55 protein-coding genes and 1 pseudogene (1 of these 56 cut by a window edge) are annotated in these 57,671 nt (G+C 32.6%); 34 read left to right on the forward strand and 22 right to left on the reverse strand.

Going from position 1 to position 57,671, the window contains the following annotated elements; genetic code table 11:
- From secA to B2U95_RS08405, 6 genes and pseudogenes are all read right to left on the reverse strand, one after another.
- Positions 1-581 (reverse strand): annotated as a pseudogene (gene secA / locus B2U95_RS08380) (preprotein translocase subunit SecA); the annotation flags it as partial.
- 168 nt (positions 582-749) lie between these two features.
- On the reverse strand, positions 750-971 hold the full coding sequence (locus B2U95_RS08385) for a DUF2795 domain-containing protein (RefSeq protein ID WP_008272287.1): 222 nt from the start codon (positions 969-971) through the stop codon (positions 750-752).
- A 288-nt stretch (positions 972-1,259) separates the two neighbouring features.
- The gene (locus B2U95_RS08390) at positions 1,260-1,835 is read right to left on the reverse strand and encodes a cob(I)yrinic acid a,c-diamide adenosyltransferase (RefSeq protein WP_296314900.1); all 576 of its coding nucleotides are present in this window, start codon (positions 1,833-1,835) and stop codon (positions 1,260-1,262) included.
- A gap of 65 nt (positions 1,836-1,900) precedes the next feature.
- A complete protein-coding gene (locus B2U95_RS08395; RefSeq protein WP_296314903.1) occupies positions 1,901-2,590 on the reverse strand; it encodes an ABC transporter ATP-binding protein in 690 nt (229 codons plus the stop codon).
- 90 nt (positions 2,591-2,680) lie between these two features.
- Complete coding sequence (locus B2U95_RS08400) at positions 2,681-3,535, reverse strand: O-methyltransferase (protein WP_296314906.1); 855 nt, start codon at positions 3,533-3,535, stop codon at positions 2,681-2,683.
- 248 nt (positions 3,536-3,783) lie between these two features.
- Positions 3,784-5,646 (reverse strand): ABC-F family ATP-binding cassette domain-containing protein, encoded by a 1,863-nt coding sequence (locus B2U95_RS08405; RefSeq protein WP_296314908.1) that lies wholly within the window; start codon positions 5,644-5,646, stop codon positions 3,784-3,786.
- A 101-nt stretch (positions 5,647-5,747) separates the two neighbouring features.
- Between B2U95_RS08405 and B2U95_RS08410 the strand changes: the two genes are divergently transcribed.
- The 26 genes from B2U95_RS08410 to B2U95_RS08535 all read left to right on the forward strand — a co-directional run bounded on the left by B2U95_RS08410 (position 5,748) and on the right by B2U95_RS08535 (position 34,149).
- Positions 5,748-6,548 (forward strand): polysaccharide biosynthesis/export family protein, encoded by an 801-nt coding sequence (locus B2U95_RS08410; protein ID WP_296314911.1) that lies wholly within the window; start codon positions 5,748-5,750, stop codon positions 6,546-6,548.
- A 3-nt stretch (positions 6,549-6,551) separates the two neighbouring features.
- Positions 6,552-9,023 carry an exopolysaccharide transport family protein gene (locus B2U95_RS08415; RefSeq protein ID WP_296314913.1) on the forward strand — a complete coding sequence of 824 codons (2,472 nt, stop codon included), beginning with the start codon at positions 6,552-6,554 and terminating at the stop codon, positions 9,021-9,023.
- Positions 9,024-9,036: 13 nt separating this feature from the next.
- Positions 9,037-9,627 carry a sugar transferase gene (locus tag B2U95_RS08420; protein ID WP_296314917.1) on the forward strand — a complete coding sequence of 197 codons (591 nt, stop codon included), beginning with the start codon at positions 9,037-9,039 and terminating at the stop codon, positions 9,625-9,627.
- Positions 9,624-10,919: a nucleotide sugar dehydrogenase gene (locus tag B2U95_RS08425; RefSeq protein WP_296314920.1), complete on the forward strand. Its 1,296-nt coding sequence runs from the start codon at positions 9,624-9,626 to the stop codon at positions 10,917-10,919. The genes B2U95_RS08420 and B2U95_RS08425 overlap by 4 nt, the downstream gene beginning before the upstream one ends.
- A 29-nt stretch (positions 10,920-10,948) precedes the next feature.
- The gene (locus B2U95_RS08430; protein WP_296314925.1) at positions 10,949-11,926 is read left to right on the forward strand and encodes an SDR family oxidoreductase; all 978 of its coding nucleotides are present in this window, start codon (positions 10,949-10,951) and stop codon (positions 11,924-11,926) included.
- A gap of 85 nt (positions 11,927-12,011) precedes the next feature.
- Positions 12,012-12,875 (forward strand): ABC transporter permease, encoded by an 864-nt coding sequence (locus tag B2U95_RS08435; protein WP_414727674.1) that lies wholly within the window; start codon positions 12,012-12,014, stop codon positions 12,873-12,875.
- Position 12,876: 1 nt separating this feature from the next.
- Positions 12,877-14,136 carry an ABC transporter ATP-binding protein gene (locus tag B2U95_RS08440; RefSeq protein ID WP_296314933.1) on the forward strand — a complete coding sequence of 420 codons (1,260 nt, stop codon included), beginning with the start codon at positions 12,877-12,879 and terminating at the stop codon, positions 14,134-14,136.
- A complete protein-coding gene (locus B2U95_RS08445) occupies positions 14,136-14,861 on the forward strand; it encodes a hypothetical protein (RefSeq protein WP_296314937.1) in 726 nt (241 codons plus the stop codon). Before B2U95_RS08440 ends, B2U95_RS08445 begins: the two co-directional genes overlap by 1 nt.
- Positions 14,862-14,907: 46 nt before the next feature.
- Positions 14,908-15,900 carry a glycosyltransferase family 2 protein gene (locus tag B2U95_RS08450; RefSeq protein WP_296314942.1) on the forward strand — a complete coding sequence of 331 codons (993 nt, stop codon included), beginning with the start codon at positions 14,908-14,910 and terminating at the stop codon, positions 15,898-15,900.
- 27 nt (positions 15,901-15,927) lie between these two features.
- Positions 15,928-16,932, forward strand: coding sequence for a glycosyltransferase family 2 protein (locus tag B2U95_RS08455; RefSeq protein WP_296314947.1), 1,005 nt, complete (start codon positions 15,928-15,930; stop codon positions 16,930-16,932).
- Positions 16,933-16,934: 2 nt separating this feature from the next.
- Entirely contained in the window at positions 16,935-18,011 is a 1,077-nt protein-coding gene (locus B2U95_RS08460; protein WP_296314950.1) for a glycosyltransferase, read from the forward strand.
- Between the two features lie 6 nt (positions 18,012-18,017).
- The gene (locus B2U95_RS08465; RefSeq protein WP_296314954.1) at positions 18,018-18,947 is read left to right on the forward strand and encodes a glycosyltransferase; all 930 of its coding nucleotides are present in this window, start codon (positions 18,018-18,020) and stop codon (positions 18,945-18,947) included.
- A 9-nt stretch (positions 18,948-18,956) separates the two neighbouring features.
- A complete protein-coding gene (locus B2U95_RS08470; RefSeq protein ID WP_296314958.1) occupies positions 18,957-19,838 on the forward strand; it encodes a glycosyltransferase family 2 protein in 882 nt (293 codons plus the stop codon).
- Entirely contained in the window at positions 19,835-20,770 is a 936-nt protein-coding gene (locus tag B2U95_RS08475; protein WP_296314959.1) for an NAD-dependent epimerase/dehydratase family protein, read from the forward strand. The genes B2U95_RS08470 and B2U95_RS08475 overlap by 4 nt, the downstream gene beginning before the upstream one ends.
- Positions 20,754-21,767: a glycosyltransferase family A protein gene (locus B2U95_RS08480; protein WP_296314962.1), complete on the forward strand. Its 1,014-nt coding sequence runs from the start codon at positions 20,754-20,756 to the stop codon at positions 21,765-21,767. Before B2U95_RS08475 ends, B2U95_RS08480 begins: the two co-directional genes overlap by 17 nt.
- Before the next feature lie 8 nt (positions 21,768-21,775).
- Positions 21,776-22,843 (forward strand): glycosyltransferase family 4 protein, encoded by a 1,068-nt coding sequence (locus tag B2U95_RS08485; protein ID WP_296314964.1) that lies wholly within the window; start codon positions 21,776-21,778, stop codon positions 22,841-22,843.
- A 35-nt stretch (positions 22,844-22,878) separates the two neighbouring features.
- Positions 22,879-23,925, forward strand: a complete 1,047-nt coding sequence (locus B2U95_RS08490; protein ID WP_296314967.1) for an N-acetylneuraminate synthase family protein — start codon at positions 22,879-22,881, stop codon at positions 23,923-23,925.
- A complete protein-coding gene (locus B2U95_RS08495; RefSeq protein ID WP_296314970.1) occupies positions 23,904-24,497 on the forward strand; it encodes a hypothetical protein in 594 nt (197 codons plus the stop codon). The genes B2U95_RS08490 and B2U95_RS08495 overlap by 22 nt, the downstream gene beginning before the upstream one ends.
- On the forward strand, positions 24,498-25,631 hold the full coding sequence (neuC, locus tag B2U95_RS08500) for a UDP-N-acetylglucosamine 2-epimerase (protein WP_296314973.1): 1,134 nt from the start codon (positions 24,498-24,500) through the stop codon (positions 25,629-25,631). It abuts the gene before it with no gap.
- Positions 25,621-27,006: a hypothetical protein gene (locus tag B2U95_RS08505; RefSeq protein ID WP_296314976.1), complete on the forward strand. Its 1,386-nt coding sequence runs from the start codon at positions 25,621-25,623 to the stop codon at positions 27,004-27,006. The genes neuC and B2U95_RS08505 overlap by 11 nt, the downstream gene beginning before the upstream one ends.
- On the forward strand, positions 27,006-28,142 hold the full coding sequence (locus B2U95_RS08510; protein WP_296314979.1) for a glycosyltransferase family 4 protein: 1,137 nt from the start codon (positions 27,006-27,008) through the stop codon (positions 28,140-28,142). The genes B2U95_RS08505 and B2U95_RS08510 overlap by 1 nt, the downstream gene beginning before the upstream one ends.
- A gap of 9 nt (positions 28,143-28,151) precedes the next feature.
- Positions 28,152-29,267, forward strand: a complete 1,116-nt coding sequence (locus tag B2U95_RS08515; protein WP_296314982.1) for a glycosyltransferase family 4 protein — start codon at positions 28,152-28,154, stop codon at positions 29,265-29,267.
- Positions 29,264-30,334, forward strand: a complete 1,071-nt coding sequence (locus B2U95_RS08520) for a glycosyltransferase family 4 protein (RefSeq protein WP_296314984.1) — start codon at positions 29,264-29,266, stop codon at positions 30,332-30,334. The genes B2U95_RS08515 and B2U95_RS08520 overlap by 4 nt, the downstream gene beginning before the upstream one ends.
- 209 nt (positions 30,335-30,543) lie before the next feature.
- Complete coding sequence (locus B2U95_RS08525; RefSeq protein WP_296314986.1) at positions 30,544-31,740, forward strand: O-antigen ligase family protein; 1,197 nt, start codon at positions 30,544-30,546, stop codon at positions 31,738-31,740.
- Positions 31,694-32,701, forward strand: coding sequence for a glycosyltransferase family 4 protein (locus B2U95_RS08530; RefSeq protein ID WP_296314988.1), 1,008 nt, complete (start codon positions 31,694-31,696; stop codon positions 32,699-32,701). The genes B2U95_RS08525 and B2U95_RS08530 overlap by 47 nt, the downstream gene beginning before the upstream one ends.
- Before the next feature lie 53 nt (positions 32,702-32,754).
- A complete protein-coding gene (locus B2U95_RS08535; RefSeq protein ID WP_296314992.1) occupies positions 32,755-34,149 on the forward strand; it encodes a sugar transferase in 1,395 nt (464 codons plus the stop codon).
- Positions 34,150-34,152: 3 nt separating this feature from the next.
- Here B2U95_RS08535 and B2U95_RS08540 read toward each other — a convergent pair whose 3' ends face one another.
- Complete coding sequence (locus tag B2U95_RS08540) at positions 34,153-35,331, reverse strand: DUF4105 domain-containing protein (RefSeq protein ID WP_296314995.1); 1,179 nt, start codon at positions 35,329-35,331, stop codon at positions 34,153-34,155.
- A gap of 6 nt (positions 35,332-35,337) precedes the next feature.
- Entirely contained in the window at positions 35,338-36,408 is a 1,071-nt protein-coding gene (locus B2U95_RS08545) for a PorV/PorQ family protein (protein ID WP_296315000.1), read from the reverse strand.
- Positions 36,409-36,519: 111 nt separating this feature from the next.
- On the opposite strand from B2U95_RS08545, the gene B2U95_RS08550 reads away from it, so the two are divergent.
- Both B2U95_RS08550 and B2U95_RS08555 read left to right on the forward strand, forming a co-directional pair.
- Positions 36,520-37,275 (forward strand): CDP-alcohol phosphatidyltransferase family protein, encoded by a 756-nt coding sequence (locus B2U95_RS08550; RefSeq protein WP_296315001.1) that lies wholly within the window; start codon positions 36,520-36,522, stop codon positions 37,273-37,275.
- A 57-nt stretch (positions 37,276-37,332) separates the two neighbouring features.
- A complete protein-coding gene (locus B2U95_RS08555; RefSeq protein WP_296315004.1) occupies positions 37,333-38,211 on the forward strand; it encodes a DUF808 domain-containing protein in 879 nt (292 codons plus the stop codon).
- 9 nt (positions 38,212-38,220) lie between these two features.
- Here the strand turns inward: B2U95_RS08555 and lptB are convergent, their stop codons facing one another.
- The 4 genes from lptB to B2U95_RS08575 all read right to left on the reverse strand — a co-directional run bounded on the left by lptB (position 38,221) and on the right by B2U95_RS08575 (position 41,193).
- Positions 38,221-38,961, reverse strand: coding sequence for an LPS export ABC transporter ATP-binding protein (lptB, locus tag B2U95_RS08560; protein ID WP_296315006.1), 741 nt, complete (start codon positions 38,959-38,961; stop codon positions 38,221-38,223).
- Between the two features lie 73 nt (positions 38,962-39,034).
- Entirely contained in the window at positions 39,035-39,394 is a 360-nt protein-coding gene (locus tag B2U95_RS08565; RefSeq protein ID WP_296315008.1) for a carboxymuconolactone decarboxylase family protein, read from the reverse strand.
- Positions 39,395-39,397: 3 nt separating this feature from the next.
- Positions 39,398-40,228, reverse strand: a complete 831-nt coding sequence (gene tatC, locus B2U95_RS08570) for a twin-arginine translocase subunit TatC (RefSeq protein WP_296315010.1) — start codon at positions 40,226-40,228, stop codon at positions 39,398-39,400.
- Positions 40,228-41,193, reverse strand: a complete 966-nt coding sequence (locus tag B2U95_RS08575) for a KpsF/GutQ family sugar-phosphate isomerase (RefSeq protein ID WP_296315013.1) — start codon at positions 41,191-41,193, stop codon at positions 40,228-40,230. The genes tatC and B2U95_RS08575 overlap by 1 nt, the downstream gene beginning before the upstream one ends.
- Before the next feature lie 88 nt (positions 41,194-41,281).
- On the opposite strand from B2U95_RS08575, the gene B2U95_RS08580 reads away from it, so the two are divergent.
- On the forward strand, positions 41,282-43,483 hold the full coding sequence (locus B2U95_RS08580; protein WP_296315019.1) for an ATP-dependent DNA helicase RecQ: 2,202 nt from the start codon (positions 41,282-41,284) through the stop codon (positions 43,481-43,483).
- Position 43,484: 1 nt separating this feature from the next.
- Here B2U95_RS08580 and B2U95_RS08585 read toward each other — a convergent pair whose 3' ends face one another.
- Positions 43,485-43,928: a hypothetical protein gene (locus tag B2U95_RS08585; protein ID WP_296315021.1), complete on the reverse strand. Its 444-nt coding sequence runs from the start codon at positions 43,926-43,928 to the stop codon at positions 43,485-43,487.
- A gap of 122 nt (positions 43,929-44,050) precedes the next feature.
- Here B2U95_RS08585 and B2U95_RS08590 point away from each other — a divergent pair, with 122 nt between their 5' ends.
- Entirely contained in the window at positions 44,051-44,983 is a 933-nt protein-coding gene (locus B2U95_RS08590) for a peptidylprolyl isomerase (RefSeq protein WP_296315024.1), read from the forward strand.
- 142 nt (positions 44,984-45,125) lie between these two features.
- Positions 45,126-45,818, forward strand: coding sequence for a tetratricopeptide repeat protein (locus tag B2U95_RS08595; protein ID WP_296315026.1), 693 nt, complete (start codon positions 45,126-45,128; stop codon positions 45,816-45,818).
- A gap of 88 nt (positions 45,819-45,906) precedes the next feature.
- On the opposite strand, the gene B2U95_RS08600 is transcribed toward B2U95_RS08595, so the two are convergent.
- A complete protein-coding gene (locus B2U95_RS08600) occupies positions 45,907-46,503 on the reverse strand; it encodes a superoxide dismutase family protein (RefSeq protein WP_296315030.1) in 597 nt (198 codons plus the stop codon).
- A gap of 172 nt (positions 46,504-46,675) precedes the next feature.
- On the opposite strand from B2U95_RS08600, the gene hemN reads away from it, so the two are divergent.
- From hemN to B2U95_RS08615, 3 genes are all read left to right on the forward strand, one after another.
- On the forward strand, positions 46,676-48,040 hold the full coding sequence (gene hemN / locus B2U95_RS08605; protein ID WP_296315031.1) for an oxygen-independent coproporphyrinogen III oxidase: 1,365 nt from the start codon (positions 46,676-46,678) through the stop codon (positions 48,038-48,040).
- Positions 48,041-48,052: 12 nt separating this feature from the next.
- A complete protein-coding gene (locus B2U95_RS08610; RefSeq protein ID WP_296315034.1) occupies positions 48,053-48,886 on the forward strand; it encodes a universal stress protein in 834 nt (277 codons plus the stop codon).
- Between the two features lie 153 nt (positions 48,887-49,039).
- Positions 49,040-50,089, forward strand: coding sequence for a flavin monoamine oxidase family protein (locus B2U95_RS08615; RefSeq protein WP_296315037.1), 1,050 nt, complete (start codon positions 49,040-49,042; stop codon positions 50,087-50,089).
- 119 nt (positions 50,090-50,208) lie between these two features.
- On the opposite strand, the gene B2U95_RS08620 is transcribed toward B2U95_RS08615, so the two are convergent.
- The 8 genes from B2U95_RS08620 to B2U95_RS08655 all read right to left on the reverse strand — a co-directional run.
- Positions 50,209-50,910 (reverse strand): sulfite exporter TauE/SafE family protein, encoded by a 702-nt coding sequence (locus B2U95_RS08620; RefSeq protein ID WP_296315039.1) that lies wholly within the window; start codon positions 50,908-50,910, stop codon positions 50,209-50,211.
- A complete protein-coding gene (locus tag B2U95_RS08625; RefSeq protein ID WP_296315042.1) occupies positions 50,911-51,357 on the reverse strand; it encodes a FixH family protein in 447 nt (148 codons plus the stop codon).
- A 178-nt stretch (positions 51,358-51,535) separates the two neighbouring features.
- A complete protein-coding gene (ccoG, locus tag B2U95_RS08630; protein WP_296315045.1) occupies positions 51,536-52,960 on the reverse strand; it encodes a cytochrome c oxidase accessory protein CcoG in 1,425 nt (474 codons plus the stop codon).
- 23 nt (positions 52,961-52,983) lie between these two features.
- Positions 52,984-53,964: a cbb3-type cytochrome c oxidase N-terminal domain-containing protein gene (locus B2U95_RS08635; protein WP_296315047.1), complete on the reverse strand. Its 981-nt coding sequence runs from the start codon at positions 53,962-53,964 to the stop codon at positions 52,984-52,986.
- Entirely contained in the window at positions 53,961-54,146 is a 186-nt protein-coding gene (locus B2U95_RS08640; protein ID WP_296315050.1) for a CcoQ/FixQ family Cbb3-type cytochrome c oxidase assembly chaperone, read from the reverse strand. The genes B2U95_RS08635 and B2U95_RS08640 overlap by 4 nt, the downstream gene beginning before the upstream one ends.
- A 6-nt stretch (positions 54,147-54,152) precedes the next feature.
- Entirely contained in the window at positions 54,153-56,360 is a 2,208-nt protein-coding gene (gene ccoN, locus B2U95_RS08645) for a cytochrome-c oxidase, cbb3-type subunit I (protein ID WP_296315053.1), read from the reverse strand.
- Between the two features lie 10 nt (positions 56,361-56,370).
- Positions 56,371-56,556 carry a cbb3-type cytochrome oxidase assembly protein CcoS gene (gene ccoS / locus B2U95_RS08650; protein WP_296315057.1) on the reverse strand — a complete coding sequence of 62 codons (186 nt, stop codon included), beginning with the start codon at positions 56,554-56,556 and terminating at the stop codon, positions 56,371-56,373.
- A 149-nt stretch (positions 56,557-56,705) separates the two neighbouring features.
- Positions 56,706-57,671 carry the final stretch of a heavy metal translocating P-type ATPase gene (locus B2U95_RS08655; protein ID WP_296315059.1) on the reverse strand. Its footprint extends 1,494 nt past the window's final position, so only the last 966 of its 2,460 coding nucleotides appear in the window; its start codon lies beyond the right edge, outside the window; it ends in the stop codon at positions 56,706-56,708.

Below are 57,671 nucleotides of genomic sequence, written 5' to 3' on the forward strand. Positions count from 1 at the left end.
GTTTGCATCTCTGCAATTTTACCTTGGTGCATTGCGACACCACCTATTAATTGTACATCGTAATGAATCATGTCCCAAGTAATTGGCTTACCTGCAGCATCCCAAGAGTTTGCCCAAATAGCTTGGTCTCCGTCTAAGGTTACATAATCATTATCACCAGAAATTTCGCGGTCAAAGGCATTAGCCGTTACCGGAATTTCTGTATTGTGTACAAAACGTTTTGCAGTTTCTTTTACTACAGCGAAAGCTTCTGGTAAGATGTCGTTTAGAACTTCTTCAGTAATATTATAGATATCATCTTCGATCTTATCGACTTCGACATACATATCCTCGCGCTCATCTATATCTTCTGTAATTGTAGCTTTGGCTAAAAGGTCTTCTTTTTGTGTGTTGAGCGGTAATCTCGCTTCAGCAATTTTTTCCTTAAACTCAGTCGTCTTAGCTCTAAGCTCATCGTGAGATAAAGCTTCAAGCGCTTTCTCAAAAGTTTTTATTTTATCTACAATTGGTTTTAATTCGCCAACGTCTTGTTTGGATTTATCTCCAACAAAAACTTTTAGTACTTTATCTAAAAAACTCATATTATATATATTGTATCAGATTGATTGGTGTCAAACTGTGTGTTAATTTCAGTAAAAAAGGCTAGCTCATAAGGGCTAGTTATTATTTTAAATTAAGAGAATCCGAAAATAAAAAAAGTCTCTCAGTTATGATAACGCAAGAGACTTTTTTTTGTGTAATATTATATGTTAATATTCATCCTCATTCCAGAGATAATCTTCATCAGTAGGATAATCTGGCCAAATTTCTTCAATAGAGTCGTAAGAATCACCCTCGTCTTCTATCGCTTGTAAATTTTCAACAACCTCCAAAGGAGCTCCTGTTCTAATTGCATAATCAATCAGTTCGTCTTTTGTTGCCGGCCAAGGTGCATCACTTAAATAAGATGCTAATTCTAATGTCCAATACATTTGCGTATAAATTTAATTTTTGCAAAAATAATTTTTTAGTTGAACAATTCAAGAAAAAATCAAATTAATTAATCATTAATAGAAAGAACGTGTAATTCTCAAACTCTACGGATTACTTTATTGCAATTTATAATCCTGTTCTGAAGTGATAGATAATTTTCAATTCGAATGCGTTTTATAACCCATTGGGAATAAAATTCGTACCAAGAATTAAATTTAATAGGAGGTTGTTCTCTATACAATTCCGATTTTTCAGAATTGTATAGAACTGACGTCTCAATTAAGGTATTAAGATTCTTTTTTTGGAATCCACTTTATCTCTTCAGCCTGTAAATCAGATGTCAACTTCCGTGCCAATACAAAAAGGTAGTCAGAAAGTCGATTGATATACATTAGGGTTTCAGGTTGAAACGGCTCTAAATCATTGAGATGTGAAGCTAAGCGCTCAGCTCTACGGCAAACTGTACGTGCAATGTGACAGAATGACACCGTTTGATGACCACCTGGTAATACGAAGTGCGTCATTTGCGGTAAGCTGTCTTCCATAAGATCCATTTCTTTTTCTAAACGTTCTATGTCTGCATTAGAAATCTTAGGAATATTTAAACGTGCTTTGCCATTTTTTAAAGTCGCTTTTTCTGGATCTGTTGCTAAAATAGCACCAACCGTAAATAAACGATCTTGAATTTCCATTAACGTATTTTTATACAACGGGTCAATGTTTTGATCTCTAATGAGTCCAATATGAGAATTGAGCTCATCTATAGTACCGTAACTTTCTATTCTTATATGATGCTTAGGGACGCGTGTGCCACCAAATAGAGCAGTGGTACCTTTATCTCCTGTTTTTGTATATACTTTCATATTTCAAAGTTAAGAGTTATGAGTGAAAAAGTTATAGTTTTTTAATTTAAGAGCTAAAGACTTTTTTATCGATTATGAGTATCACTCTCAACTACACCATCACGTAAACGAATAACACGATGTGCGTGTGCTGCAATTTCTTCTTCGTGCGTTACCATAATTACGGTATTACCTGAACTATGAATTTTATCGAATAATGCCATGATTTCTAGACCAGTTTTAGAATCTAAGTTACCCGTTGGCTCATCGGCTAAGATTATAGATGGTTTGTTAACTAAGGCACGGCCAATAGCAACACGTTGGCGTTGACCACCAGAAAGTTGATTAGGTTTGTGGTCCATACGATCTGCTAAACCAACATCTGTTAAAACTTCTGAAGCGCGATCTTGGCGTTGCTTTTTTGAAGCACCTGCATAAATCATTGGTAAGGCTACATTTTCTAATGCAGTAGTTCTTGGTAGTAAGTTGAAGGTCTGAAAAACAAAACCAATTTCTGTATTTCTAATTTCGGCAAGTTCATCATCAGTCATCTGACTTACATCGTTCCCACTAAGGTTATATGAACCTGCAGTAGGTGTGTCTAAGCAACCTAGTAAGTTCATTAACGTTGATTTACCAGAACCAGAAGGTCCCATGATAGCGACATATTCGCCACGTTTAATGTCTAAATCGATACCTTTTAAAACATGAACGATTTCTTGTCCTAGTTTAAAATCTCTAATGATATTTCTAATTTCAATGACATTGTCACTCATAATTAAATAGTCTTGGTTGTTTAAATCCTTTGCAAGGTAAAAGAATTTAAAAATCAGTTCACCAAATAAGACGTTAAAGTTATAAGGTTGTTACAGTCTAATTTTAAAATGTTCTTTGACTTGTTCTTTTCTAAAGAATACAAAACCTAAATGGAAGCAATCTACAGTTACAGAAACAGCATTTTGAGCTTTAATATGCTCCCAGGCTTCTGTCATCCCTTTAGACCAATAAATATCATCAAAAATAAAAATAGTATCATTATTGACTTTAGGTAAAAGTGTTTCAAAATATTGAATGGTTGCATCTTTGTTGTGATGACCATCAAAGAAAATAAAGTCAAATGTGTCTTCTTTTAAATCAGGAATGGTATCAGTAAAATTTCCTGTAATAAACTCAACATTTTTTACTTTTTGATTTTGAAGTTTTGACTTTGCAAATTCTAAAGTATTTGGGCAACCTTCAATTGTTGAAATACTTGAAGATTGATTAGCCAAAGCAATTGCGTAAGTTCCCATTCCTAAAGAGGTGCCTAATTCTAAAATGGTTTTAGAGTGAAAATAGTTTGCAATTCTGAATAAAATTTTAGTGTCTTTTTTTGAGCTACTCGATGTTCTAACCATTTCACTAACCTTACGCTCATTAGTATCTAAAACTTTCGAACCTTCTCCTAAATCTTTGATTTTTAAAACAGTATTTGATTTTTTTAATGTTTCACGATAGTCGTTTATAAAAGTATAAGCTTCATGTTTTGTTTTGTCGTATAGGCATTTTGTAATAAAATTATATACAAAAGGGGAGTGGACTCCGTGTTGATTTCTGGAGTTTAAAAGGAATTTTATATATGCTATTATTTGGTACAAATTATTAATATAATCGATTGCAAAGAAACTGTAATTATTTAGAATAATAAATTTTGGATTTACTCTGAAATTATTTCTGTTCATTTTGTCTTGATAGCAAACGAACCAAAAATTACAAGCAATTTGACCAAATTGCTAAAACACCATTTACTTTAGCAATTTTGTGCTTAACGCTCTACTTTGCACCTTCATTCCATCGTTCATTATTTCTGCAAATTGATGTTTTCGACTATGTCGAAATTTAGGATGTGATTATTAACCTTGGCTTGTTTTAATTTTAAATGAGTGAATGTTTATTGCTTACATCTGAAATCTACCACTGAGACTGAATACTATTCCTCAAGTTTCTCCGATAACTCAAACCAGCGCATTTCTTTTTTGCTAATAGTGTCAATTATAGTTTGAAGTTTCTCTGATAATTTAGAAATTTCATCTTGTGATAACTCTGGGTCATGAAACTTTGCTTCTAAAGCAGTTTTATCTAGTTCTAACGAACGAATTTTTGATTCTAAATTCTTATGCTCTTTTTGTTCATTATAAGAAAGTTTTTTAGCTTCGTTTTGCTTTACAACTTTGGTGTTATCCGTTTTTTTAACCTGTTCAATTTGTTTTGGTTTACTTGCGTCATAGGCTCTGAAATCTGAATAATTCCCTGGAAAATCATCGACAACTCCTTCACCTCTAAATACAAACATGTGGTCTACAATCTTATCCATAAAATAACGATCGTGAGAAACAACTAATAATACTCCAGGGAAATCCATTAAGAAATCTTCTAAAACATTAAGCGTTACAATGTCTAAATCGTTTGTTGGTTCATCTAAAATTAAAACGTTGGGGTTTTGAATTAAAACGGTACATAAATATAAACGCTTTTGCTCTCCACCACTTAATTTTTCGACAAAGTCATATTGCTTTTTTCTATCGAATAAAAACTTTTCTAGTAACTGTTGCGCACTAATCTGACGCCCTTTAGCTAACGGAATATAATCTCCAAATTCTTTAATAACGTCAATAACTTTTTGACCTGGTTTTGCTTTAATACCTCCTTGTGTATAATATCCGATTTTTACAGTTTCACCAATTACTACTTTTCCGCTGTCTGGATGTAAACTCTCAGTTAAGAGATTTAAAAATGTAGATTTACCAGTTCCGTTTTTTCCAATGATACCGATGCGATCTCCTTTTTTAAAGGTGTATTCAAACCCATCTAATATTGTTTTGTCTTTAAAGGCTTTCGAAACGTTATGAAACTCAATAATTTTGCTTCCTAAACGCGCCATATTAATATCTAATTCAATTTTATGATCGTTACGACGTTTATGTGCTTTAGATTTTATTTCAGAGAAATCATCGATTCTACTTTTAGATTTGGTAGTTCGTGCTTTAGGTTGGCGACGCATCCATTCTAACTCCTTTTTAAAGAGTTGTTTGGCTTTACCAACTTCGGTAGCATCATTTTCAATTCTAGCTTCCTTTTTTTCTAAATAGTAAGAATAATTCCCTTTGTAAGTATGCAGTTGTCCGTGGTCTAATTCTACGATTTCATTACAAACACGTTCCAGAAAATAACGGTCGTGTGTTACCATAAACAACGTTTGCTGTGTTTTAGCAAAATATTCTTCTAGCCACTCAATCATTTCTAAATCGAGATGGTTAGTTGGTTCATCTAAAATTAAAATGTCGGGTTTGCTTAATAACGCTTGCGCTAGTGCTAATCGTTTTTTTTGTCCACCAGATAGTGTATTTACTTTAATAGATAAATCATCTAGCTTTAATTGCGAAAGTGTTTGCTGGTATTGTGTTTCAAATTCCCAAGCATTGTGTCTGTCCATACCTTCAAAAGCTAATTGATAAGCTTCAGCATCTTCAGGATCTTTTAAAGCGTTTTCATAAGCTTCAATAATTTTTAAAACAGGAATATCTGAGGCAAAAATAGTTTCTTCGAGCGTGAGTTTAGGATCTAAATCTGGTTCTTGGTCTAAGAATGCCAAACGAAGCCCTTTTCTAGCAACAACTTGCCCTTCATCTGGAGTGTCTTTTCCGGATAGAATATTTAGGATAGAGGTCTTTCCGCTTCCGTTTTTTGCTACAAATGCAATTTTTTGGTCTTTATGAATACTAAAGGATAAGTCTTTAAAAAGTTTAAGCTCACCAAAAGACTTTGATATATTTTCTACGTTGAGATAATTCAAACTAAATTTTTTACAAAGAACGTAAATAAACCAAAAAGAATACCAATAGTTTTGATATTACTATTGATGCATTATATTTGTCTGTAAACACCATTTTTCTTATGAAGCGGTTAAAGCTTTTAATTCTATTACTTACTTGTGTTATTGTTTCATCTTGCATACCACATAAAGACACTGTTTATTTACAAAACAAAGACAATTCACTTAACGATAGTCTGCAAAATAATCTTTCGGAAGTACAGAAGCCCTACAGAGTTCAGATTGCAGATATTTTGAATATAAGAATTAAGGTTTTAGACCAAGATAATGAGCAGATTTTTAATCCTGTTGGTGAGGATAATTTAAATGCTAGTAGTGCTGAGCGCGCTTATTTTGATGGTTTTACTATTGATTTACACGGCAATATAAGAATCCCACAACTTGGAGAGATAAATGTTTTGGGATATACCACTGACGAAATAAGACTGCTTTTAGAAAAAAAATTATTAGCCGAGCAATTTAAGAAAACTGCAAACATTTTTGTTACGGTTAAGTTAGCAGGATTGCGCTTTGTGGCTAGTGGTGAAGTTGCGAATCCAGGTAGTATTACATTATTTCAGGATAGAGTAAATATTTTTGAAGCTATAGCTAATGCAGGTGAAATAGTGCAAACTGGTAACAGAAAAGAGGTGATGGTTATTAGACAATATCCACAAGGACAAAAAATTCATAATTTAGATTTAACGGATATTAATGTTATGAAATCCCCTTACTATTATATACAACATAACGATATGATTTATGTGAAGCCTTTAAAGCAAAAATCTTGGGGAACAGGTATCACAGGTGCCCAAACTTTTACAACACTGATAACAGTTTTAGGTTTATTAACTACAAGTGTTCTTTTAATTGATAGATTGTAGATTATGAGTGAGTATGAATATGAAGCAGAGACTAATGAAACGAGCCAGTCTAATTTTGATATTAAAGGCTTATTGTTTAAAATTTTAAATTATTGGCCTTTAATACTTATATCGGTAATTATTGGTTTGAGTATAGCGCATTATGTCAATGTAAGAAAAGAAAACGTCTATAGATTAGATAGTTTAATGTCTATTGAAAATGATCAAAGTCCCTTAGTTACCGCTAATACAAGTATTTCATTTAATTGGGGAGGCGTTTCTGGTAAAGTAGGTAAAGTAATCACAGAAGTAAATACAAGAACACATAATGAATTGGTTGTTGACTCATTAGAGTTTTATAAGCAGTATCTAAAACAAGGCGAATATCATCTCAAAGATATATACAAAAATTCTCCGTTTTCTGTTATTATAAATAAAAATTCATCTCAAATTCTCTCAAAATTAATTGAAATAAAACCTATAGATGATAACTCGTTTGAGTTGTCTATTAATATGGGAGAGTCTAAGAGCGTTAACTGTCAAAATTATAAGTCGACAAAGATTAAAAGGGTTGGTGTTTCGTCTGGTATGATCACCAAAACATATAGATATGGTCAAAATATTAATTTACCATATTTTAATGCAGTCATACAAAAAGATTCGACTATAAATTTTGAGCCAGATATTAAGTATTATGTGAAGTTTTCAGATTTTGATAACGTAGTTAATCAATATAAAAATGTTGTAAGAGCTAATCCGAAATCTAAAGACGCGTATTCAATTCTTATTATGTCTATGATAGGAAAAAATAAAGCTAGAATTGTTGATTATCTTAATACCACGGTTACAATCTTAAGTCGTACCGAATTAGAACGAAAAAATTTATATGCAACAAATACTATAAAATTTATTGATAGTAGTTTAGCAGATGTGAATGACAACTTGAAGTCTGAAACTAACGAGATGAATAACTTTAGAAAAAAGAACAAAGTTTTTGATGTCACTGATGCCTTACAAGTTGTATCTGAAAATGTAAAAGAATTAGATCGCTCAAAAGAAGCTGAGAAAGTAAAACTAGAATACCTCAATTCATTAGAACAATATCTTTTAGAAAATAATACTGATTTCACCCAGATTACCGCACCTACTAGTTTAGGTATTGACGAAGCTAATATCATCACAGGCGTCATAAGTATTACAGCGCTAGCCATTGAGCGTCAAAACTTAGAATATACAACAAAGGAGGGGAATGTTTTATTTAATGACTTAGATCGAAGAATAAAGGCTCAAAAAAATGTGCTTTTAGAAACAATAACGGCTACCAAAAGAACAATTAATTTACAATTAAACGCAATTAATAGAAATATAGGAAGGTTAGAAGCAGAGCTTAGTGATTTACCTGGTGATCAGCAAGAGTTCTTAAAAATTCAACGTAAATTAGATATAAGTATAGAAACGTATAATATTTACCAAAGTAAACGTAGTGAGGCGGCAATTATAAAAGCAGCAAACGTCTCAGATATTGTATTTATAGATGAAGCAAAAGATATAGGTAATCCACCTATTGGTCCAAAAAAATCTTTAAACTATACGATGGCTCTGCTTTTAGGCATAGCATTACCTGTATGTTTCGTTTTAGTATTGTATTTATTAGATAATAATATTCACAGTGTTAATGACGTAGAAAAACTATCAAGTATTCCCATATTAGGTTTAATTGGTAGATTTAATCATCCCAATAATCTTATTGTTTTTGAAAAGCCAAAGTCTACCATAGCAGAGTCTTTTAGAGCCTTACGTTCAAGCCTTCAATTTATATACAGAAAACAACAAGGTAGTGATGATTTAGGAAAAACTTTAATGATTACATCTTCAGTGAGTGGTGAGGGTAAGACATTTTGTTCAATTAATATCGCAAGTGTTTATGCATTAACAGGAAAGAAGACTATTCTTTTAGGACTAGATTTGCGTAAACCAAAAATATTTGGTGATTTTAGCCTAAATAATGATATAGGAATTGTTAACTACTTAATAGACCAGAATAGTTTAGAGGATGTCATTGTTAATACGCACATAGATAACTTAGATTTAATTTCTTCAGGTCCAATACCACCTAATCCGTCAGAACTTTTAATGGGAGATAAATTAAAAGAAGCCCTTAAGGAGTTGCGTAAGAGTTATGATATTATAATTTTAGATACTCCACCGCTAGGTTTAGTAACAGATGCTTTAGAATTATCTAATTATGCTGATGCAACCATTTATATGGTTCGTTTTGATTATACTAAAAAGGGTATGCTGCAATTAGTCAATGCTAAGTATAGAAATGGAGAAGTGAAAAATGTAAGTTTTGTTCTTAATTTTTATAAGCATAAGGCTAGATATGGTTATGGTTACGGCTATGGTTATGGTTATGGAAGCTACGGTAATACATATCATGAAAACGAAAAACCTTCTGTAATAGCAAAGGTTAAGCGTTTTATTAAGCGTAAATAATAAGGACATTAATTTGATAACACACTCACAGCTTAGAGTTAAACGTTATTTTGATTTTATTTTGGCATTAATTCTATTGCCATTTTTAGGCATTCCTATTTTATTCTTAATAATACTTATAACCATTGATACTAAACAATGGGGAATTTATACACAATTAAGAGTTGGGCAACATGCAAAACTATTTAAGATTTATAAGTTAAGAACTTTAAAGAATGAAAAGCATCAATTAGGGCATTTAGAAAGAAGTGCTACTAGGCTAGGTAAACTTTTAAGGCACACCAAATTAAATGAATTACCACAGCTTTATAATGTGTTAATTGGTGATATGAGTTTTGTTGGTCCAAGACCTGATTTGCAGGGTTTTGCAGATGAATTAAAAGGAGAGGATCGTATTATTTTATTAGTCAAACCAGGAATTACTGGTCCAGCAACACTAAAATATAAGAATGAAGAGCGTGTATTAGAGCGACAAAAAGACCCAGAAGAGTACAATAGAGCGATTATTTGGGTAGATAAAGTGAAAATCAATAAAAATTACCTTCTTAATTATAGTTTTTATTTAGATTTGACATTCATTTTAAAATCTACTTTAAACAAATGACACATTCTGAAGACAAAATTGCAATCATAGGATTAGGTTATGTCGGCTTGCCCCTTGCCGTTGAATTTGCAAAACAATTTTTTGTTGTTGGTTTCGATATTAATAAACAACGTATCAAAGAGTTAAACGAAGGTATTGATAAAACACTTGAAGTTGAAAACGAAAATTTAAAGACAGTTTTAACTACAGACTTAAATTCAAGCAAGGGATTATATATAACTGATAATGTTGAAGCTTTAAAAACAACAAACATTTATATAATTACAGTACCAACTCCAACAGACGCTTTTAATAAACCAGTATTTACTCCACTAATAAAAGCAAGTGAATCTGTAGGTAGAGCCATGTCTAAAAATGATATTGTTATATACGAATCAACAGTATACCCTGGTGCAACAGAAGATATTTGTGTGCCAATTTTGGCTGAAATTTCTGGGCTAACTTATAATAAAGACTTTTTTGCAGGCTATTCTCCAGAACGTATTAATCCAGGAGATAAGCATCATACTGTAACTAAGATACTAAAGGTGACATCTGGTTCTACGCCAGAAATCGCGAAAAGAGTTAATGACTTATATTTAAAAGTTATTACTGCAGGTACGCATTTAGCACCATCAATAAAAGTTGCTGAAGCTGCAAAAGTTATAGAGAATTCTCAACGCGATATTAACATTGCCTTTGTAAATGAATTGTCTAAAATTTTTAGATTATTAGATATAGATACAAAAGCTGTTTTAGAAGCTGCCGGTACTAAATGGAATTTCCTTAAATTCTCTCCAGGTTTAGTTGGTGGGCACTGTATAGGAGTTGATCCTTATTACTTGGCACAGAAGGCTATAGAGTCTGGTTATAATCCTGAGATTATTTTAGCAGGTCGTAAAATGAATGATAGTATGGGTAGTTATGTTGCTACTGAGACTGTAAAAATGATGATTAAAAAGGGTGCAACTATAAAAGGTTCTAATGCTTTAGTATTAGGAATTACTTTTAAAGAAAATTGCCCTGATATAAGAAACTCTAGGGTTATTGACATTATTGAAGAATTTGAATCATATCACGTAAATGTTGATGTTTACGATCCTTGGGCATCAAAAGAAGAAGTAAAACATGAGTATGATATTGATTTAAAAGCGTCAATGTCTGAGTTAAAGTCAGATTATGATGCTATCATACTAGCAGTATCACACAATGAGTTTTTAGAAATATCTTTAGATAATTTAAAATCTGATTCATGTGTTGTTTTTGATGTGAAGTCATTACTGCCTGTTGATTCAATAGATGCTCGTTTATAAAATTTATTAAACCCAAATTACCTCAAATCATGTACACAAATCCACACCATATAGAAGATCTTTCAAAATTAAATTTTTTAATTACTGGAGGAGGAGGCTTTATAGGCTCTAATCTTGTAGAATACTTATTAAAGTATAACGCAAAAAAAGTTAGAGTTTTAGATAACTTTTCAAATGGTCATCGTGAGAATTTAACTGAATTTATGGAGAACCCTGCTTTCGAACTCATCGAAGGTGATATTAGAGATTTGGAAACGTGTAAAAAAGCAATGGAAGGCATTGATTATGTGTCTCACCAAGCGGCTTTAGGCTCTGTGCCACGCTCTATAAATGACCCAGCAACAACCAATGCTGTAAATATTTCTGGCTTTTTAAATATGATGGTTGCTTTAAAAGATAGTCCTACTGTAAAACGTATGGTCTATGCAGCATCTAGTTCTACTTATGGCGATAGCAAAGCGTTGCCAAAAGTGGAAGATACTATTGGTAAACCATTATCTCCTTACGCAGTTACAAAATATGTAAACGAATTGTATGCAGATGTATTTGGTACAACTTACGATACAGATGTTATTGGTTTACGCTATTTTAATGTTTTTGGGCCTAAACAAAGTCCAGATGGTGCCTATGCAGCTGTAATTCCATTATTTATGCAAGCGCTAAATGATAATGAGCCTTCTAAAATAAATGGAGATGGAGAACAGACTAGAGATTTTACCTTTATTGATAATGTTGTGCAAGCTAACGTAAAAGGCTTTTTTGCTTCTAAAGATGCAAAGAATGAAGTATTTAATGTGGCTTGTGGAGAACGTATCACTGTTAACTACTTATGGGAGTCTTTAAAAATTGCAGCAAAATCTGATTTAAAAGCAATTTACGGGCCACCTAGACAAGGTGATGTAAGAGATTCTTTAGCTGATATTTCTAAAGCAAAGAAGCTTTTAGGGTATAAGCCACAATTTACAGTAAGAGAGGGATTGAAAATCACTTGGGATTACTTTAATTAAAATCTAACACTATTACTTATATTTATTTTTAGCTGAATTGTCAATATTTGGTATATTAGCACGTATTTAAAATTTAAGTAATTTGATTACTCATAATGAAGATGATTGGCTTTATACGATCTCTAGTAAGAGAAAGCTAGTAGACTTTAATTTTAAAGAAATTTGGCAATTCAGAGACCTGTTATTTTTGTTTGTGAAGCGAGATATTATCACGCTTTATAAACAAACCATGTTAGGTCCTTTATGGTATATTATTCAGCCGTTATTTACATCTGTTATTTTTACACTCATTTTCAATAAACTGGGAAATATTAATACAGGTATAGTACCTGCATTTTTATTCAATTTAGCAGGTATTAGTGCTTGGAACTACTTTAAAGATTGCTTAACAGGTACTTCAAGTACATTTACTAAAAATCAGAGTATTTTCGGAAAGGTATATTTCCCTCGTGTAATTATGCCTATGTCTATTACGATTTCAAATTTACTGAAGTTCGGAATTCAAATCTTAATTTTTTTCGGATTCTATGTGTATTATATTCTCATCGGAAAAGATATTCATATGAATTTGCATGCATTCTTATTTCCTGTTTATGTTATAATGATGGCACTATTAGGACTCGGGTTAGGTATGATTATTTCCTCTTTTACAACAAAGTATAGAGACCTTACCGTGTTAGTAGGCTTTGGTGTTCAGCTTTTAATGTATGTTTCTGCTGTACCTTATCCTATGTCTGAGGCTAGATTAAAATTCCCCCCTTTAGTCGCTACTTTAGTAGAATATAATCCGCTAACCCAAATTATTGAAGGATTTAGATACATGTTATTAAATACAGGGATTTTTAGTTGGTCTGGTTTTACCTATACATTAATTTTAAGCATCGTCATATTTCTAATAGGTTTGGTCATCTTTAATAGGACCGAAAAACAATTTATAGATACTGTATAGTATGTCTAATATTATTTTAAAAGCATCAAATGTAAATAAGCAATACCGATTAGGTGTTATAGGTACTGGTACGATAAATAACGATTTAAAACGATGGTGGTTTAAGATTAGAGGGAAAGAAGATCCCTTTTTAATGGTCGGAGAAACCAATGACAGAAGTACAAAAAGCAACAGTGATTATGTCTGGGCTTTGCGTAATATTAATTTTGAAGTCAACCAAGGTGAAGTCCTCGGTATCATCGGTAAAAATGGTGCAGGTAAATCTACCTTATTAAAAATACTATCTAGAGTTACAATACCTACCACAGGAGAAATAAAAACTAAAGGAAGAATTGCTTCTTTATTAGAAGTTGGAACCGGTTTTCATCCTGAAATGACAGGAAGAGAAAATATATATCTAAATGGTGCTATTTTAGGCATGACCAAGTCAGAAATAAAGCAAAAAGAAGAAGAAATTATAGATTTTAGTGGTTGCGAACGCTTTATTGATACACCTGTGAAACGTTACAGTAGTGGTATGCGTGTTCGCTTAGCTTTTGCTGTTGCAGCGCATTTAGAACCAGATATTCTTGTGATTGACGAGGTATTGGCTGTGGGTGATGCAGAATTTCAGAAAAAAGCAATTGGTAAGATGCAAGATATTAGCAAAGGCCAAGGCAGAACCGTTTTGTTTGTGAGTCATAATATGGCAGCAGTTAAGAGTTTGTGTACAAGAGCAATTGTCTTAGAAAATGGAAAAGTTGCTTTTGACGGAGGTGTTGAAAATGCTATTAAATTTTATTTAGAAGGCGCAAATACTATTAGTGTTAAATCAGAGTTTAAGGACAGAAAAGGAACAGGACTTATTAAAGTTAAGGATATAGAGGTCTTTGGAAAAAATCCGAATAGTAAGCCACAAACAGGGGATCCCTTTACAATGAGGTTTAATTTAGAAAATCGAGAAGAAATTAATTTTAGAGACATGAAATTTGACCTAAGAATAGATGATAATTTTGGGCAGCGCATCTCTTGGTTAAGCACTAGTCTGGTTGAGAAAAAATCACATAGCATTTCAAGTGGAATTAGCTTTTGTATGGACAGTCTTCAACTAAATAATGGTATTTATTATGTAACAACCTATATAGAAGCTAACAATGAAGTTTCGGATTGGATTGAGAATGCTTTCTCGTTTGAAGTTGATAAAGGTGATTATTATGGTACAGGCTATTTTGTATCAAATGGTCAGAGCAAGGCATTATTGAATTTTAAAATAAAAAATTGATGATTGTTAAAAAGGTAAAGCAGCTTTTATCGGAATATAGAAAAAATAGCGACAAGCAAATGTTATTGCTCAAGGAGCTTAATTGGGCAAATATATACCATGATAGTATTAGAGGAAAAGACTGGTTAGAAAAATTACCTTTAAATGTTGGGAGATGGGCAGGTAATTATTCTTTTTTTTATGTACTTGGCAGAGTTCTAGATAATTATAAACCTACTAAAATTTTAGAACTTGGACTTGGCGAATCTACTAAGTTCATTTCGACCTATTTAAATCATATGTTAACGAATAGTTGGCACACTATAGTCGAGCAAGATGAAGATTGGTGTGTTAAATTCAAGAGTAATTTTCCTTTATCAAAACAATCTAATATTATCGTAAGTCCGCTTTCAGAAAAAGTAATAGATTCAAGTACAGTTAAAGTTTATGAGAACTTTGAATCTAAAGTTAATGAGACTTTTGATTTGTATGTTGTTGATGGACCACACGGAAGCCCAACACTATCGCGAGTAGAAATTCTCTATTTAGCAGACCTGTTTACTTCAAATAGTGAGTTTATCATTATTTTTGATGACTACAATAGACTTGGAGAACAAAATACTGTAGAAAAGCTATTTGAAATCCTAATCAAAAAAAATATTAAATTTTATAAAGGTATATACTTGGGTACAAAGCGTGTCATTGTTATAGGTACCGAAAAATATAAGCATGTAGCTTCACTTTAGAACTTTTTAGTGATTTTTTTAATAGTATCATTTAACCTATTTTTTAATGGAAGAGCCATTAGTTTCAATCATTATTCCGGTTTACAATAGAGCAACTATTCTTAAAGGTACAATTGACTCTATAATTGCTCAAACCTATAAGAGTTTTGAATGTATAGTGATTGATGATGGTAGTACGGATGAAACATTTGCTGAGTTGCTCAAATTTCAAGAATTAGATGCTAGAATAAAACCTTTTAAAAGACCAAAGAATAAACTAAAAGGGGGAAACGCTTGTCGAAACTATGGTTTTGAAATGAGTAAAGGAACTTATATTGTTTGGTTTGATAGTGACGACTTAATGCATGAAAATTATTTAGAATCTCAGGTCACTGCACTTAAAAATTCAAAATCCAACTTTTGTGTATGTAATAGTACTTGGAAAACTATGACAGGTAGAATCAAAGAAGGTTTTCGTAGTAGCAAGATTAAATCTAATGATGTAATTAATGATTATATTCAATTTATAATATTTTGGCATATTAACGCTGTATGCTATAAAAGTGAGTTCTTAAAAAACCATTCACTTCAATTTGATGAAACACTACAACAGTCTCAAGAATATGACTTTCATGTTAGAGTATTACGGATTGATAAAAATTATAAAATAGTAGAACAGCACTTGGTTACAATTATAGCTTCTGAAAACAGTATATCTTATTCAGATAATAACATTTATAAAAAAACAGTATCTAGTCTAAAAGTAAAAAAGAGATTTTTAAGTTATAGTCAAGAAAACGTACTTAAACTTCAAACGAAAAAATTCTTATTAACTGATATTCATAATGTGTTTCAACAACAAACTATGAAAAAAAATACGAGGATATCTATTTATTCCGCTTACGCTTATCTGTCTGCACATCTTACTGATAAGAAGATATTCAAAAACTATTTTTTTAAACATTTAATACCCGTATTAACCATTACCATTGCTTATAATCTATTTGGTATAGGTTATAAATTGTTCAAAAAAAGCAATACTTTTAATTATGTTAAGTAATTAATTAAAGTAGTTATATTATAAAATATGAGTAAGGCCCAAAGTTTAGTATCTATTATCATTCCCATATATAACAGAGCGCACCTCATAAGTGAAACGTTAAACAGTATTACTGCACAAACGTTTTCAAATTGGGAATGTATAATTGTAGATGACGGGAGTACGGATAATACAATGACCGTTTTAAAAACATTTCAGAAAGAAGATTCTAGATTCAGAATCTATAAAAGATCAGAAGATAAAACTAAAGGAGCTAATGCTTGCAGAAATTATGGTTGGAGTTTAGCAAAAGGAGACTACATCAAGTTTTTTGATAGTGATGATGTAATGAAGTCTCAGTTTCTCGAAAATCAGGTTAAACATTTAGATGAAAACCCAAATTTAGATTTTTGTGCAAGCTACTGGGAAGTATGGTACGCTGATGGTTCTACCATGAAAAATAAACCATATACAGATATAGATTTCAGAGAAAATCCTGTAAAATCATATTTATTAGAGAGTCATATATTTCCAACACCAGCTCCGCTTTGGAGAAAAATATTCTTAGTTACTGCAGATTATTTCAATGAAGACCTACAACGCGGACAAGAGGCTGATTTTCACTTTAATATAATGTGTAAATCACCCAACTATGAATTCGTAGACGATTTTGCGTTTTTGGTACGTGTTGGTCACGATAGTATAAAAACAAAAGGATCAACTTTCGATGCCCAATTATCTATTTTTAAATATTTTAAAAATGTTGCCAAAAAAGTTAGTATTAGTAATAATGTAGAGAAAGAACATTTAATTCAATATGCTTTTTTTAGAATGGCAATTGCATTTTATAATATGATTTCGAGATCAAACAAAAATGAACGTAATACGTTATTTGACAACTATTTTGAAACCTTAAAACAACTGTCAGAAGAACCTTATATAAATAAAAGGAGTAGATTAGCACTAGGAAAAATTGCCTTAAAGTATTTAGGAAAAGGGTATATGTTTTTCTATTACCCAGAGTTCGATCATCGTTTAAAAATAGACTATTAATTATGCCTAGATTATTATTTGTTTGTCCAGATATACAACAACCATCAGGTGGTATAAAGCAGATTTATAGACAAGTAGATGTTTTGAATAAAAATAACTTTGAAGCTTATATTCTGCATGAGAATTCAGGTTTTAAATGCAACTGGTTTGCAAATACAACACCAGTAGTTTACAACTCATCCCTTTTTAAGGCCTTAGCAAATTTAAAACTGAAAGCTGACCTTTCATCTAAACAGAAATTGAAATCGTTGGTAAAGCAAAGTATAAAGAAAGCTAAAAATTCTGGTGTAAAAGGAGAGGTTATAGAAATCTTAGAGAGCGATATTTTAGTGTTTCCAGAAGTATACGGACCTAAGTTGGCCGAAGTAAAACCTGGTATTAAAAAAGTAATTTATAACCAAGGTGCTTATCAAACATTTTTTGGTTATGATTTAGATTTAAAAGATACCCATACACCATACCATCACAAGGATTTAATTAGTGTGATTGTGAATTCTGAAGATGCCAAACAATACATGAATTTAGCTTTTCCTAAGCTAAATATTTATAGAGTTAAATATGGTTTTGATAGCAATAAATTTTCAATAAAAACGACTAAGAAAAAACAGATTTCTTTTATGCCAAGACGTTTGCGATCAGATATTGTTCAGGTCATAAATATTTTAAAATTTAAAGGAGTTTTAGATGGTTGGAACATTAAGCTAATTGAAAATATGAGCGAACAGCAAGTAGCGGATTGTATGAAAGAAAGTACTATTTTCTTAAGCTTTAATATTAATGAAGGCTTTGGGATGCCACCAGCAGAAGCGATGGCTTGTGGTTGTATTGTTGCAGGTTATCCTGGTCAAGGTGGTACGGAGATTTTTAATACAGATTTTTCATTTCCTGTAAAGGATAGAGATATAAAAGCTTACGTAAAAACACTTGACAATCTTATAAAAGCTTACGAAGAAAACCCAGAGCCATTTAATATAATGACTAAAAAAGCATCAGAGTTTATTTTGTCAGAATATAGTATGGAAGAAGAAGAACGCACCATCATAGAGGCGTGGTCTAACGTTTTAAAATTAAAAGCCTAATAAATTTTGGCTAAAGTTACCGTAATCATACCGAGTTATAATCATCAAAACTACATCGAGCAGCGCTTAGATAGTATCCAAAATCAATCTTATAAAGATTGGGAAGCTATAATTATTGATGATAAATCGATAGATGATAGTGTCTGTCTTATTGAGAATTATCTAAAGAATAATCCAGACTTCAAAATCAAACAGTTTATAAAAAATGATATCAATTCTGGTAGTGGGTATAAATCATGGCAAAAAGGGATCAATTTAGCCACAACTGAATATATTTGGATTGCAGAAACCGATGATTATTGTGAGTCTGATTTTTTAGAGACTACAGTTGCAGCATTGGAATCGCATCCAAAAGTAGCCTTAGCATTTACGGGAAGTAACTATGTGGATACTAACGGTAAATTTTTATATAATTCATTAAAACGATTTTCGAAATTAAATTTAAAAGAAAGCGGGTTTAAAGTTTTTGAAGAAAAGGTTATGAAGGTAGATTTACCATTAAACGCTCTAATTACAAATGGAAGTAGTGTGGTGTTTAGAAAATCAAAAGCTATAATTCCGGATGCTATTTTCAATAACAAGCAGATATCAGATTTATTTTTATGGACCTATATATTAAAAGATGCATCATTTGTATGTATCAATAAAATGCTCAATTCATTTAGGAGACATGAGGCTTCCACAACCACAATTAATTTTGCGGAAAACAATTCTAAAGTATATAAAGAATACGTCAACTATCTTAATTATTTTGAATTAGATAAATCAACCTCAGTTAAAGTGCAAGATCATTTTATTAAACATTTTTTAATTCCTAATAGAAAAAAGGTTGGTTATTTTTATACCAAACCATTAGAGGAATTAAAAGGGTTTTCTAAAGTAACGATGCGAATTCAGATTATTAAAGCCTATATAAATCACACCATAAAAAAGTAACTTGTTTTTTTGAAAAAAGTTTCAGTCATCATACCAACATATAACCGTGCTGAGTTTCTAAAACTCACACTAGATAGCGTGCTTAATCAAACCTATAATCCAATAGAGATTATAGTAGTTGATGATGGTTCACCAAACACAGAAACAGCTGAATTGTGTGCAGTATACAAAACCGTTACATACCTAAAAACTAAAAATAGTGGTGGACCAGCAACACCTAGAAACATTGGTATTGCTAATGCAACAGGTGAGTATTTAGCATTTCTAGATGATGATGATATCTGGTTACCAAACAAAATAAAGGAACAAGTGGCTGTTTTAGAAAAGCATCCAGATTTCGGTTTAGTGCATTGTTATTGTAATGTTATTGATGAAAATGGAATATTTACAAATTCAACTGTAGGTAAACCAGGAAATCCATCAGTGAAACAGGGAGATGTAAAGCTTAAAATGATTGGTAATTGGACATTAATGATGCCAACACCATTAGTAAGAAAATCCTTGATTATTACTGTTGGATTTTTTAATACAACTATTCCGGCAGCTTTAGAAGATGTTGAGTTTTGGACGCGTTGTAGTTTTTACACAAAATTTTATTACATAGATAAAGCATTAGCAAATTATCGTGTGCATACCAATAATATTTCTGCTTTAAATCCTAATTATGTGAATTTGCCACTGTATCTAAAAGCGGTTTTACAAACACAATTAATAGAAAACAGAATTACACAAAAAGAGTATAAAAAGCTATTGCAAAACGTTAGTTTTTCGCAGGCTAAGAATATAAAGGCATATCCACTAAAAACATTCTTAAATTTATTTAAGATTAATCCATTTTGGATTATTAACTTTCACATATTAAAAGTGATACTAAAAAGAGTAATAGCATGACAAATACTACAGTTCTCATTACAGGAGGAGCAGGAAATGTAGGCAGTGCATTGGCTATAAAATTAGCTAAAGACACTAATAATACAGTTGTAATAATTGATAATATTTCCACAGGAAGTAGAGATAAAGTACCTAATCTAGACAACGTTATTTTCATTAAAGCAGATGTTAATAATTACCAAGACGTTGTACCTGTTTTTGGACGTTTTAATTTCGACTATGTGTTTCATTATGCTGCAGTAGTTGGTGTTGCACGTACCTTAGAAAATCCTATGTCTGTGCTTGAGGATATTGAAGGCATTAAAAACATATTGAATTTATCAAAAAACACAGGTGTTAAACGTGTGTTCTATTCGAGTTCATCAGAAGTTTATGGTGAGCCTTTCGAAATTCCACAAAACGAACAAACCACACCTCTAAATTCTAGATTGCCTTACGCTATTGTGAAAAATGTTGGTGAAGCTTTTTTTAAATCATTTTACGATGAATACGGCTTAGAATATACCATTTTTAGATTTTTTAATACTTATGGTCCAAATCAGAGTGATGATTTTGTAATGCCACGTTTCTTAAGAGCTGCGATGGCAAATGAGAATATATTTATTTATGGTGATGGGCAGCAGACGCGCTCATTCTGTTATGTAGATGATAATGTAGATACCTGCATTAAAGCGATGTACAGCGCAGATCATATTAATGAAGTTTTAAACATTGGTAGTGATATAGAAATGACGATTTTAGAATTGGCACAAGAGATTATTAAATTTACGAACTCTAAATCTGAAATCATCCATCTTCCTGCTTTAAAAGAAGGTGATATGGCAAGACGTTGTCCTGATAATTCTAAAATGCGCGAACTTTTAGATAGAGAATTAGTCCCTTTAGAAAACGGATTGAAACATTTAATTGATTTTTATGAGAATAGGGATTAATCCTGAAAAAGAAAACAATCAACTCGCGTTAGAATCCTATCATCGTGTGGTCATACCAGTTTATATTCCTAATCTGGAAGAAGACTATTTCAAAGATGGTTTAGTGATTTTTAAGTTGTGTGTTGAATCTTTGCTTCATACCATTCATAACAAAACTCGAATTTCACTTATTGATAACGGGTCTTGTAAAGTTGTTAATGAGTATTTGAAGCATTTATATGATTCTAATGAAAAGATAGATCAACTCTTAAATTCTAAAATCAACCTAGGAAAAGTAAACGCTATTTATTCGGCTGTAAAAAGTAATCTTGAACCTTTAATTACCATATCAGATGCAGATGTGATGTTCTTGCCCAATTGGCAAAGTAATGTCGAAGGTATTTTAAGAGATTTTCCTGAAAGTGGCATGGTTTCCCCAGTTCCAAGCAGTTTAGGTTACAGAAGTGAATTTTTAAATAGCACCACGTATTATGCTGTTTTTAAAGGTAAAATTCAGTTTGAAGATGTTATAAATCCAGAAGGACTAAAAAAATTCCAAGAAAGTATTGGTCGAGAGATGTACACTAATATTCATCTAGAAAAATACCTAACTGTTTCAAATTCAAAAAATTCTGCGGCTATTGGTTGTGGTCATTTTGTGGCGACGTTACGATCAGATATTTTTAAAAGCGCACCACAAGAAGTTTGTCAGCATAAAATTGTTGGAGGTAGCGAAAGCACCTATTTTGACATCCCTAATGATGAAGCCGGTTATTTAAGACTAGCAACAAAAGATAATTACGCCTACCATTTGGGTAATGTTTTTGAACCTTGGATGCAAAACAAAATGGAAGCATTATTACAACATCCCAAAGAAGAAACATTATTAGAAGAATTACCAGAAGGACAACCCATATCGTCTTTTCAATACACGATTGGTAAAATTCTTAAAATTCTTTTATTTAAAAAATTTAAAACCCAGTACTTTAAAATAAAAGGTGTAAAAACTCCATATTAATGGAAAAAATGGCAAAAGTCTTAATTTCAAATATTGCTTTGCCAACGGCTACAATTGGGAGTTGGACGACTAGAATGAGTCGTTTTGTAATTGAAAACCCTAACTTTTTTAAATATATACTTTCTCCAAATAAGAGTTTAAATACATCCGTGTTTTGCCAAAAACGTGCATTTATCACTTGGAAAAAACCATTACGTAAGTTACAGTTACGTCATTGGGTAGCATCAGATTATATAAAACAAATTAAAAAAATAGCAATTAAGTATGATAAATTAGTTATCGTAGTTATGGACGATTCACATTTAGTAGAAGCGATAAGTCTAATTAAGCACGGTTTAAAATGTGAGATAGAATTAGTCTTTTCATTTCATGGATTTAATCTAACGTTAGATTCGAAAATAATCACTTCAATCGATAAAATTCTGTGGTTATCTAAATTAGCTTCAGACAAAAATAAACTAAAGTATCACAATTTCCCTGAATCTTATGTGATCGGTAATGCTATAGACTCAAAGATATTTTTTCCGTTAGACGCTGAAAAATTTATTACGAATAGAGCTAAAAAAGGCTATTCAGAGTCAGATGAAATTTTAATTTGGATGGCAAATGATCGTCCAAAAAAAGGATTTCATATTTTTAAATCAGTAGCGGAGCAATTACTCGAGGAGCAAACAAATCTCAAAGTGATTATTATTGGGTCTACCCAAACGATTAATCATCCCAATGTAAGTTCAGTTGGTAGAATTCCCAACAGCGAAGTCGCTACGTATTTACAATTGGGTAGCTATTATATGTTTACAACCTTATATGAAGAAGGTTTTGGTCTATCAATGATAGAAGCTTTAAAATGTGGTAATGCAGTAATAGCTTCTAATCTTGGCGCAATTCCAGAAGTGTTGAAGGGTTTAGAACAAAACTATCTTATCGATGAACCCGAAGCCATAAATTCTTGGGAAGACTATTTTAATTTGGCAAGAACAAATAGTAACTTTGGCAAAGAGCGCCTATCAAAGAAGAATTCAGGTAGTATCTGGAATTATGAAGATTGGGAAGCGAAATTTATAGATGCTGTTTAAGTTAAACAAAGTTAGACTTCATTAAAATAAAACAAATGAATAAACCACACATAACCATAGCCGGCAGAAAAATAGGGCAAGATCATCCGCCTTTGGTAATCGCAGAAATTGGCATTAACCACGAAGGTTCGCTAGAGGTTGCAAAAGAAATGGTAGATGCAGCAAAGCGCGCAGGTATTGAGGTTGTGAAACATCAAACCCATATCGTAGAAGATGAAATGAGTGGAGCAGCAAAATCTGTTATTCCTGGTAATGCAGATGTCTCTATTTATGATATTATGGATCGTTGTTCACTAAATGAAGCTGACGAGAAAGCTTTAAAAGCTTATGTAGAAAGTAAGGGCATGATTTTTATTTCTACACCATTCTCAAGAGCTGCAGCTAATAGGTTACAGTCTATGAATGTTGAAGCCTATAAAATAGGTTCAGGTGAATGTAATAATTACCCGCTTTTAGAACATATCGCTAAATTTGGGAAACCTATAATTTTAAGCACTGGAATGAACACTATTGAAAGTGTAAGTAAAGCCGTTGCTATTTTTGATAAACATAAGGTGCCATTGGCATTATTACATACCACAAATTTATATCCAACACCATCGCATTTGGTAAGATTTGGTGCGATGACCGAATTACACAATGCATTTCCGGATAAGGTTTTTGGCTTAAGTGATCACACACTAAATAACAACGCATGTATTGGATCAGTGGCACTTGGTGCTTCAGTTTTAGAACGTCATTTTACAGATCATATGCAACGTACAGGTCCAGATATTGTGTGTAGTATGGATGAAGCAGCTGCAAAAGAATTAATCATTGCAAGTAAAGAAGTGGCAAGTATGCGAGGAGGAACTAAAGAGCCAGCTAAAGAAGAACAAGTTACTATAGATTTTGCATTTGCCACAGTTTGTACCATAAAAGATATTGAAAAAGGAGATGTTTTTACTGAAGAAAACATTTGGGTAAAACGACCAGGAACAGGTGAGATATTAGCAGAACATTATAATGCTGTTTTAGGTAAAGTAGCTAAAGAAACTATTGAAAAAGATAAACAAGTCGCATGGGCAGATATTCAATCATAGATTTTGTCAACTTTTTGTTGCAACGTGTTTATAACCCGAAACCAATTGCGGATGCTATTATAATTAGTGCTTTAACTAAGGTGGTTAAAGACGTTAATTATCATTTTCCGGATACGAGTGAAGCCATTATAATCGAAAGGATAATAGCTAATCAAAACGAACTAGTATTATTTTTATTCAGATTAGGAAGTGAGTTACACAAAGAAAACCAAGACCATTTAAAGCCTCAAATTCATTTTTTAATGAAAGATTTATGTTGTTGTGAAATTTATTTTAATTCAACAATAGACGAAGGATTTTATATTATTCATGGAGAAGGCACAGTCATAGGAAGTAGAAACACTATTGGCAAAGGGTTTATGATTCATCAAAATTGTACTGTTGGTCACAAAGTGAACGGATCAGGAAACGGAAACACGATTGGTAATAATGTGAAAATGTACTGTAACGCTTCAGTATTAGGATCTTTAACTATTGGCAATAATGTCACTATTGGAGCGCATACCATGGTAAATAAAAATATTAAAGCGAATACAACAGTGGTTTCATCATCACGATTAGATTATCTTTAAATGGAGCATAAAAAAATTATATTTCTAACAGGCACCAGAGCTGATTTTGGTAAGATTAAAGGTCTAATTTCCATTTTAGAGTCTAAAGCTAATTTTGAACCTTATCTTTTTGTAACTGGTATGCACCTTTTGCATGAGTATGGTTATACACTATTAGAAGTTGAACGTTGTGGTTATAAGTATATTCATACGTTTAATAATCATACACATGAGTCTACGATGGACTTAACTCTAGCGAAAACTATTGAGGGATTTTCGGCTTATGTAAAATCAACTAAGCCAGATTTAATAGTCGTACACGGTGATAGAGTGGAAGCATTAGCTGGAGCGATTGTAGGTAGTTTAAATAATATTTTAGTTGCGCATATTGAAGGTGGTGAGATTTCAGGTACTATTGATGAGTTAATAAGACATTCTGTATCTAAGTTAAGTCATATCCATTATACCTCAAATGACGAAGCTAAAAAGCGTTTATTGCAAATGGGTGAAGTGCCAGAATCCATTTATACCATTGGCTCACCAGACATAGATGTTATGTTTTCTGATGCGTTACCAGGTTTAGATACGGTTACCAATTATTATGAAATTCCTTTTGAAAACTATGCAGTAGCCATGTATCATCCTGTAACTACAGAAGTAGAAACGATTAAGGGTGATGCTGTTCAATTTGTTAAAGCGTTGAAGAAAAGTAATAAAAACTATATTGTTGTTTTTCCGAATAATGATTTAGGAAGTCAAGCGATTTTAGAAGTCTATTCAACTTTAAAAAACAATTCTAATTTTAGAATTTTCCCATCAATTCGTTTCGAATATTTCTTAACTTTATTAAAGCATGCCGAATTCATTATTGGTAATAGTAGTGCAGGTATTAGAGAAGCACCTTATTATGGTGTACCTAGCATAAATGTAGGTACTAGACAGCAAAACAGAGTGTCTTTATCAAGTGTAGTAAATACAGAATGTAATGTTGATACTATTGTTAATGCAATTGATACAATAGGCTCAGTGAAGTCAGAAAAAATGCAGATATTTGGCTTTGGTGATAGTGCGTCTTTATTTCTAAAAAGTTTAGAATCAGAAACGTTATGGAGTGTTAATCATCAAAAGCAATTTAAAGATATTGATGAGTTCTAAAAAACATGTTGTTTTTATTGTTCCTGATGGAGTCGGTATTAAGAATTATCTGTATTCAGATGTACTAAAACATGTTGGCGAATTTGCTAAAATCACCATTTGGTCACCATTACCTGAGTCCGCATTCGCTGAAGTTGAAGCTTTGCATCCTATAGAGCTGCATTACAAAGCACTCAAACTTCATTCTGAATCTATCTTAACACGTTTGTTTAGAGAGTCAGCCTCGTATGCACGTTTATGCTACAACGCTAAAACAACTCAAAATGATACCATACTTTTAAACTGGAGACGACCAAAAGGTAATTTCAAATTAGGGCTTTTATATAGAGTTTCAGAAACTATTGGTCGTTGGGCAAAATTGAAATATAGTCGTATTCTAAATTTAGAAAATAGATCTAAAAAGCATTGGTCTTCTAGTATCATTGCATCGTATAAAACGGATTTGAAGGATTTAGAAGTAGATTCAATTTTTATAACACATCAACGCGTTCCAGGATTAATGCCAATATGCATCGCTGCGAAACAATTGAATATTAAAACGACGACAGCCATATTTTCGTGGGATAATCTTCCAAAAGCAAGACTTTGCGTTTCTACAGATGTTTATATTTTATGGTCCGAGTGGATGAAAAATGATATGGATTTATTTTATCCTGAAATTGATAACACACAATTAAAAACTGTTGGTACACCTCAGTTTGAATTTTACAAACAAGACAACAGAATTACAGATAGGGCTTCTTTTGCTAAAAATCATGGATTAAATCCAGAACTTAAGTGGGTCTGTTTTAGTGGTGATGACGAATATACGTCGCCTTATGATCCTACATATCTTAATGATGTCGCTGAAGCTATTTCGACTTTAGAGGAGCCGGTTCAACTTATATTTAGAAGATGTCCGGTAGATTTTACGTCGCGATACGATTCAGTTTTAGAAAAATATAAAGATATAATTGTATCTATAGATCCTATTTGGTATACAGCTTCTAAAGCTTGGGTAGGTTATTTTTCAAAATTAGAAGATGTAGATTTACAAGTTAATTTAGCAAAGCATTGCGAGGGCGTTATTAATTTAGGCAGTACAATGGCCTTAGATTTTGCAACGTTTAATAAACCTTGTTTGTATCTCAATTATGACACTATAAAAGATGAAAATTGGAGTACAAATTTTATATATAAGTTTCATCATTTTAAGTCTATGAAAGGATTAGATGCTGTAGGTTGGCTAAACAGTAAATCTGAAATTAAAGACTCAATCAAAGCTGTTTTAGATAAAAATGTAACAGTTGGAAGTGATAGAGAATTATGGTTAGAAAAATTAGTATGTTGTCCGTTAGAGGATAGCTCTAAAGAATTAGCAAACACATTACACTAATGCATATTTGTTTTATTTCGAGTGAATATCCTATCTGGAAATCTGGAGGAGTCGGTAGTTTCATGCAAACCTTTAGCCGAGCTATGGTGAAAAGAGGACACACTATTTCTATAGTCGGAATTGGAGAGACACATGAGGAAATTCAGTTAGATGACAAAGGAGTCAATATTTACAGACTACCAGTTTCAAAATTACCTGCTGGTAAGTTTATTTCAAATACGCGGAATATAAATGCTAAGATTAAAAAGCTAAATAAAGCACAGTCGATTAATATTGTAGAGTCTGCTGAAATGGGATTGGTATTTAAAAATAAAATCTCATCTATCAAATATTGTATTCGTTTACATGGTGGACATCATTTCTTTTCTGAATCCGAAAATCGAAAAGTACACTGGTGGCAAGGTTTCAAAGAAAAGTTATCATTTAAAAAGGCAGATGGTTTTATAGCAGTTTCTGAGTATGTTAAAAGTCATACTGCTAAATACTTATCGTACCATAATAAGCCTTTAGAGATTATAAATTATCCGATTAATACAGATATGTTTTCACCTGACGCATCTATTAATGTTAATGCTAATAATATAACTTTTGCTGGCACTATTTGCGAAAAAAAAGGAATAAGGCAACTGATTGAAGCGATGCCTTTATTGAGAGCGAAGAACCCATATTTACATCTGCATGTTTATGGTAGAGAATGGTTTTATAAAGATGGTAGTTCTTATACTGAAATGCTAAAGACAAAATATAAGTCTATTATAGAAGCTTGTGTGACGTTTCATGGTGTTATTCCGTTTAACGATTTGCCTAAAAAGTATGCAGAAGCTATGGTTTGTGTTTTTCCATCACATATGGAAACTCAAGGATTGGTTGCACCAGAAGCTATGGCGATGAAAAAACCTGTAGTATTTTCAGAATTAGGTCCAGGGCCAGAAACGATTGAAAATTATAAAACAGGTTTACTTTGTAATCCGCATAACGTTGATGATATTGTAGAGAAAGTAGCGTGGTTTTTAAATAATAAAGACAAAATTGAATCAATTGGAGATAACGCAAGAGCATTTGTGCTTCATAAATTTAATCTTCAAGCTATTCTCGATAAAAATATTAGTTTTTATAACCGCATAATTAAGGATTAAGATTCTAAAATGAAACTAGTAATCTTCACATTAGTAGAGCATATAGAAGACCAAGGTAAATACTTTGGTTATGCTCCTTATGTGCGAGAAATGGATTTATGGAATGCTAATTTTGATGAGATAACCGTCGTTGCCCCTTTATCTCATAAAACTATTGATGCTATTGAAATACCTTATGCACATTCTAATATTAAATTTGTGGAAGTGCCTGTTTTTAATATTAAGTCAGTCAGAAGTATTTTTGAATTATTAATAAAAATGCCAAGTATTTGTTTTAAAATGATAAGAGTAATGCGTCACGCAGATCATTTACATTTCAGGAGTCCGAGTAATATCGCGGCAATAGCTGCCGTTCTGCAAATGTTCTTTCCAAAGAAGAAAAAAACGATGCGTTACGCTGGGAATTGGGATCCTAATAGTAACCAACCTATTGGCTATCGATTTCAAAGAAAATTATTTTCGAATACTTTTTTAACTAAAAACATGACTGGCCTCGTTTATGGAAAGTGGTCAAATAGGTCTAAAAATATAAATCCTTTTTTTGCAGCTACATTTTATAAAAATGAACAAGAAAATTTATTTGAACGTGATTATAAGCAACAGTTAAAATTTATATTTTCAGGTGGATTAGTTGCAGGTAAAAGACCGTTACTTGCAGTTAAAATAATTGAGCAATTAAATGCTAAAGGTTTAAACTGTTATTTAGATATTTTTGGTGATGGTCCATTGGGTGAAGTATTAGAATCATATTGTAGTCATAATAATTTGAAAACATCTATTACACTTCACGGAAATAGAGATAAAGACAGTTTGAAATCAGCTTTAAAAGAAAGCCACTTTGTCATATTACCTTCAAAAAGTGAAGGTTGGCCAAAAGCTATTGCAGAAGGTATGTTCTTTGGTTGTATTCCTATTTCAACTAAAATATCTTGTGTGCCTTGGATGTTAGACGAAGGAAAGCGTGGTATCTTAATTGATGTTGAATTAGAAGTTGCTGTTAACCAAATCTATAACGCAGTTACTAATGCGAAGCTGAATGAGATGTCTAAACGAGCACAACTTTGGTCGCAAGACTATACCGTAGAAAAACAAGTTTTAGAAATCAATAAAATCCTAGAACTATGAGTCGTGTATTGCAACTTATTGATTCTTTAGAAGCAGGTGGTGCAGAACGACTTTCTGTATCTTTTGCAAATATTTTAGTAAACGAAACGGAAGCATCCTTCTTATGTGCAACTCGAGCAGAAGGTATTCTTAAAGAAACAATCAATGCATCAGTCGGTTATTTGTTTTTAGAAAAACAATCAAGTATAGATATTAAGGCGATTCTAAAACTTAGAAAGTTTGTGAAACAGAATAGAATTAGCACGATACATGCGCATTCAACATCTTTTTTTATAGCAACACTGGTTAAGTTAATCTACCCTAAAGTTCAGCTCATATGGCACGACCACTATGGACAGAGTGAATTTTTGGAACAACGACCAAAACGTGTATTACAATTTTTTTCTCGTTTTTTTAGTCATATTTTTTGTGTAAACGAGACCTTAGTAAAATGGTCTCAGCAGAATTTAAAATGTAAAAAAATAAGTTATTTACAAAATTTCGCCATGCTTATCGATTCTAAAAAAGTAACGGAACTTAAAGGTGAAAAAGGAAAACGTATTTTGTGTTTAGCAAATCTAAGGCCTCAAAAAGATCACCTAACCTTGTTGAAAGCGTTTAAAGTTGTAATGAAAACTCACGCTGATTGGACTTTACATTGTGTTGGTAAAGATTTTAATGATGCGTATTCAAGTCAAGTGTCTCAATATATAAATGATAACGACTTAGATAATAACGTATATTTATATGGTAGTTGTCCGGATATTAAGGCTATACTTTCGCAGTGCGATATAGGTGTTTTATCATCTAAATCCGAAGGTTTACCAATTTCATTACTTGAGTATGGTTTGGCGAAACTACCAGTAATTGTTACGGATGTTGGTGATTGCAACTTAATTATTAAATCCGATAAAATGGGCTGTTTAATTAATTCTGAAGACGTAGAAGCAATAGAAAATGCCATAATAACATATATTGAAAATAAATCTGAAAGGGATGTAGTGTCTGAAAATTTACACAAACATGTACTACATAATTTTTCTAAAGAAGCTGTTCTAGAAACACTTCTTAATACTTATAATAATTAAACTAATAAAGTTTGGGTTTAAGTGGAATACGACATAATGTTAACCAAAATAATCAGGATCATTACCTGTCATTAATAGCCTTACATGGTGTTTTTGCATTATTGATTTATTTTGTTCCTATTTTTTCCAAGTTATATTTTCTAGGAGTTATTCTTTATTTTTTTTATAGAATTATAGCAGCACAGGACATTAATAAACCAAAGCAGGTAATGATAGCTTGTTGCTATATTGTTGGTTCTGAGGTGCTTTTTAGAATGACAGGTGGTACATTTTTTTATGAGGCTGCCAAATATTTAGTTATCTTATACATACTCACAGGTCTATTTTATAATGGAATCTCTGGTACTGCATATTCCTATTTTATTTACTTAGTATTATTAGTCCCTTCAATTATCGTTGCTTATGTAGAGATTGGCTACGACTCAAACCTAAGAACAAATGTCGCATTTGTTTTAAGTGGACCTGTATGTCTTGGCTTATCAGCGTTATATCTTTTCGATAAAAAGATAAAAGTAGCTGATTTATTAGATGTCATAAAATATCTAAGTCTACCCATTATTTCAATGACTATTTACTTGTTTCTATACAACCCAAGTATAAAAGACACGCTTAGAGGTACACAATCAAATTTTGCGGCTTCAGGTGGTTTTGGACCTAATCAGGTTGCTACAATTTTAGGACTTGGTATGTTCGCGCTTACGGTTCGATTATTCATGAAATCACCAAACCTGTTTTTAAAAGTATTTAATATAATATTACTTGGTATAATTAGCTACAGAGGAATTGTAACCTTTAGCAGAGGTGGTATATTGACTGCCATAGTAATGATTGCTGCTTTCTTGTATTTATTATATAAAAAATCATCTGGCAGACAAAAAGGAAGAATAGTATATTCGTTTTTTTTGCTAAGTATTTTAGGTGTTTCTGTATGGGTTTTTAGTTCTAGCCAAACAGGCGGTTTAATTGATAAGCGCTATGCTAACCAAGATAAATTAGGAAGGGGTAAAGAAGATTTATCTACTGGACGAGTAGATTTATTTTTAGATGATTTACAAGGGTTTATTGATAATCCCTTTCTGGGAGTTGGAGCTAATGGTGCCAAAGAGCTTAGACTTAAAAATGGATTTGGATTAAAAGCTTCACATAATGAGGTGAGTCGCTTATTGTCAGAACATGGTTTGTTTGCTATTATAATTTTATTCATTTTAATTGTGAAACCATTCTTATACAGGCATACCAATAAAGGGAATGTATTTTTCTTTGCCTTTTTAGGGTTTTGGTTTGCCACAATTAATCATTCAGCCATGCGTATATCAGCATCTGCTTTTATATATGCTTTGGCACTTTTAAATGTATATTATGAAAAACGTCCTATACGTAGGAAACGCATTATCCAAAAGCGGTAAGAATATTACGTCTATAGAAACGCTAAGTCAACATTTAAGCGAAGCTTATAATGTAAAAACAGCATCAAGTAGATCTAATATAATACTCAGGCTATTGGATATGATAGGCTTAGTATTAAGAAATGAATCGAAAACAGATATCGTATTAATAGACACTTATAGTACACTAAACTTCTATTATACTTTAATAATAAGCCAAATTTGTAGGCTTTTTACACTAGAATATATTCCAATACTACATGGTGGTGATTTAGAGAGCAGATTAAAAAATAGTCCAAAAATTTCAAAACTCATATTTAATAATGCTGAGTTTTTGGTATCTCCTTCAAATTTTTTAAAATCTAAATTTGAGGCTTATGGTTATAAAAATGTAGTTTTTATTCCGAATTCTATAGAAATAGATAATTACGAATTTATGGCTAGAGATATAGATAGTATAAAATTACTTTGGGTAAGATCAATATCTGAATTATATAATCCAAAATTAGCAATATTAGTACTAGAAGCGTTAATTGCGAAAGGATATAAAGCAGAGTTAACTATGGTTGGTCCAGATAACAATGATTATTTAAAAGAAGTTAAACAATTCACTTTAAATAAAAACCTGAATGTTAATTTTACAGGAAAACTGACCAAGTTAGAATGGATTTTACTCTCTAAAACACATAATATGTTTCTTAATACTACTAATTTTGATAATGCACCTGTTAGTATTATTGAAGCGATGGCTTTAGGTTTGCCTATTGTGTCGACTAATGTTGGCGGATTACCATTTTTAATAGAAGATTACTCAGAAGGTATTTTAGTAGAACCAGAAGATGAAGAAGCTATGGTGCAGGCTATTATAACATTAAGAAATGATAAAGTCTTAAAAGATAGACTTGTAATTAATGGAAGAAAGAAAGCAGAAACTTTTAATTGGTTGCATATAAAACCGAGTTGGATTAGCCTTTTACAATAAATAAGTTTCTAAATTCACAGTACTTTTTATATTTACAAAGAGTTTTCAAGATAATGAAGAAAAATAAAGGCATACACTTTGAAGTTTCGGAACGTAAAATTCTTTTAAGAATCATGGACCTAGTTATGGTTTTTCTTGGGATTTATGGTTTGGAAATTCTTTTAGATTTTGATTACCTATTTATTGGTATTCAAAGCATGTCTCAGCTCGTACTTCTAGGTGTTTATATTACGGTATTTGCAACAATTTTTGAATTATACGATCTCCAAAAAGCCAGTAAATTAGATGCAACATTCAAAAACATTGTAATTACGGCCTCTACAGTTGTTCTGTTCTATTTGTTAACACCATTTCTTTCGCCAATTTTACCAGAAGAACGACTACAAATTTTATATTTCTATTTAAGTATTATTATCGCTATTTCTTTATGGAGAATCGCATATAACTATTTAATTGAATCACCTCGATTTTATAAACGTGTTTTATTAGTTGGTGAAGTTTCTAATATCGAAAGTTTAGCATCTGCCTTGAACCAATCAGACCCTAATTATAAAATTATTGGATTTATAAATAGTGAATTATCTAACGAAGAGTCCTTTAAATCTAGAGGGCTAAAAGAATTTAAAGCTAAAGATTTCCTAGAAATAATTCATAAACAAAATATATCAGAAGTACTTGTAGCTAGTTTTAATACTGAAGCTATAATTTCTGAAGTATATCGCGATTTAATGTTGTTATTAGAACGCGGGTTTAAAATACGAGACTACACTCAAGTTTATGAAGAACTGTTGCATAAAGTACCCATTCAATTTGTAGGTAAGGATTTTTATAAATATTTCCCATTTAGTAGAAGTAATGAAAATAAGCTCTACATTTTCTTTCGTAGATCATTCGATATTTTTTTTGCTCTGATTGGGATTGTATGCGGTATTTGTTTAATACCTATTATTCTTTTAGGTAATTTATTAGGTAATAATGGACCACTGTTTTACGTACAAGAACGCGTTGGTAAAAATAGCAAGCCTTTTAACATTATTAAATTAAGAACCATGATTGTAAATGCTGAGGAGGAGGGTGCAAAATGGGCAAAAAAGAATGACAATAGAATAACAACATTTGGTAATTTTCTAAGACGTTCTAGATTAGATGAAATCCCTCAGTTTTATAATGTAATAAAAGGGGAGATGAGTATTATAGGTCCTAGACCAGAACGTCCGTTCTTTGTTAATGAATTATCACGAATAATTCCATTTTACGAAACAAGGCATATGATTAAACCAGGGTTAACTGGTTGGGCTCAAGTAAGTACTAGATACGGATCGTCGGTAGATGACAGTCTTGTTAAATTACAATACGATTTATACTATATAAAACACAGAAGTGTATTCTTAGATTTTAGTATTGTCATAAAAACGTTGAGTACTGTTCTTTATTATAGAGGTCAGTAGAAATTAAGTTAAATTATTCTTATTAAAAAACTTTATAATGTAGCTATATCTAATAGCTATAGCGATAATTAGAGGTATTAATACAATACTGAATACTTGTACCCCAATAAACCAATGTAAAGTCATTAGACAAAGCATTATAACTAATAATTTAAGATAACCCTTAAACCAAATTTTAACGGTGTTTTTAAATAACTGACTAATAATAAATATGTTGAGCGGAAATGCCCATAATAAATTATAATTATAACCTGTAGCAGTATGGTCTGTTGCAAACCATAATAATAAAAGTAGAATACCTGTAAGACCAGTAATTAAAAATAAGGTAATATCGAGCCATTTGCTTCTTACATTTTTCTTATAGTCTTTGTAAGTAATAAACAGTATAAAAATTGAAATCAATCCAACAATTACTAAGGGACTTAAAATAAAATTGAGCGATGACTTATTTTCTTTCTTCTCAAAAATAACAGAAGATTCTTTTACGATATTATCAGTACCGTTTACCTTGGCGTTACCCATAAAAACAGTAATATACTTTGGTAAAAACATATGCTGACTTGCTGAGGCCTCTATGTCAATTACGGAACCTAAAGCGATATCAATTCCAAAACTTCCCCATGTATTTAAGCCAACATGCTCGTGTATAAGTTGTCTAAACGTTTTTGGTTTAAAATCTTTAGGTAAATTAAACGCTATTTTATTATTAGATACAGTAGCAGTTACATCACGTATTCTGGTAGCACAATTATCATAGAAGAAATCATAGAGATACCTTCTGTTTTCAGGCTTATAGTTATTTACTAAATAGTCTAAAAGTTTTTGTTTTTCTTCTGGTGAAAAGTTTAAAACTTGCTCTGTAATTGTTCGATTATTCCTAATGTAGTGATTTTTAAATTCATTATAACCATTCTTACTTATGAGGTAGTTTAACTTGCCTTGTGCAAACTTTAAATAAAAATTGGGTGCTTCAAAATCATATTCTCCGTAACCAAAAACGATATCTGCACCTAATGTTCTATCATTTATTCTAAATGCATTATGACCAAAAGCATCATTTAATGATTCACCTGAACCAAGTGTTAATATAGATACTTCTGCGCTAGGTGATAATTGTAGCTGTTGTGCGAAACTTTTTAAGTTGAAAAATAAAGTAAGGAGAACCAGTAATTTTAATCTCATGAGCTATTATCTAAAGACACCAAAGTCTATTTTTAAGGAAAATACGTTAGAATATAATGCAGCACTTTGATCACCAATATCAGTAAAAGCATAGTCTATCTGAATGCCTTTATATTTAAAACCAACACCAAAGTTTGGCTGAAACGTAAGGTTTTCAGAATTATCTAATTGTCTTTCATTTTGAAAATTTCCAAAACCCGTTCTTAAAAAGACTAAGTCTGCATAACCAAATTCAAAACCTAAAGCAGGATTTATACTTGCAAAAGATGTAGAAAACACATCATTATTTTCTTCAAATCTTGCATTAAGATTTACAGCACCTAAAATAGTATAATCATAATTTATAATCCATTTTTTAGATACGCCTAGTTGTAATTTCGGAATTGTTATTTCGGTAGTTTCAGGTAATTCTTGGTTTTCTCCCTCTACAGCGCCACTAATTTGTTCAAATTTTTCTTCATTAATAGACCAAGCATTATAGGTTGTAGAAATGTCTCTAGCCATTAAGCCAAATTTCCAATTATTTCCAGATTCAAATTGAATACCTACATCTAAGCCAAATCCCCAAGAAGAGGCGAAATCGCCTATAATTCTTCGGATTATTTTTGCATTTACACCAAAATTTAAACCGTCTAAAGGCAATTTTCTTGCATAAGAAAATGTAAGCCCATAATCTGCAGTAGAGAAGGTGCTAATTCTATCGTAATTTATGTTTCCTTGGTCGTCAATTAATTGGGTCGTATCTAAAATATCATCAACACCAAATCTAATTAATGAAATACCAATAGCGCTTTCTTTGTCTAATGGCATGCCATAGGCGATGTAATTGAAATTAGCAATATTGGCAAAATAACTAGAGTGCATTAAGGCGAGTTGGTTATCTTCAAGATGAACCAAACCAGCCGGATTCCAATATCCAGAATTGACGTCATTCGTTTGAGATACCACAGCATTACTCATACCTAAAGAAGCAGCATCAACACCAATATTCATGAATTCGTTAGAATATTTTCGTGTAGATTGAGCCGAGGTAATAAAAGTGACAAGTGTTAAGAGAATTACATAGTAATTTTTCAACAGTAATTTTTTTACAAAGATGCACAATATTTTTCTATCTATTTAACTGATAAAGTTCATTCTTATTGTTTTAGACTCAAATACTTTTATATTTTTACATAAATTAATTTTATGAGTATAAAACAACACATTCCTAATGCTGTGACGCTACTCAACCTACTGTCAGGTTGTATTGCTGTTATCTTTGCAGTGCATGGTAACTTTGTTATCGCGGCAATGTTTGTTTTTTTAGGTATTTTCTTCGATTTTTTTGATGGTCTTTTAGCCCGTAAGCTTAATGTACAGAGTCCTTTAGGAATTCAGTTAGATTCTTTAGCAGATTTAGTTACTAGTGGTGTAGTGCCGGGTATTATTATGTTTAAACTAATATCATTTACAATAGACGCACCAGATTATTCGTCTTACAGTGATAGTTGGAATTCTGTTTTTCATTGGCAAGGTTTTAAGTTGTCCCTGTTACCTCTAATAGGTTTATTAATTCCGTTAGCTTCTGCTTATCGTTTAGCTAAATTTAATTTAGATGAAGATCAACAATCTTATTTTAAGGGATTACCTGTGCCAGCTAATACGCTATTGATTCTGTCATTACCTTTAATTTTAGAATATCAAAATAACGATTTTATGAATGCCATAATTATTAATAAGTGGTTTTTAATTGGTATAACCTTACTGAGCTGTTATCTCCTAAATTCTAATATTAAATTATTTGCATTAAAGTTTAAAAACTGGACGTTTACAGATAATGCGGTACGCTATATATTCTTAATATTGAGCGTAGTTGCCTTAGTAGTACTCCATTTTGCCGCTATTCCTATTATTATACTATTATATGTAGTACTTTCTTTGCTCACTAAAAGTAAAATTTAGACTATTTATGTCTTAGTTTTAATCTGAAATTAAATACCAAACTATAATTTTTTATCAATGGCTTCAGGATTTTTTGCACTACTAGATGATATTGCTGCCTTAATGGATGACGTGGTTGTAATGACAAAAATCACTACGAAAAAAACAGCTGGTATTTTAGGTGACGATTTAGCTGTAAACGCAGAAAAAGCATCAGGATTTTTGTCGTCTAGAGAAATCCCTGTGTTGTGGGCAATTACAAAGGGTTCATTTTTAAATAAGTTAATTATTTTACCCTTAGCTTTTTTGCTAAGTGCTTTTTTACCATGGGCAGTTATTGTAGTTTTGGTTTTAGGCGGACTATATTTAGCCTATGAAGGTGCTGAGAAAATCTATGAATTTATTATTCCACATTCAGAGGCAAAAAAAGTAATTTGTAGAGAAAATCTAAGTAAAGAAGAAATCCTAACACTAGAAAAGATAAAAATTAAATCTGCAATTGTTACCGATTTTATTTTATCTGTAGAGATTGTAATTATAGCATTGGGTACAGTTGTAGAAAAAGAGCTTTTGTTTCAAATAATTGTCGTTTCAATTGTAGCACTAACTGCAACAGTTGGTGTCTATGGTATTGTAGCTTTAATTGTAAGAATGGATGATCTTGGACTTAGGCTTATTGGAAAAAGTAAAGGTGAAAGTGGTTTTTTATTTACAGTGGGAACGCTTTTAGTAAAAGCATTACCTAAAATTATTAAGAGTCTTTCGGTAATTGGAACTATTGCATTACTGCTCGTTGCTGGTGGTATTTTTATTCATAATGTAGATTTTTTACATCATTTTTTAGAGCAATGGCCATCACTATTAAGAGATTTTACTGTAGGCATGTTAGCTGGTATTGTTTGTTTGATTTTTGTAAAAGGAGTTAAAGCGATTCTTCCAAAGAAGCGTGTAAAGTAATTGTACTTACTAAAACTCTAACTTTTTCTTACGAAGTTCAAAGTTCTGACCTAAATATACTTTACGTACCATTTCATCACTAGCCAACTCTTCTGGTTTACCAGCTTTTAATATACCACCTTCAAACATTAAATAGGTTCTATCAGTAATGGCAAGTGTTTCTTGTACATTGTGATCGGTAATAAGAATACCAATGTTCTTTTTGGTTAGTTTAGCAATGATGCGCTGAATATCTTCAACAGCAACAGGGTCAACTCCTGCAAAAGGTTCATCGAGTAAAATAAAGTTTGGATCGGTTGCTAACGCGCGTGCAATTTCAGTTCTACGTCGTTCACCACCAGATAATAAATCACCACGACTAGTTCTTATATGGCCTAAGCCAAATTCTTCGATTAAAGATTCCATTTTTTCGTGTTGTTCTTTCTTACTCAGTTTCGTTAATTGAAGTACACTTAATATATTATCTTCTATACTTAATTTTCTAAAAACGGAAGCTTCTTGGGCTAAATAACCGATACCATTTTGAGCACGCTTATACATTGGGTATTTTGTAATATTGGTGTCATCTAAATAGATATTACCTCCATTTGGCTTTATAATACCCACAATCATATAAAACGATGTTGTTTTACCAGCTCCGTTGGGACCAAGTAGTCCAACAATCTCTCCTTGGTTAACTTCCAAAGAAACATCCTTAACAACTTTTCGTCCGCTGTAGGACTTCATTAAATGTTCTGCGCGTAGTTTCATAGTATGTGTAAGAACGCTAAAAATAACAAAATCATATAGATTCTATAAGATTCGGCTTTCATTTATTAAAAGTTTAACCTTGAGTATTGTGTTGTTCTAAAGCTTCCCAATATTCGTGGGCACGTCTTAAATGAGGTATAACGATAGTGCCACCAATTAGAGTTGCTATTCCAAGAGCTTCACTAACTTCGGCTTTAGATAAGCCTTCTTTATAAGAGCTTTCTAAATGATATTTCACACAATCATCACAACGTAATACAGTAGATGCAACTAAGCCCAAAAGCTCTTTAGTTTTTTTATCTAATGCACCACCTTCTTGAAACGCATTAGTATCTAAGTTGAAAATACGCTTGATTATTTTATTGTTATCCGCTAAAACTTTATCATTCATTTTAGCACGATAGTCGTTAAACTCATTTACAATATCCGACATAATTTAAGACTTAACTTTTGATTCTTTTCTTTTTTGATTTTTCACAACAACTGCAGAAATATAAATACTTACTTGATATAGTATTAAAATAGGAATAGCAACAATTACTTGACTCGCAATATCTGGCGGAGTAATTATAGCAGATAATATGAGTACAATAACTAGCGCATATTTTCTGTATTTTCTCAAAAACTGAGGTGTTACTAGACCAATTTTAGTTAAAAAGTAAATGATTATTGGTAATTCAAATACAAAGCCAGAGGCAATAGCGGAAGAGCGCACAATTGCTATAACTGAGCTTGCATCAAACTCATTAGAGATTAGTTCACTAATTTTATAATTAGCTAAGAAGTTAATCGATAAAGGCGTTACGATATAATAACCGAAAAGGACTCCTAGAAAAAATAAAAATGAAGCAATAATAATAAATCCTCTAGAGCTTTTACGTTCGGTAGTTTTTAAGCCAGGGCTTATAAAGCTCCAAAACTGATATAATACATAAGGGAAGGCTACAATGAAACCTGCGTAAATTGAAGTCCAGATGTGTAATGAAAATTGACCAGATACAGTTCTGTTTTGGATAACGAAAGGGAATTTATCTGCACAAAACGTGGTGTCATTAATTCCTAGAAACTGTGATATACTACAAAGTCCTTTATATGTAGGGAAAGACATGTTTGTAGGTCCAAAAATAATGGTATCAAAAATAAAGTTTTTAAACATAAAAGCTATTATGCCAGCTGCTAATATACCCAAAGTAGCCCTTATTAAGTGCCATCTTAAATCTTCGAGGTGGTCTAAGAAAGACATTTCATCTAACTGCTTTTTTGCCATTATATAATACCTTCTTTAATTAAATCGTGAAGATGTACAACTCCTGCATAGTTACCATCGTGTTCTACTAATAATTGAGAAATACCAAATTCTTCCATAACCTCCTTTGCGTCAACAGCCATAGCATCCTCAACAATTCGTCTTGGATTACTACTCATTATGTCTTTAGCTTTTAAGTTAGTTATGTCGTCACTCTTACTCAACATTCGCCTTAAGTCACCATCTGTAATAATACCAACAATCTTGTTGTTGTCAACAACTGCAGTAACACCAAGCATTTTCTCAGTAATTTCTACAATGACTTCTTTTAAACTCGCTTCTAAACCTACTTTAGGTTTTAAATTCTGAGATGATAAATCATTAACTCTTAAATAGAGACGTTTACCCAATGCTCCACCAGGATGGTATTTTGCAAAATCTTTACTAGAAAAACCTCTCAACTCTAATAAACAAACAGCTAAAGCATCTCCTAAAACCAATTGAGCAGTTGTACTCGTTGTAGGTGCTAAATTATTAGGACATGCTTCTTGTTCTACAAAAGCATCAAGAATATAGTCTGCTTGCAGTCCTAAAAAAGAATCTTTGTTCCCAGTAATGGCAATCATTTTATTTTTAGCACGCTTTATAAGTGGGACTAAAACTTTGATTTCTGGTGTATTTCCACTTTTAGAAATACAAATAACCACATCATCTTCAAGAATTAACCCTAAGTCTCCATGTATGGCATCAGCAGCGTGCATAAAAACAGATGGAGTACCCGTTGAATTTAAAGTAGCAACAATTTTATTAGCAATTATAGCACTTTTGCCTATACCTGTAATAATAACACGACCTTTAGAATTATAAATTAATTCAACAGCATCAGCAAAATCATCTGTTAGTAATTCAGACAAGTTTTTAATAGCTTTACTTTCTAAATTTATAGTGGTTTTTGCAGTATGTAAAATGGATTGTTTTGTGTTCAAAACTTATTTTTTAATCAGTTTTCTAGGTCTAAAGAAATTGTTATCTTTAAACATATTGCAAATGTATATAAAATAGTAATAGGGATTAATGAGTATTGCAGAAATTGACTTACACTCCGCGTTAAAAAAGCACTTTGGATTTTCAGCATTCAAAGGTCTTCAAGAAGAAGTTATAAAAAATGTCACCGCAGGTAACAACACGTTTGTTATTATGCCAACTGGTGGCGGAAAATCACTTTGTTATCAGCTACCTGCCTTAATTAAGGAAGGAACTGCCATAGTGGTGTCTCCATTGATTGCTTTAATGAAAAATCAGGTTGATGCTATAAGAGCGGTTTCGGAGCACGAAGGTGTAGCACATGTTTTAAACTCTTCTTTGAATAAAACAGAGGTTAAACGTGTGAAAGACGATATCGTCAGTGGTGTTACAAAACTACTTTATGTAGCGCCAGAGTCGTTAACCAAAGAAGAATATGTTGAGTTTTTAAGAACAGTTAAAATATCATTTATGGCTGTAGATGAAGCACATTGTATTAGTGAATGGGGACACGATTTTAGACCAGAGTATAGAAATTTAAAAACTATAATAAAACGTATTGGAGATGATATTCCTATTGTTGGTTTAACAGCAACAGCAACTCCTAAGGTTCAAGAAGATATTTTAAAGAGTTTAGGCATGCCTAATGCTGTTACTTTTAAAGACTCTTTTAATAGACCGAACTTGTATTACGAAGTACGTCCAAAAACTAAAAATGTAGATGCAGATATTATTCGTTTTGTAAAACAGAATGATGGTAAATCAGGTATTATTTACTGCTTAAGTAGAAAACGTGTTGAATCTTTGGCACAAGTCCTTCAGGTTAATGGTGTAAAAGCTGTACCATATCATGCCGGTTTAGATGCTAAAACTAGAGTGAAGCATCAAGACATGTTCTTAATGGAAGATACAGATGTTGTAGTGGCAACTATTGCATTCGGAATGGGAATTGATAAACCAGATGTGCGTTTTGTAATTCACCACGATATTCCTAAAAGTATAGAAAGCTATTATCAAGAAACAGGAAGAGCTGGTCGTGATGGTGGAGAAGGTCATTGTTTAGCCTATTACGCTTATAAGGACATTGAGAAGCTAGAAAAGTTTATGTCTGGTAAACCTGTAGCTGAACAAGAAATTGGGCATGCGCTATTGCAAGAAGTTGTTGCCTTTGCTGAAACTTCGGTGTCTAGACGAAAATTTATTCTTCATTATTTTGGAGAATATTTTGATAATGCAACTGGTGATGGAGGAGAAATGGATGATAATGTTCGTTATCCTAAAAAGCAAGTCGAAGCAAAAAGTGAGGTGAAAACACTTTTAGAGACGGTAGACAAGACTAATGAAAAATATAAATCTAAAGATTTAGTACAAGTTATTGTAGGTAATGCTAACGCATTAATATCTTCTCATAAAACAGATTTACAACCTTTCTTTGGTATTGGTAAAGAAAAGGAAGCTAGATACTGGATGGCTCTAATACGCCAAGTATTAGTAGCTGGTTATTTGAAGAAGGATATTGAAACTTACGGAGTCTTAAGATTGAGTGACCAAGGTAAAGACTATATAAAGAATCCGCAATCATTTATGATGGCAGAAGACCATGTCTTTGATGAGACAACAAATGATGGTATTGTCACCAACTCTAAAGGAGGTGGAGCAGTTGCAGATGAGAAGCTAATGACCATGCTCAAGGATTTACGTAAACGTAACGCTAAAAAATTAGGTGTGCCACCATTTGTGATTTTTCAAGATCCGTCGTTAGAGGATATGGCTTTAAAGTATCCTATAAGTATCGAAGAGTTATCTAACGTGCATGGAGTAGGTGAGAGCAAAGCAAAAAAGTATGGTAATGATTTTTTAGGATTGATAGCTGATTATGTCGAAGAAAATGACATACTGCGACCAGATGATATGGTAGTGAAATCTACAGGAATGAATTCTGCTATTAAACTATATATTATTCAGAATGTAGACAGAAAGTTACCATTAAGTGATATAGCCTCTTCTAAAGGAATGGAAATGCCAACTTTTATTAAAGAAATGGAATCTATTGTTTTTTCTGGAACGAAGCTTAATATAAATTACTGGATAGATGATATTTTAGATGAAGATCAACAAGAAGAAATCCATGAATACTTTATGGAATCTGAAAGTGATAAAATAGACGATGCTATTGAAGAATTTGATGGCGATTATGATGATGATGAATTACGTCTGTATCGCATAAAGTTTATGAGTGAAGTAGCAAATTAGATTACTCCTCTTCTTCTGAAGAAACATACTTTGTAAATAAAATATTATTTTTCTTAACGTTTAAGGCGATACTACTAAGTGTTGCCTTTTCTAATTTTTTGACATCAGATTCTTCAATCTGAAAATCGATTTTAGTAATACTTCTATTAGGAATCGGTGAACCTCCAGATTCAAATTCTGGCATATCAGAATTGAGTTTTAAATCAAAATTTTCACCTTTAAATGTTAGTGTAGCACCATCTTTAATCTTTACATAAAGTTCACCAACGATAACAGTTTGAAAGAAATAGTAACCACCCAATTCATTTAGGCCAGCAAAAATAACATTAGTATCTGCAACTCCAAAAGGCTTATTTTCAACATCTTTTATAATCGCTTCAACACTATCGTTTGATTCTGTTTTAGAAGCTTTGTTACCAAAAAGTTTAGATAATGAAAATCCCATAAATTTAATTTTCAGCAAAACTAACTTTAAATATTCAATTCTCAAATCTAAACTTCATGCTTCATGTTTTAAACTTCCAAATCAGTTTGTTATCTTTGCACTCTTAAACAAAATAAAATACAATGCAAGACGGCTTATACGCAAAATTTAACACCTCTAAAGGTGAAATATTAGTGAATTTAGAGTTTGAGAAAACTCCAGGAACAGTAGGTAACTTTGTGGCATTAGCAGAAGGAAACATGGAAAATGCTGTTAAACCACAAGGAACAAAATATTATGATGGTTTAAAGTTTCATAGAGTAATTCCAGATTTTATGATTCAAGGAGGTTGTCCTCAAGGCACTGGCACAGGAAATCCCGGTTACAAGTTTGATGACGAGTTTCATACAGATTTAAAACATGATGGTCCTGGAGTATTAGCTATGGCTAACGCTGGTCCTGGAACAAACGGAAGTCAGTTTTATATAACGCATATTGCAACAGATTGGTTAGACGGTAAGCATACTGTTTTTGGTAATGTTATTGAAGGACATGATATTGTTGATACTGTTGCACAAGGAGATACACTTGATACTTTAGAAATTGTAAGAGTTGGTGATGCAGCCGAAAAATTTAACGCCATTGAAGCATTTAGAACTTTTGAAGGCTCTCGCGAAAAGCGTGTAGCAGCAGAACGCGAAGCTGCAAGTGCTGATTTAGATAAATTAGCTGCTGGTTTTGACGTAACTGAATCTGGCTTACGTTATAAAGTCATTCAAAAAGGAGACGGTAAAAAAGCAGAAAAAGGAAACATGGTTTCTGTGCATTATAAAGGTCAGTTGTCAGACGGAACAGTATTTGATTCATCTTACAAAAGAAACTCACCATTAGATTTTCAAGTAGGAGTAGGTCAAGTTATTGCAGGTTGGGATGAAGGCATCTGTTTATTAAATGTTGGAGATAAAGCCCGTTTAGTAATACCTAGCGATTTAGGATATGGATCTGCTGGAGCAGGAGGTGTTATTCCACCAGATGCAACATTGGTATTTGATGTAGAGTTGATGGGAATTAAATAAGTAGAGAGCTAATTTTATTATAAAATTAGTGAAGTGCATATTCCAAACTCATTTAGGAATACAATCAATTAAATAGTAACAAAATTCAAAAAGAATCGTCTCACTTATAGTGAGACTTTTTTTGTTAAACAATCCAACCAAAATGAAATCAAGAATTTTATACCTATTATTAGTAACTGTAGTCTTTAATTGTTCAAATTCAGTTGAATATTCAGAAGAGTTCAAAGAAGAAACCGAAGGAAGCTATTTGTTTAACCAAGATGATGTTATCGAAGTTTATTACGAAGATAATAAGTTATTATTAAATTGGCGCGGAGGAAAAATTGAACCTGTTGCTATTGAGCAAAATGAGTTTTTTGTAGCAGATATGTATAAGAAATTTAAATTTATTCAACATCCTGAAACTAAACAACGCTATTTATCTGCGATACCAGAAGATGATAGTGAAATCACTTATGATTATTTAAAAGTTCCCGCAGATTACAAAACACCTAGTAGACATTTAGAAGACGGTAATTACGAAAAAGCACTAGCTGGTTTCTTAGAAATTAAGAAACAAGATTCTACAAGTGTCTTTATAAGAGAGCGAGATTTTAATAATATGGGTTATAAATATTTTAGAGAACAGGAATTAGAAAAAGCTATTGAAGTCTTTAAAATAAATGTAGCCTTACATCCTAGTAGCGCAAATGTTTACGACAGCTTGGGCCAAGCTTATTTAGTTAGCGGAGATAGTATACAAGCTTATACTAATTACAAAAAATCTTTAGAGTTTAATAATAGTAACAAGCGTGCAGAGAAATTCATTGAAGCATACAAGCCTAAAGAAGATTAAAATTTAAATAGGTTTAATAGCCTTGATGTATAATCAAAAAAAGCTATCCCTTTACGGATAGCTTTTTTTAGTATTATTAGATTATATATTATTCAATAATTCCTGCGCAACCAACACGAGCACCAGCAGCTCCAGAAGGTTGAGATTTTAAATCATCTACACCAATATGTACAATAACGGCTTTACCTAAAATATCTTTAGTGTCATCACCACAGCCAATACACCATTCATCAGTAGTTTTAGAGACCGAAGCAGTACCATCTGCCTTAGTTGTAAAGTTTCCTATATCACCTTTATGGTAACCGGTAGCATCTCCCCAAGCACCATGCGGCTGTGCAGTAGGATTCCAATGACCACCAGAAGATTTACCGTCTGCCGAAGAGCAATCTGCTTTTTCATGAATATGAATTGCGTGCTGACCTTCTTCAAGACCCATAATGGTTCCTGTCATGGTTACAACTCCATCATTCTCAACAAAATTAATAACACCTTCTACGTTACTATCACTTTTTTGTGATAAGTTTATAGTTAGTTGTTTATCTGCTGATGCATTAATAGGTGCAGGAGGTGGTGGAGGTGTTAAAGTTTCAGTATTTGAATCTTCAGTACTCGTTTTAGTATCGTTTTTACAAGCCGTTGCAAATATTACTGCAAAAGCCATTGTAATTAGTTTTAAGTGTTTCATAAGTAATTTTGATTTTAAGTAAAGTTAAGCAGATAAATAGGTTTGTGCAAATGACAAATTAATTATTGTCTACTAAAACTTATACTAATATTTCTATAATTTAGTAATGATATGATAAATATCATATTTTAAAACAAGACATACCACTAATTTTGAACCACAATAATTAGGTATGTGTCATTCTTTAGTAAATAAATACAACGTGGCAGGACCACGTTATACAAGTTATCCAACAGTTCCGTATTGGAATATGGATACATTTTCGTTACAGCAATGGAAAAAGTCTTTAAGACAATCTTTTGAAGAAAGTAATGCTAGCGAAGGTATAAGCTTGTATTTACATTTACCGTTTTGTGAAAGTTTGTGTACGTTTTGTGACTGTCATAAGCGTATCACAAAACGCCACGACCTAGAACTGCCATATATAAAAGCACTTTTAAAAGAGTGGAGTTTATATCGTGAATTGTTAGGTGCAAAACCTAAGCTAAAAGAATTACACCTTGGTGGAGGCACTCCAACATTTTTCTCACCAGAAAACTTAAAATTTTTAATTTCTGAATTATTGAAAGTCTCAGAAATTGCAGAAGATTATGAATTTAGTTTTGAAGGTCACCCTAACAATACAACCAAAGTACATTTGCAGACTTTATTCGATTTGGGTTTTAGACGTGTGAGTTTCGGTGTTCAGGATTATAACTTGAAAGTGCAAAAAGCTATAAACCGTGTACAACCATTTGAAAACGTAAAACGCGCTACGGAATTGGCTCGTAAAATTGGTTATACTTCTGTTGGGCATGATATTATTTTTGGTTTACCATTTCAAACCGAATCAGATGTTATTGAAACGATTACTAAAACCGAAGCATTAATGCCTGACCGTTTGGCGTTTTATAGCTATGCACACGTCCCATGGATAAAAGGCAATGGACAACGTGGTTTTAAGGATAAAGATTTACCATCAGCAGATTCAAAACGTAACCAGTACGAAACAGGAAAACGACTTTTAGAAAAAGTGGGTTATAGCGAGATAGGTATGGATCATTTTGCTTTAAAAAGTGATTCGCTTTATAAAGCGATGAAGAATAAAACATTACATCGAAATTTTATGGGGTATACAGCCTCTAAAACAAAAGCTATGATTGGTTTAGGTGCTTCTTCTATAAGTGATAGCTGGTATGGATTTGCGCAGAATGTAAAATCTATTGAGGAGTACGATCATTTAATTGATGAAGGTATTATTCCGGTTTACAGAGGACATATTTTAAATACTGAAGACCTTCGCATTAGAAAACACATTCTAAATCTCATGTGTCATTTTAAGACCTCTTGGTTAAATCATGAAATGACCTTTCTAGAATTACCAGATGTCCTTTTAAAACTAAAAGAGTTTGAATTAGACGGTTTACTTGAGTTTGAAAGAAAACAAGTCACTGTAACAGAAAAGGGAAAACCTTTTATTAGAAATATATGTATGGCTTTCGATTTATTATTAGAACGCAAAAAGCCCGAAACCAAATTATTTTCAATGACTATTTAAAACATAAATAAAATGAAAAAAATTATTGTACCCATAGATTTTTCAGAACATTCCGAATATGCATTAGAAGCTGCTTCTAACATCGCTCATAAATTTGGATCAGAACTTATAGTATTACATATGCTAGAATTATCTAATGCTATTTTAACAGCAGGAAATAATGCTTTAGATGAGGAAGCTGTATTTTATTTAAAACTAGCAGAACAAAAATTTCAAACCTTTTTAAATAAGCCTTATTTAGAAGACCTTGTAGTAACTCCTATTGTAAAACATTTTAAAGTTTGGAGTGAGGTTAACGATGTGTCTAAAGAGCACAAAGCTAACCTAATTGTTATGGGTTCTCATGGAGCAAGCGGAATTAAAGAAGTTTTGGTTGGGTCTAATACAGAAAAAGTGGTGCGTCATTCAGATATTCCTGTTTTAGTAATAAAGCACAACCCTATATTATTTGATTTTGAAAACGGTGTATTTGCAAGTGATTTTTCTGAGGAGTCTGTTGCACCATATCTTAAGGCTAAATTGATTTTTGATAAACTTGGAGCTAAGATGTATTTGGTGTATGTGAATTCTCCAGATGGTAATTTTAGAAGCTCTTCTGAAATTGATAAACGTGTTGCTGACTTTTTAAAAAAAGCAGATAGTGACTTAGATAACTTATCTAATGTAAGTGTAGTTTCAGACTACTCAATAGAAAAAGGAATTTTAAATTTCGCTAATGTTATTGGTTCAGATTTTATTGCAGTAGCTACTCATGGTAGAAAGGGTTTAGCACATTTCTTTGAAGGAAGTATTTCAGAAGACATAGCAAATCATTCTACGTTACCAGTTATGACTTTTAAAATGTAATTTTTTATTTTTATTGAGTAGTATCAAATTAAACGTCAAAGATTAATTTATTTGACGCTCTTTAAGTTTCTCAATATTACCATTTATTCTCTATATATTACAGCTACTCATCATTCATTAGTCTTAAATTTCACTTTATAAAAATGAAAGTATTTGAAATCTAAACATTCAAAATATATAATTATTGGAGCAGGTTTGTCAGGATTGACAACAGCTTATATCTTAAATAAAAATGGGATTATAGATGTCACTATTTTAGAAGGACGACCTCAAATAGGTGGGCGTATAGTAACACATAAGGATGTGGATCTGGGAGCAACCTGGTTTCAGCAACCACATCAGTATTTAACCCGTTTATTGAATGAACTTAATCTTGGTTCATTTCAGCAATATCAAAAAGGACAAAGTATTTTAGTTTATAATACGATGGCACCAGCGCATTATTTTGAAAGTGCAACAGATGCATCTTCTGCAAAACGAATTGCAGGAGGGTCAATTGCTGTAATACATAAATTATCTGAAAATTTAGGTAGTCAAATAAAACACAATACTAAAGTTGAAACTATTACTGAAGTTAATAAATGTTTAGAGGTACTAACGAATAGAGGCTTATTTTCGGCAGATAAGGTAATTATGACCATACCTCCAAAACTTGCCAGTACATTAGATTTCTATCCTAAATTACCAGAGTATTTGCTTGCTATAATGAAACAAACGCATACCTGGATGAGTAATTCTATTAAAGTCGGGCTGACTTTTAGCACACCCTTCTGGCGCGAAAACAATTTTTCTGGTACCGTCATTGGTGAAAGTAACCCAGTGATAGAACTCTATGATCATTGTAATTTTGAAGATAATAGTTTCAGTCTAATGGGATTTGTAAATGAAGACTTAAGAGCAGCTAAGCGAGAAGATAGAAAGGAAGCTGTCTTAAGTTATCTTGAAAAATATCTCGGCGAGTCTGTAAGAAATTATTTAGATTATTTTGAAAAAGATTGGTCTAAAGATGAATTTACCGCTGTTCAGCATCTACAACCTATTAATAGCAGTCCTCAATATGGAAATGCTGTATTTACTGATTTTTTTATGAATGGCAAGTTGTTGTTTTCTGGGACAGAAACGTCAAAACACTATGGTGGTTATCTTGAAGGAGCGGTAATAAGCGGACTAGAGGCAGCAAGGCAAATTATAAACTCCAAATAGATGAGGTCTACAATTGAACATTACCAGCTCCATAAAGGCCATTCTGAAAAATTATAAGTTTAGGTCTATGATTTCATGGCCACTATAAACTCTCGTCTTTGTTTTGCGTAAAATAAAAATTAGTGACATTCTAAAGCACTAGAAGCCATTTCAACCACAGGAGCGGGAGAGAGGTAAGGAATTCCTAATCCCAAACCGCGTAGAATAAACAAAGCGCCAATAATAACTACAAAAACAGGAATCGCTTTTTGGATGCGCTGTTTTAGGGTACTGTTTAAAAATTTACCTAAGTAAATCGCTGAGGTCATTAGAGGAATTGTTCCTAAACCGAATAAAATCATATACAAACTGCCTTCCAATAAGCTGCCAGTTGCTACAGCTCCAAATACAGCCATATAAACTAAACCACATGGTAAGAACCCGTTGAGGAAGCCAATGGTTAAAAACGTATCTGCTGTTTTCTTCTTTAGAGCTTTACCTAAAGATGTTTTTACTTTTGAAATTATCTTGTAGAGTGGTCTAGAAAGATTGTATTTGCCAATGGTTTTGTGTGGCAATAGCACCACAACGATCATTAAAATACCGATAATAATAGAAAGTTGTTGTTGTATGCCAAAAATATAAAGACTCTGACCAACTAAACCAAAAACTAAGCCGATAATGCTATAAGCCAGTAACCTACCAAAATGATACATCCCAATCTGACTCACTTTTTTAAAGGAGTTAGACCGGTCTACAGGCAACATAAAGGCTATTGGTCCACACATACCAACGCAGTGTAAACTTCCTAATAATCCTAATATGAGAGCAGAAACTAACATCTAATAAGTGATTTCAGTTTTATAGAGATAGGAATTATTATTATATTTCCAATCGATTTTAATGTTCCAACGACCACCCAACAAGCTTTTGTCAGGTATGAGCAAATTGTGATTAGACAATGAAATTTGAGTTTCAAAATCTAAGTGCTTGTTAGATGGTCTATATAGGAACACTTTTCCTTTTATGTTTTTAATGTCTAGATACTTTGGAAATGTGATTTCAATGCCGTCTTGAGTTTTGATCCAAGTAACATCAGAGACCAATGTTTTTGAATGTTCTTGTTTGTCAATATCATTTTGAAATTGTAGTTCTTGGCCATAATAATCTTCTACTACTAAATCATGCTCGTATGCCGTATCAGTGCTCATCGTTATTACGAAATACATAATAAATGATATAAAACACACAAATGCAATAACAATACCTGTTCCCCAATTTATTTTCATAACAAAATTTATTTTGTTATCCTGAATTTGCTTCAGGATCTCATTATTTTTCCTGCAAAGGATGGAATCTCCATTTTTTAATTTTGTAACCTTTAACTGCCACTGAGTGCAGTCGAAGTGCTATTATACTAATTTCCATCCTCGTGAATTACCCATTGAATACTGTCTTGTCTACTACTTAATTAAAACTTCGAGGGCCTAAGAAAGAAACAGATGTTGTTTCGATAAGCTCGTCTTTGCTATACACATCAATCATTATTTTATTTTTATCGCCCGATAAATCACTTTGTTTAAGTTCTATAAATAGGGTGCCTTCTGCAATAGCTTGTGCCTTTACAATAAATGTGTCGGAAGTAGAAACAACGTGTACAGTACCGTCCCAACCTCTGAGCTTAAAGCTTAAATTATCAATCGCTTCAGAGGTCTTGTTTACCAATTTAAAGGTGTAAACATTACTGATAATGCCATTGTCTTTATGTTCGTAAAGTTGCCCTGGCAAACGTAAAATACGCGCTTCAACAGCGTTACGCAAGGCTAACATTCCTGCTAATAGCCCTATGAGTATGGTTAGTACAGCCATATAACCTTTTAGACGAGGTGTTAATTTAAAGGGCTCTTTTTTCTTTATATTATCTTCACTTGCGAAACGAATTAATCCTTTTGGAAGATTGATTTTTTCCATAATATCATCACATTCATCAATACAAGCAGTACAGTTAACACATTCTAATTGTGTGCCATTTCTAATGTCTATTCCTGTTGGGCAGACAGTAACACATTGAAAACAATCAATACAATCTCCATGGCCTAAAGCGTTGCGATCTTCGTTTTTTCTGAATTTTTTTCTTCCATTTTCTGCTTCTCCACGTTTATAATCGTAAGCGACGACAATAGATTTATTATCTAAAAGCACACTTTGTAAGCGGCCATAAGGACAAGCAATAATGCACACTTGTTCTCTGAACCAAGCAAAAACAAAATAGAATACACCTGTAAATATAAGAAGCGGAATAAGGGTTCCTGTATGCTCAAAAGGCCCTTCGGTAACATATTTTAAAAGCGCGTCACCACCAATTAAATAGGCTAAAAATACATTCGCGATTAAAAAAGAAATCACTAAAAATACAAACCATTTTAGCACGCGCTTTCTTATTTTCTCTGCATCCCATTTTTGGCGTTGCAAACGCATTTGTTTGTTTCTGTCTCCATCAATCCAATATTCAATACGTCTAAAGACCATTTCCATGAATATGGTCTGCGGACAAATCCAACCACAAAAAACACGACCAAAACCGACGGTAAATAGTGTAATGAAAATTACACCAATCAACATAGATAGAACAAATAGATAAAAATCTTGTGGCCAAAACGGAAAACTAAAAATATTAAAACGGCGCTCTAAAATATTAAATAACAGAAATTGATTGCCATTGATTTTAATAAATGGAGCAGCAAATAAAAAAGCTAATAAGACATAACTTACGAGTTTACGCTTTTCGTAAAGATAACCTGAAGGCTTTTTAGGAAATATCCATTTACGCTTGCCATCTTCATCGATAGTGCCAATAGAATCTCTAAAAATTTCATTTTCTGGCGTTTCCATTTTGGGATAGCTTTTTCTGTTTATTAATTATTTGAAGCCATGGTTTTTCCTTGTACTGGTATTAACTCAAGGTCTTCAGTTGTGTTTTTATTTTCGATTTCACCTTCAACTTTAGATGCTTTTATGGATTCATCCGCCCAAACATCGCCCTCGGCAGCTTTAGGTTCAGCCGGTGTTGTGCCTTGAAATTGCAGTACATAACTTGCAACTTGTGCCATCTCTAAAGGCTTTAGTTCAGCTTTCCACGACACCATTCCTTTTCCGTCTCGTCCTCCTTCAGAAATAGTTCTGAAGACATTTTTAATGCCCCCACCCAAAATCCAATTGGGGTCCGTTAGATTTGGGCCAATCCCACCGCCGCCATCAGCTTTATGACAAGCCACACAGTTAGATTCAAAAATCTTTTGACCTGATTTTAAATCGGAAGCGTCTGCTAAAAGTTCAACAGTATTGTAGTCCACCAAGCCTTTCGCTGTTTTCTTGTAGGCTTCAATGGCACGATTAGCTTCAGCGTATTCAATTTCATATTCTACAAATTGACCGTCTGCATTAAAAACGTGGTACCGAACCATATAAACCACGGCGAATAGTATGGATAGATAAAATGAATAAACCCACCATGGTGGTAAATTATTATCTAATTCTTTAATCCCATCATAATTATGATCGAGAATAATCTCACCTTCGTCTTCTATGGGTTTAGAGCCGAGAAGATTCTTGTATTTTTCCTGAACCCAGGTCAAAATTTTAAAGGGTTTGTTGGTGTTTGCATCGTAGCGGGCTTGAGCCGCTTCATCTAAACTTTGATAAAGAATATTAGCCATAGCGCTTACAATAGCCTCAATAGCAATTAATACTAATAATATTAATAATAAAAACAATAAGATGATAGGTTGCTCCATAAAGGCAGGCTGACCTCCCGAATCTACAAAGTATTCTACAAGTCCGGCAATAGCAAAAAAGAGTACGGGCACTCTTATGTGTGATGGGATTAAATTTCTCATGATATAGTCTCGTTTTGGTGGTCTAAAGGAATGTTACTAACTTCCTTTATATAATCCTTCTTAGCTGTAATTACCCAATAAAAGAGCACAACAAAAAAGATGAAGAATATAAGGAGTGATATCATGGGATATATTTCAATACCTGTAATCGTTTCTAAGTGGCCTTTTATAAATTTGAACATAATAACTTAGTTTTGTACGGTTTGGTCTATTAGATCTTTTACTTTGATATCGGTACCAAGACGCTGCAAGTAAGCAATCATAGCGACGATTTCTCTATTTCGCATTTCTACGAATTCTTCACCTGAAGCGGCTTTATCTGCTTCATAAGAGGCTACAAAATCGGGATCATTATATAAATTTTTCTCAATCTGAGTGCCCTGTTCTATCATAGACGTCTGTGCGTTTGTAATCTCTTCGTCTGAATAAGGAACTCCTAAAGAAACCATAGCTTCCATTTTCTTTTCAGTCATGGATTTATCTAGTTGAGCGCCTTCACCAACAATTAACCATTTGTAGGATGGCATAATAGAACCACTAGATGTACTTTGAGGATCGTACATATGATTAAAGTGCCAATTATCTGAATACTTTCCTCCAATACGATGTAAATCTGGGCCCGTACGTTTACTTCCCCATAGGAATGGGTGATCATAAACAAATTCTCCGGCTTTAGAATATTCCCCATAACGCTCTACCTCAGATCTAAATGGACGTATCATTTGAGAGTGGCAACCCACACAACCTTCTCTTATATAAAGGTCTCTACCTTCTAATTCTAACGGTGTATAAGGCTTAACACTACTTATTGTTGGAATGTTAGATTTTACAACAAGTGTTGGTATAATTTGAACAATACCACCAATTAAAATAGCGATAGTGGCATATATCGTTAAAAGCACTGGCTTACGCTCTAACCAAGTGTGCCAGCCTTCTCCTGAAACACGACCTTTAGATACGCGCTGTAGTGCTGGTGCTTCGGCTAATTCATCAGTTACCTTATGCTCAGATTTTACAACCGTCATAATAACATTATAGACTAAGACAAGCATACCGGTGAGATATAAGGTGCCACCAATGGCGCGCATCCAATACATTGGCATAATCTCAGTTACGGTTTCTAAGAAGTTACCATAAACTAAAGTACCATCTGGATTAAATTGTTTCCACATACTTGCCTGCGCGAAACCAGCAACATACATAGGTAAGGTATATAACAGAATACTTAAGGTGCCAATCCAGAAATGAGCATTGGCTAAGCCTATAGAGTATAGTTTGGTTTTAAATAATTTTGGAATGAGATAATAAATCATACCAAAGGCTAAGAAACCGTTCCATGCTAAAGCTCCAACATGGACGTGAGCAATAATCCAATCCGTATAGTGCGCAATGGCATTTACGTTCTTTAGAGCTAGCATTGGGCCTTCAAAAGTGGCCATACCGTAACCTGTAATGGCCACAACCATAAATTTTAAAACAGGATCTGTACGGACTTTATCCCACGCGCCACGTAAGGTTAATAAGCCGTTGATCATACCACCCCAAGATGGCATTAATAGCATAATTGAGAATGCAACACCTAAATGTTGTGCCCATTCTGGTAAAGCGGTGTACAGCAAGTGGTGAGGTCCTGCCCATATATATATAAAGATTAAAGACCAGAAGTGAACGATTGATAATCGGTAAGAATATATAGGTCTGTTCGCTGCTTTAGGAACAAAGTAATACATCAATCCTAAAAATGGCGTCGTTAAGAAGAATGCGACCGCATTGTGCCCATACCACCATTGGACTAAGGCATCTTGTACACCTGCATAAACGGAATAACTCTTCATGCCTGTGAAGCTGACAGGTAATGCTAAACTATTGAAAATATGAAGTACGGCGACCGTTACAAAGGTGGCTATATAAAACCAAATGGCGACATATAAATGACGCTGACGCCGTTTAAGGATTGTACCAATCATATTCACACCAAAGGCGACCCAAATTAAAGCGATAGCAATATCAAATGGCCATTCTAGTTCGGCATATTCTTTAGAAGTAGAATACCCTAATGGTAATGTAATTGCCGCTCCGACAATAATAAGCTGCCAACCCCAAAAATTGATCTTGCTCAAGAGATCACTCATCATTCTGGCTTTAAGCAAACGTTGCAGTGAGTAATAAACACCAGCAAAAATTGCATTACCGACAAAGGCAAAGATGACGGCATTGGTATGTAATGGTCTTAAACGACCAAAACTCAACCAAGAGATACCATCAGTCATGTTTGGGAATAAAAACATAAAGGCCAAAATTAGGCCTACAAGCATCCCAACGACTCCCCAAAAAATGGTAGCGTAGAGGAATTTTTTAACGATTTTATTATCGTAATAGAAGTGTTGCATTTCCATATTAAAAAAATTAGTCAGTTTTTGTATCGGTTGATGGTTTGGTTTGCTCTTTTACTATTTCGTCTTCAAAAAGCATGCGTACAGATGGTGTATAACTGTCATCATATTGACCAGACTTTACGGCCATTAAAAAAACAATAAAGAAAGCAACGCCAATAATGACACTTACGGTTAATAAAATATAAATAACACCCATACCTACTGAAGTTATAGCTCAAAAATACTATTGAACCTGTTTTTAAATTATGACTTTTATCATGTTGGATAAATTATTTTTTCTCCTTTAATTCCTATCCCTAATCCTTTCCGTAGGAAAGAGAACTGTTATATGTTTACCCCTATAAATTATATGGGCACCTTTTGCGGTCCTTCCCTTAAGGACGGATTTAGGATGGGACTTTCACGTTTCGACTCCTCCCTTTGGGTAGGCTGGGATGGGATTCTTCTCCCCAGAATTGTTGTAGCAAGTGTTGTAAAGACAACAATACTTATGGAACTCAACGGCATTAATATAGCAGCTACAACGGGTTCTAATTGACCTGTAACCGCAAAATATAAACCGATAACATTATAGATGAATGAAAGGACGAAGCTCCATTTAATAATTTTCACTGCGGATTTAGAAGCCCTTATGAATTGATATAGTTGGTCGAATTTTGAAGCATCTAAAATGGCATCACAGGCAGGTGAGAAGACATTGACATCTTCAGATATGGCAATACCGACATTGCTTTGTGCTAAGGCACCAGCATCATTTAACCCATCGCCAATCATTAAAATTTTTGCGCCTTTAGATTGATGGCGTTTTATGAATTCTAATTTATCTTCTGGTTTCTGATTAAAAATTAGTTTGGTTTTAGTAGGTAATAATTTTTTTAAGTTGTCGCGTTCACCTTCGTTATCACCTGAAAGAATCACTAAATCAAATTGGTGTTTTAATTGATTAAATAATTTTGAAACCCCTTTTCTATACCTATTATAAAACGTGAATTTTCCTTTATAAATATGATTACTGCTCACATGCACAGTCGTATTTAAAACGGAACCTTCTTCAACTTTACCAACAAAACTTGCAGAGCCTATTTTAAGATTGATAGCATCGTGCTTAGCTTCAATCCCTTTTCCAATATGTTCTTCAAAAGTGTCGAGAGTGATAATATTATGTTCTTCAAGAATGTTATATAAGGTTCTACTTAAAGGATGATTAGAACCCCGAAGCGAATTTTTGAGTACTACACTTTCTGTATCAGAAAGCACATGTCCATCATACTCAGCATAACTACTTTTATTCGATGTAAGGGTTCCTGTTTT

This window comes from Winogradskyella sp. UBA3174, assembly GCF_002364335.1.
Taxonomy (GTDB): domain Bacteria; phylum Bacteroidota; class Bacteroidia; order Flavobacteriales; family Flavobacteriaceae; genus Winogradskyella.

What these genes read in the sequence shown, in the direction of transcription:
- B2U95_RS08430 (WP_296314925.1), top strand. Translation starts at nt 10,949, where the DNA reads ATGTACACAAATCCACACCATATAGAAGATCTTTCAAAATTAAATTTT.
- B2U95_RS08455 (WP_296314947.1), top strand. Translation starts at nt 15,928, where the DNA reads ATGAGTAAGGCCCAAAGTTTAGTATCTATTATCATTCCCATATATAAC.
- B2U95_RS08475 (WP_296314959.1), top strand. Translation starts at nt 19,835, where the DNA reads ATGACAAATACTACAGTTCTCATTACAGGAGGAGCAGGAAATGTAGGC.
- B2U95_RS08385 (WP_008272287.1), bottom strand. Translation starts at nt 971, where the DNA reads ATGTATTGGACATTAGAATTAGCATCTTATTTAAGTGATGCACCTTGG.
- B2U95_RS08390 (WP_296314900.1), bottom strand. Translation starts at nt 1,835, where the DNA reads ATGAAAGTATATACAAAAACAGGAGATAAAGGTACCACTGCTCTATTT.
- B2U95_RS08450 (WP_296314942.1), top strand. Translation starts at nt 14,908, where the DNA reads ATGGAAGAGCCATTAGTTTCAATCATTATTCCGGTTTACAATAGAGCA.
- B2U95_RS08540 (WP_296314995.1), bottom strand. Translation starts at nt 35,331, where the DNA reads ATGAGATTAAAATTACTGGTTCTCCTTACTTTATTTTTCAACTTAAAA.
- B2U95_RS08555 (WP_296315004.1), top strand. Translation starts at nt 37,333, where the DNA reads ATGGCTTCAGGATTTTTTGCACTACTAGATGATATTGCTGCCTTAATG.
- B2U95_RS08525 (WP_296314986.1), top strand. Translation starts at nt 30,544, where the DNA reads ATGATAGCTTGTTGCTATATTGTTGGTTCTGAGGTGCTTTTTAGAATG.
- B2U95_RS08515 (WP_296314982.1), top strand. Translation starts at nt 28,152, where the DNA reads ATGAAACTAGTAATCTTCACATTAGTAGAGCATATAGAAGACCAAGGT.
- B2U95_RS08625 (WP_296315042.1), bottom strand. Translation starts at nt 51,357, where the DNA reads ATGAAAATAAATTGGGGAACAGGTATTGTTATTGCATTTGTGTGTTTT.
- B2U95_RS08590 (WP_296315024.1), top strand. Translation starts at nt 44,051, where the DNA reads ATGCAAGACGGCTTATACGCAAAATTTAACACCTCTAAAGGTGAAATA.
- B2U95_RS08610 (WP_296315034.1), top strand. Translation starts at nt 48,053, where the DNA reads ATGAAAAAAATTATTGTACCCATAGATTTTTCAGAACATTCCGAATAT.
- B2U95_RS08480 (WP_296314962.1), top strand. Translation starts at nt 20,754, where the DNA reads ATGAGAATAGGGATTAATCCTGAAAAAGAAAACAATCAACTCGCGTTA.
- ccoN (WP_296315053.1), bottom strand. Translation starts at nt 56,360, where the DNA reads ATGGAAATGCAACACTTCTATTACGATAATAAAATCGTTAAAAAATTC.
- B2U95_RS08580 (WP_296315019.1), top strand. Translation starts at nt 41,282, where the DNA reads ATGAGTATTGCAGAAATTGACTTACACTCCGCGTTAAAAAAGCACTTT.
- B2U95_RS08565 (WP_296315008.1), bottom strand. Translation starts at nt 39,394, where the DNA reads ATGTCGGATATTGTAAATGAGTTTAACGACTATCGTGCTAAAATGAAT.
- B2U95_RS08535 (WP_296314992.1), top strand. Translation starts at nt 32,755, where the DNA reads ATGAAGAAAAATAAAGGCATACACTTTGAAGTTTCGGAACGTAAAATT.
- neuC (WP_296314973.1), top strand. Translation starts at nt 24,498, where the DNA reads ATGGAGCATAAAAAAATTATATTTCTAACAGGCACCAGAGCTGATTTT.
- hemN (WP_296315031.1), top strand. Translation starts at nt 46,676, where the DNA reads ATGTGTCATTCTTTAGTAAATAAATACAACGTGGCAGGACCACGTTAT.
- B2U95_RS08635 (WP_296315047.1), bottom strand. Translation starts at nt 53,964, where the DNA reads ATGAGAAATTTAATCCCATCACACATAAGAGTGCCCGTACTCTTTTTT.
- B2U95_RS08595 (WP_296315026.1), top strand. Translation starts at nt 45,126, where the DNA reads ATGAAATCAAGAATTTTATACCTATTATTAGTAACTGTAGTCTTTAAT.
- B2U95_RS08415 (WP_296314913.1), top strand. Translation starts at nt 6,552, where the DNA reads ATGAGTGAGTATGAATATGAAGCAGAGACTAATGAAACGAGCCAGTCT.
- B2U95_RS08425 (WP_296314920.1), top strand. Translation starts at nt 9,624, where the DNA reads ATGACACATTCTGAAGACAAAATTGCAATCATAGGATTAGGTTATGTC.
- B2U95_RS08640 (WP_296315050.1), bottom strand. Translation starts at nt 54,146, where the DNA reads ATGTTCAAATTTATAAAAGGCCACTTAGAAACGATTACAGGTATTGAA.
- B2U95_RS08520 (WP_296314984.1), top strand. Translation starts at nt 29,264, where the DNA reads ATGAGTCGTGTATTGCAACTTATTGATTCTTTAGAAGCAGGTGGTGCA.
- B2U95_RS08490 (WP_296314967.1), top strand. Translation starts at nt 22,879, where the DNA reads ATGAATAAACCACACATAACCATAGCCGGCAGAAAAATAGGGCAAGAT.
- B2U95_RS08460 (WP_296314950.1), top strand. Translation starts at nt 16,935, where the DNA reads ATGCCTAGATTATTATTTGTTTGTCCAGATATACAACAACCATCAGGT.
- B2U95_RS08505 (WP_296314976.1), top strand. Translation starts at nt 25,621, where the DNA reads ATGAGTTCTAAAAAACATGTTGTTTTTATTGTTCCTGATGGAGTCGGT.
- B2U95_RS08600 (WP_296315030.1), bottom strand. Translation starts at nt 46,503, where the DNA reads ATGAAACACTTAAAACTAATTACAATGGCTTTTGCAGTAATATTTGCA.
- B2U95_RS08530 (WP_296314988.1), top strand. Translation starts at nt 31,694, where the DNA reads ATGAAAAACGTCCTATACGTAGGAAACGCATTATCCAAAAGCGGTAAG.
- B2U95_RS08510 (WP_296314979.1), top strand. Translation starts at nt 27,006, where the DNA reads ATGCATATTTGTTTTATTTCGAGTGAATATCCTATCTGGAAATCTGGA.
- B2U95_RS08485 (WP_296314964.1), top strand. Translation starts at nt 21,776, where the DNA reads ATGGCAAAAGTCTTAATTTCAAATATTGCTTTGCCAACGGCTACAATT.
- B2U95_RS08585 (WP_296315021.1), bottom strand. Translation starts at nt 43,928, where the DNA reads ATGGGATTTTCATTATCTAAACTTTTTGGTAACAAAGCTTCTAAAACA.
- lptB (WP_296315006.1), bottom strand. Translation starts at nt 38,961, where the DNA reads ATGAAACTACGCGCAGAACATTTAATGAAGTCCTACAGCGGACGAAAA.
- B2U95_RS08440 (WP_296314933.1), top strand. Translation starts at nt 12,877, where the DNA reads ATGTCTAATATTATTTTAAAAGCATCAAATGTAAATAAGCAATACCGA.
- B2U95_RS08410 (WP_296314911.1), top strand. Translation starts at nt 5,748, where the DNA reads ATGAAGCGGTTAAAGCTTTTAATTCTATTACTTACTTGTGTTATTGTT.
- B2U95_RS08395 (WP_296314903.1), bottom strand. Translation starts at nt 2,590, where the DNA reads ATGAGTGACAATGTCATTGAAATTAGAAATATCATTAGAGATTTTAAA.
- B2U95_RS08550 (WP_296315001.1), top strand. Translation starts at nt 36,520, where the DNA reads ATGAGTATAAAACAACACATTCCTAATGCTGTGACGCTACTCAACCTA.
- ccoS (WP_296315057.1), bottom strand. Translation starts at nt 56,556, where the DNA reads ATGGGTGTTATTTATATTTTATTAACCGTAAGTGTCATTATTGGCGTT.
- tatC (WP_296315010.1), bottom strand. Translation starts at nt 40,228, where the DNA reads ATGGCAAAAAAGCAGTTAGATGAAATGTCTTTCTTAGACCACCTCGAA.
- B2U95_RS08400 (WP_296314906.1), bottom strand. Translation starts at nt 3,535, where the DNA reads ATGAACAGAAATAATTTCAGAGTAAATCCAAAATTTATTATTCTAAAT.
- ccoG (WP_296315045.1), bottom strand. Translation starts at nt 52,960, where the DNA reads ATGGAAACGCCAGAAAATGAAATTTTTAGAGATTCTATTGGCACTATC.
- B2U95_RS08620 (WP_296315039.1), bottom strand. Translation starts at nt 50,910, where the DNA reads ATGTTAGTTTCTGCTCTCATATTAGGATTATTAGGAAGTTTACACTGC.
- B2U95_RS08495 (WP_296314970.1), top strand. Translation starts at nt 23,904, where the DNA reads ATGGGCAGATATTCAATCATAGATTTTGTCAACTTTTTGTTGCAACGT.
- B2U95_RS08445 (WP_296314937.1), top strand. Translation starts at nt 14,136, where the DNA reads ATGATTGTTAAAAAGGTAAAGCAGCTTTTATCGGAATATAGAAAAAAT.